The following is a 56,696-nucleotide window of genomic DNA, read 5'->3' on the forward strand; positions in this document are numbered from 1 at the left end:
CCGGCATCCGTTCCATCGCCCAGAGCCGCGTGGTGCCGGTGCGCATCGGTGCCGCGCCCAAGGTGGGCCGCCAGTACCTGGTGAGCAACGGTCAGCTGCAGGACTTCCGCGCTGTGGTGGCCGAGCTGGACTGGGCCCCGGGCAAGCCGGTGGAACTCACCGCCGAAGCCGCCGAAGCCCTGGGCGTCGGCGAGGGCGCCAGCGTGCGCCTGGTGGCGATTTAACCCCGAGTGCCAGCCCTGGGCGGCGTGCCGCCCGACCTGCCGCTCGCAGCACGAAGCTCTAACGGAGTGACTATGATCGTTCGTCCCGTACGCAGCGCCGACCTGCCGGCCCTGATCGACCTGGCGCGCAGCACCGGCGCCGGCCTGACCACGCTGCCCGCCAACGAGGAGCGCCTGACCCACCGTGTGGGCTGGGCCGAGAAGGCATTCCGTGGCGAAGCCGAGCGGGCCGATGCCGACTACCTGTTCGTGCTCGAGGACGACGACGGCAAGGTCGTCGGCATCTCCGCTGTGGCCGGCGCCGTGGGCCTGCGCGAGCCCTGGTACAACTACCGCGTCGGGCTGACCGTCAGCGCCTCCCAGGAGCTGAACATCCACCGGCAGATCCCCACGCTGTTCCTGGCCAACGACCTGACCGGCAACTCCGAGCTGTGCTCGCTGTTCCTGCACGCCGGCTACCGCACCGGCCTCAACGGTCGCCTGCTGTCCAAGGCACGCTTCCTGTTCATCGCCGAGTTCCCCGAGCTGTTCGGCGACAAGGTGATCGCCGAGATGCGCGGCATGTCCGACGAGCACGGCGTCTCGCCGTTCTGGGAGAGCCTGGGCCGGCACTTCTTCAAGATGGAGTTCTCCCGCGCGGACTACCTCACCGGCGTCGGCAACAAGGCCTTCATCGCCGAGCTGATGCCCAAGTTCCCGCTCTACACCTGCTTCCTCTCCGAGGCGGCGCGGGACGTGATCGGGCGCGTGCACACCGACACCGAGCCGGCCCTGGCGATGCTCAAGGGCGAGGGCTTCAGCTTCCAGGGCTACGTCGACATCTTCGACGCCGGCCCGGCCATCGAATGCCAGACCGCGAAGATCCGCGCCGTGCAGGACAGCCAGGCGCTAGTGCTGGCCGTCGGCACCCCTGGCGAGGACGCCACGCCGTACCTGATCCACAACCGCAAGCGCGAGGATTGCCGCGTCACCGCCGCTCCGGCGCGTCTGGCTGCCGGCACCCTGGTGGTGGACGCCGACACCGCCAAGCGCCTGAAACTCTCGGCTGGCGCCTCGGTTCGCGCCGTGCCCCTGTCGGCCAAGGAGTCCGTGAAATGAGCACCCATTACATCGCAGGCGCCTGGCAGGCCGGGCAGGGCGAGGCCTTCGACTCGCTGAACCCGGTCACCCAGGAATCCGTCTGGAGCGGGCAGGGCGCCAGCGCCGAACAGGTCGAAGCCGCCGTGGCTGCCGCCCGTGCGGCCTTCCCGGCCTGGGCCCGCCTGAGCCTGGACGCGCGCATCGCCGTTCTCGAACGCTTCGCCACCACCCTCAAGACCCGGGCCGACGAACTGGCCCGCTGCATCGGCGAGGAGACCGGCAAGCCGCTGTGGGAGTCCGCCACCGAAGTGACCAGCATGGTCAACAAGGTCGCCATCTCCATCCAGAGCTACCGCGAACGCACCGGCGAGAAGAGCGGCCCGCTGGCCGACGCCACCGCCATGCTGCGCCACAAGCCCCACGGCGTGGTCGCCGTGTTCGGCCCCTACAACTTCCCTGGCCACCTGCCCAACGGCCACATCGTGCCCGCGCTGCTGGCCGGCAATGCCGTGGTGTTCAAGCCCAGCGAGCTGACCCCCAAGGTGGCCGAGCTGACGGTCCAGTGCTGGATCGAGGCGGGCCTGCCCGCCGGTGTGCTCAACCTGGTGCAGGGCGGCCGCGAAACCGGCGTCGCCCTGGCCGGCAACCCGGGCATCGACGGCCTGTTCTTCACCGGCTCCAGCCGCACCGGCAACCTGCTGCACCAGCAGTTCGCCGGCCGCCCGGACAAGATCCTGGCGCTGGAGATGGGCGGCAACAACCCGCTGGTGGTGGACGAGGTGGCCGATGTCGATGCCGCCGTCTACACCATCATCCAGTCCGCCTTCATTTCTGCCGGCCAGCGCTGCACCTGCGCCCGCCGCCTGCTGGTGCCGGTCGGCGCCTGGGGCGACGCGCTGCTGGCGCGGCTGGTGGCGGTGGCGGCGAGCATCCAGGTCGGCGCCTTCGACGCCCAGCCGGCGCCCTTCATGGGCTCGGTGATCTCCCTGGAGGCCGCGCGCCACCTGCTCAAGGCCCAGGAGCACCTGATCGCCCAGGGCGCCACGGCGCTGCTGGCCATGTCCCAGCCGCTGGAGACCGCCGCGCTGCTGACCCCCGGCATCCTCGACGTCACTGCCGTGGCCGAGCGTCCGGACGAAGAGTTCTTCGGCCCGCTGCTGCAGGTGATCCGCTACGACGGCTTCGAGGCCGCCATGGCCGAGGCCAACGCTACCCAGTACGGCCTGGCTGCCGGCCTGCTCTCGGACTCCCGCGAGCTGTACCAGCGCTTCTTCGTCGAGAGCCGCGCCGGCATCGTCAACTGGAACAAACAACTGACCGGGGCCGCGAGCAGCGCGCCCTTCGGTGGCGTCGGCGCGTCGGGCAACCATCGCGCCAGCGCCTACTACGCCGCTGACTACTGCGCCTACCCGGTCGCCTCGCTGGAAAGCGAAACCCTCGCCCTGCCTGCAACCCTGACGCCTGGAGTCAGCCTATGAGCGCCCATGAAGTGAACTTCGACGGTCTGGTCGGCCCGACCCACAACTACGGTGGCCTGTCCTATGGCAACGTGGCGTCGCAGAGCAACAGCCAGGCCGTCTCCAGCCCCAAGGAAGCCGCCCTGCAGGGCCTGGCGAAAATGAAGGCGCTGATGGACATGGGCTTCCAGCAGGGCGTGCTCGCCCCGCAGGAGCGCCCCAACGTCGCCGCGCTGCGCAGCCTCGGCTTCGCCGGAACCGACGCCCAGGTGATCGAGAAGGCCGCCCGTGAGGCCATGCCGCTGCTGGCCGCCTGCAGTTCGGCATCCAGCATGTGGACCGCCAACGCCTGCACCGTCAGCCCCGGCGCCGACACTGCCGACGGCCGCGTGCACTTCACCGCTGCCAACCTCAACTGCAAGTTCCACCGCAGCATCGAGCACCCCACCACCAGCCGCGTGCTGGGGGCGATGTTCGCCGACGAGCGCCACTTCGCCCACCACGCCGCGCTGCCGGCGGTGGCGCAGTTCGGTGACGAAGGCGCGGCCAACCACACCCGTTTCTGCAAGGGCTATGGCGAGGCCGGCGTGGAGTTCTTCGTGTTCGGCCGCAGCGCCTTCGACAGCCGCTTCCCGGCGCCCTCGCGCTACCCGGCGCGGCAGACCCTGGAGGCCAGCCAGGCGGTCGCGCGCCTGCACGGGCTGAGCGAGGCCGGTGTGGTCTACGCCCAGCAGAACCCGGCGGTGATCGACCAGGGCGTGTTCCACAACGACGTGATCGCGGTGGGCAATGGCGAGGTGCTGTTCCATCACCAGGACGCCTTCCTGGAGACCGACAAGGTGCTGGCCGAGCTGCACGACAAGCTGGGCCGCGTCGGTGGTCGCTTCCAGGCCGTGTGCGTGCCCCGCGAGGCGGTGACGGTGGAGGACGCGGTGCGTTCCTACCTGTTCAACAGCCAGCTGCTCAGCCGCGCCGACGGCAGCATGCTGCTGGTCGTCCCCGAGGAGTGCCGCAACAACGCGCGGGTGTGGCACTACCTGCAGACCCTGACCGCCGAGGACGGCCCGATCCGCGAGGTGAAGGTCTTCGACCTCAAGCAGAGCATGCAGAACGGCGGTGGCCCGGCGTGCCTGCGCCTGCGCGTGGCCCTGAAGGACAACGAGCTGGCGGCGGTCAACCCGGGCGTCATCCTCACCCCCTCGCTCTACGACACCCTGACCGCCTGGGTGGAGAAGCATTACCGCGATCGCCTGAGCGAAAGCGACCTGGCTGATCCACAATTGCTCACCGAATGCCGCACGGCATTGGATGAACTCACCCAGATCCTTAAACTGGGCGCCGTTTATCCGTTCCAACTGAACTGAGCGGCGTGCGGCCGGCGGTGAGGTGTTCCTCGGAACCCTCCGCCCCGCCCGCCGCTCTCAGCCTTACGATCCTGGAGTTCTACACATGTCCGACGCCCTGCAACTCATCCTCGAAGACACCGACGGCACCCAGCTGGAAACGTCCTGCACCCGTTTTGCCGTGGTCTGGCAGGGCAAGGAGGTCTGGATCCAGACCGCCGGCAACGGCCAACTGCTGATCGGCGTTGACGTGGAGGAGGGCGATACCGAGTACGCCAACCTGCTGCTGCGCCCGCTGGCCACCAACCTGGTGAGCCTGCAGCTGGAGATGGAACCGGCCGACGCCGACGACGAAGACGGCCACGTACACGGGCCGGACTGCAACCACGACCACTGAGGACGCGCGGATGCTGGCCCTTGGCAAGCTGCTTGAACTGACCCTGGCCGGCCGTGAGCCGACCGAGAAGATTCAACTGACCGCCGAGGGCACGCGCCTGCACTGGCTGGCGGAGGGCGCCCTGGAGGTGACCCCGCCCGCCGGCGCCGATGACGGCCTGGACCTGCTGCTCTCCGCCGGCATCCACGGCAACGAGACGGCGCCGATCGAGCTGCTCGACCGGCTGATCCAGGGTGTGGCCCGGGGCGAATTGAAACCCCGCGCGCGCATCCTCTTCCTGCTCGGCAACCCCGAGGCCATGCGCCGGGGCGAGCGCTACGTGGAGCAGGACATCAACCGCCTGTTCAACGGCCGCCACGAGCAGACCAGCGGCACCGAGGCCATGCGCGCCAACGAACTGGAACACTTGGCCGCTGCGTTCTTCGCCCGCGAGGGCCGCACCCGCCTGCACTACGACATGCACACCGCCATCCGCGGTTCGCGCATCGAACAGTTCGCCCTCTATCCCTACCGCGAGGGGCGTGCCCATTGCCCCCGCGAACTGGCGCGCCTGGCCGCTGCCGGGGTCGAGGCCGTGCTGCTGCAGAACAAGACCGGCATCACCTTCAGCTCCTACACCTACGCGCGGCTGGAGGCCGAGGCCTTCACCCTGGAACTCGGCAAGGCGCGGCCGTTCGGGCAGAACGAGGGCGTGAACCTCGACCGCCTGGAGACCCGCCTGCGTCAGTTGATCGAGGGCGCCGAGCCGGAGGCGGACACGCTGGGCGACCTCAAGCTGTTCGCCGTGTCCCGCGAGGTGATCAAGCACAGCGATGCCTTCCGCCTGCACCTGCCCGACGACGTGGAGAACTTCAGCGAGCTGCCCACCGGCTACCTGCTGGCCGAGGACATCGCCGGGACCCGCTGGGTGGTGGAGGAGCAGGGCGCGCGTATCATCTTCCCCAACCCCAAGGTGAAGAACGGCCTGCGCGCCGGCATCCTCATCGTGCCCGCCAACGTCGACTGATCCAGTGGGCCGAGCCCTTGCGGGCTGAGGCCCACTCCGTGGGGCGCCTGGCGCCCCTTGCCCCACCCGCCGCGCTCCTTTAGGGTCACCCCCTTACCCAGCCAAGGAGCCCGAGATGTCCGTCATAGACCTGCGCAGCGACACCGTCACCCAACCCACTCCGGGCATGCGCGAAGCGATGAGCCGCGCCCCGCTGGGTGATGACGTCTATGGCGAAGACCCCACCGTCAACCGCCTGGAAGCCTGGCTGGCCGAGCGCCTGGGGTTCGAGGCAGCGCTGTTCGTCCCCACCGGCACCATGAGCAACCTCCTGGGCCTGATGGCGCACTGCCAACGGGGCGACGAGTACATCGTCGGCCAGCAGGCGCACACCTATAAGTACGAAGGCGGCGGCGCGGCGGTGCTGGGCTCGATCCAGCCACAGCCCATCGAGGGCGAGGCCGACGGCAGCCTGGACCTGGCGAAGGTGGAGGCGGCCATCAAGCAGGACGACTTCCACTTCGCCCGCACCCGCCTGCTGGCGCTGGAGAACACCATGCAGGGCAAGGTCCTGCCCCTGGCGTACCTGGCAGCGGCCCGCGAGCTGACCCGCCGCCGTGGCCTGGCGCTGCACCTGGACGGCGCGCGGCTGTACAACGCCGCCGTGAAGCTGGGAGTGGACGCCGCCGAGATCACCCGTCATTTCGACTCCGTCTCCGTGTGCCTGTCCAAAGGGCTGGGCGCGCCGATCGGGTCGGTGCTGTGCGGCGGGGCCGAGTTCATCCAGCGTGCTCGCCGGCTGCGCAAGATGGTCGGTGGCGGCATGCGCCAGGCAGGCCTGCTGGCCGCCGCCGGGCACTACGCCCTGGAGCACCAGGTGGCGCGCCTGGCCGACGACCACGCCAAGGCCGCACGCCTGGGTGAAGGGCTTGCGGCACTGGGTTTCAGTGTGGAGCCGGTGCAGACCAACATGGTCTATGTCGACATCGGCGAGCGGGCCGCTGCCCTCAAGGCCTTCATGGCCGAGCGCGGCGTGATAGTGAGCGCGGCGGCACGCCTGCGCATGGTCACCCACCTGGATGTCGACGCCGCCGGAATCGAGCGGGTGATCGAGGGTTTTGCCGCGTTTCTGGATCATGCGGGCTGAAATCCCCCCGATAGCCCCTTTCTATCGCACAAGGCACTATCCGCGCGGCAAAGGGCCGATATAATGCGGCCCTTTGCCGGCGATTCTTGACCGCAGATTCCGTGGACGAACCTATGAAAAGCGCAGAAATCCGTGAAGCCTTCCTGAGCTTCTTCGAAGAGAAGGGGCACACCCGCGTCGCCTCCAGCTCCCTGATCCCGGGCAACGACCCGACCCTGCTGTTCACCAACGCGGGCATGAACCAGTTCAAGGACTGCTTCCTGGGCCTGGAAAAGCGCGCCTACACCCGTGCCACCACCAGCCAGAAGTGCGTCCGCGCCGGCGGCAAGCACAACGACCTGGACAACGTCGGCTACACCGCGCGCCACCACACCTTCTTCGAAATGCTGGGCAACTTCAGCTTCGGCGACTACTTCAAGCGCGATGCCATCCACTACGCCTGGGAATTCCTCACCGGCGACAAGTGGCTGAAGCTGCCCAAGGAAAAGCTCTGGGTCACCGTCTACGCCAGCGACGACGAGGCCTACGACATCTGGACCCAGGAAGTCGGCATCCCTGCCGAGCGCATGGTCCGCATCGGTGACAACAAGGGCGCGCCCTATGCGTCCGACAACTTCTGGGCGATGGGCGATACCGGCCCGTGCGGCCCCTGCACCGAGATTTTCTACGACCACGGCCCGGAAATCTGGGGCGGCCCGCCCGGTTCCCCTGAAGAGGACGGTGATCGCTACATCGAGATCTGGAACAACGTCTTCATGCAGTTCAACCGCACCGCCGATGGCGTGATGCACCCGCTGCCGGCACCCAGCGTGGACACCGGCATGGGCCTGGAGCGCATCAGCGCCGTGCTGCAGCACGTGCACTCGAACTACGAGATCGACCTGTTCCAGAGCCTGCTCAAGGCCGCCGCCGAGGCCATCGGCTGCGCCAACGACGACGCCCCGTCCCTGAAGGTCGTGGCCGACCACATCCGCTCCTGCTCCTTCCTGGTGGCGGACGGTGTGCTGCCGTCCAACGAAGGCCGTGGCTACGTGCTGCGCCGCATCATTCGCCGCGCCTGCCGCCACGGCAACAAGCTGGGCGCCAAGGGCACCTTCTTCCACAAGATCGTTGCTGCCCTGGTGGCCGAGATGGGCGAGGCCTTCCCCGAGCTCAAGCAGCAGCAGGCGCACATCGAGCGCGTGCTGAAGACCGAGGAAGAGCAGTTCGCCAAGACCCTGGAGCATGGCCTGAAGATCCTCGAGCAGGACCTCGCGTCCCTGCAGGGCCAGGTCATCCCGGGCGACATCGTCTTCAAGCTCTACGACACCTACGGGTTCCCGGTGGACCTGACCGCCGACATCGCCCGCGAACGCGAACTGACCGTCGACGAGGAAGGCTTCGAGCGCGAGATGGAAGCCCAGCGTGAACGCGCCCGCGCCTCCAGCGCCTTCGGCATGGACTACAACAGCCTGGTCAAGGTCGACGGTGACACCCGCTTCCTCGGCTACGCCGGTACCAGCGGCAGCGGCAAGGTCGTCGCGCTGTTCAAGGCCGGTGCTGCCGTCGACAGCCTCGCCGAAGGCGAGGAGGGCGTGGTGGTGCTGGACCAGACCCCGTTCTACGCCGAGTCCGGTGGCCAGGTGGGCGACTGCGGTTACCTGGAAGGCGCCGGTGTGCGCTTCGACGTCCGTGACACCACCAAGGCCGGCGGTGCCTTCCTGCACCACGGCATCGTGGCCAAGGGCGGTCTCTCGGTCGGCGCCAGCGTCAAGGCCGAGGCCGACTCCACCGTTCGCAGTGCCACGGCGCTGAACCACTCCGCGACCCACCTGCTGCACGCAGCCCTGCGTCGCGTGCTCGGTGAGCACGTGCAGCAGAAAGGCTCCCTGGTGGACAGCCAGCGCCTGCGTTTCGACTTCAGCCACTTCGAGGCCATCAAGCCCGAGCAGCTGAAAGCGCTGGAAGACATCGTCAACACCGAGATTCGTCGCAACACCGCAGTCGAGACCGAAGAGACCGACATCGAGACCGCCAAGGCCAAGGGCGCCATGGCGCTGTTCGGCGAGAAGTACGGCGACCAAGTACGCGTGCTGAGCATGGGCGGTGATTTCTCCGTCGAGCTCTGCGGCGGTACCCACGTCTCCCGCACGGGCGACATCGGCCTGTTCAAGATCACCAGCGAAGGCGGCGTAGCCTCCGGCGTGCGCCGTATCGAGGCAGTCACCGGTGCTGCAGCCCTGGCCTACCTGAACGGTGCCGAGGAGCAGCTGAAGGAAGCGGCCGTGCTGGTCAAGGGCAGCCGTGACAACGTCCTGGACAAGCTCGCAGCCCTGCTGGAGCGCAACCGCCAGCTGGAGAAGGAAGTCGACCAGCTCAAGGCCAAGGCGGCCAGCGCGGCCGGTGACGACCTGGCGGCATCGGCGGTGGAGGTCAAGGGTGTCAAGGTCCTGGCCGCGCGCCTGGACGTGGACGGCGACGCGCTGCTGGCGCTGGTCGACCAGTTGAAGAACAAGCTCGGCCGCGCAGTGATCCTGCTCGGCGGGGCGCTGGAGGGCAAGGTGACACTGGTCGCCGGCGTCACCCAGGACCTGACCGGCCAACTCAAAGCCGGCGATCTGATGAAGCAGGCCGCGGCAGCGGTCGGTGGCAAGGGCGGTGGCCGTCCGGACATGGCGCGTGGCGGTGGTACCGACGCCGCAGCCCTGGACCAGGCCCTGGCACTTGCCGTTCCGTTCGTCGAGCAGGGGCTCTGATGCCGTTGGCGCCCGGTTGCCACACGCACCGGGCGCCCGCCGGAACCCTTCGCCAGGAGCTCCGCGCCACGCCCGGCGGGCCCTTGGCAGTGTCCTGCGTTGATTGTTTAATGGGCGCCCTTCACGGGATTAGGCGGCTTTGAAATGGCTTTGATCGTACAGAAGTTTGGGGGGACCTCGGTCGGCACCATCGAGCGCATCGAGCAGGTGGCCGAGAAGGTCAAGAAATTCCGCGAGCGCGGTGACGACATCGTCGTGGTGGTTTCCGCCATGAGCGGCGAAACCAATCGCCTCATCGATCTGGCAAAGCAGATCAGCGACAACAAGCCGGTTCCGCGTGAGCTGGACGTGATGGTGTCCACCGGCGAGCAGGTGACCATCGCCCTGCTGGCGATGGCGCTGATCAAGCGCGGTGTGCCGGCCGTCTCCTACACCGGCAACCAGGTCCGCATCCTCACCGACAGCGCCCACAACAAGGCGCGCATCCTGCAGATCGACGACCAGAAGATCCGCGCCGACCTCAAGTCCGGTCGCGTCGTGGTGGTGGCCGGTTTCCAGGGCGTGGACGAGCACGGCAACATCACCACCCTCGGTCGTGGTGGTTCTGACACCACCGGCGTGGCCCTGGCGGCTGCCCTGAAGGCGGACGAGTGCCAGATCTACACCGATGTAGATGGCGTCTACACCACCGACCCGCGCGTTGTCCCCCAGGCCCGTCGCCTGGACAAGATCACCTTCGAGGAAATGCTGGAAATGGCCAGCCTCGGTTCGAAGGTGCTGCAGATCCGCTCGGTGGAGTTCGCCGGCAAGTACAACGTTCCGCTGCGCGTGCTGCACAGCTTCCAGGAGGGTCCGGGCACCCTCATTACCCTTGATGAAGAGGAATCCATGGAACAGCCGATCATTTCCGGCATCGCCTTCAACCGCGACGAGGCCAAGCTGACCATCCGTGGCGTGCCGGACATCCCCGGCGTGGCCTTCAAGATCCTCGGCCCGGTGAGTGCGGCCAACATCGAAGTGGACATGATCGTGCAGAACGTCGCGCACGATAACACCACCGATTTCACCTTCACCGTGCACAACAATGACTACCAGAACGCCCTGGCCGTGCTGGAGAAGACCGCTGCCGAGATCGGTGCCCGTGAAGTCGGCGGCAACACCAACATCGCCAAGGTTTCCATCGTCGGTGTCGGCATGCGCTCCCACGCGGGCGTCGCCAGCCGCATGTTCGAAGCCCTGGCCAAGGAAAGCATCAACATCCAGATGATCTCGACTTCCGAGATCAAGGTCTCCGTCGTCATCGAGGAGAAGTACCTCGAACTGGCCGTCCGTGCCCTGCACACCGCCTTCGAACTGGATGCACCCGCTCGACAGAGCGAGTGAGCCTTATAACGAAAGGCGCGGCTCACCCCGCGCCTTTCGTCGTTTTTGGTCTGCGGTGGTGGAACTTTCCTTTTGCCACCGCTGGTCAATACTTGGGTGGACGCCCCTTGAAATTCATGGGGGGCCGACGCCATTTCTTTTTTGCAGACTGTCCCTGAAACACATCCGTGAGGAGAAAGGAATGCTGATTCTGACTCGCCGGGTCGGAGAGACCCTGATGGTCGGTGATGAAGTCACTGTCACCGTATTAGGCGTGAAAGGTAATCAGGTGCGCATTGGCGTCAACGCCCCGAAAGAGGTAGCCGTGCACCGTGAGGAAATCTACCAGCGCATCCAGAAAGAGAAAGACCAGGAACCAAACCACTAATTTTTCTACTTTTTTTCTTTGCAAACGGGGAAAACATGGTTATCATGCGCCCCGTGTTGCGGAGAGGTGGCCGAGTGGCCGAAGGCGCTCCCCTGCTAAGGGAGTACACCTCAAAAGGGTGTCGGGGGTTCGAATCCCCCCTTCTCCGCCATTATTCAGTGTTGTAGAGATGTCAGCGGTTAGTTCGATAAGTTATTGAAAAGTATCGAAAAAATCAGTTGACGGTGGTTTTGAAGTCTCTATAATGCGCGCCCACAACGCACTCGTAGCTCAGCTGGATAGAGTACCCGGCTACGAACCGGGCGGTCAGAGGTTCGAATCCTCTCGAGTGCGCCATTTTCAATCAGCTGATATAGCGTCGGGTGATTGAAGAAACCAGCGGTGATCTGGTCTAAAAACACCACAACGCACTCGTAGCTCAGCTGGATAGAGTACCCGGCTACGAACCGGGCGGTCAGAGGTTCGAATCCTCTCGAGTGCGCCATACAAGAAAGGCCTGCAGAAATGCAGGCCTTTTTCTTTTCCCGCCTTTTTTATTTCTCCGGTAATTCCGTCGCTCTGTACGGGCAAGCGGTCACGGTGTGGCCGTGCCGGTGGCGAGACCGTCGAGGAAGGCCTGGTAGTGGCGTGCCGTCTCGGCGGGGCGCTCGATCATCGGGGCGTGTCCGCAATCCTTCATGATCACCGTACTGGCGTGCAGGATCAGCGGCTTCATGACATCGAGGCTCGATACATCGAGCACGCGGTCCTTGTCGCCCCAGAGCAGCAGGGTAGGGGCCTGGATCTTTGGCAGTTCCGGCTCCAGGGGGATGTAGCGCTGAACCAGTTGCTGAAAGACCGCTTCGTAGTGGACCTGGTTGGCGATGGCCCTGTCGGCCAGGTAGCGCTTGAGCGGGGCTGGCAGGATCGGCGGATCGACGAAGACGAAGTCCATCAGCCTGTCGTAGTCGGAGACGCGGGTGACCACCAGGGGATTGGGGCGGCCCTGTTCCAGCAGGTCGAACAGTTCGCTCTTGTGCGGTGCAGTGACCCCCGCGTTGTCGAAGAGCGCCAGCGAACGCACGCGGTCCGGGTAGCGCGCCGCATACAGCGCCACGATGTGCCCACCCATGGAGTTGCCCACCAGATGGACCTTGCCCACCCCCAGCGCCTGGATGAAGTCCGCCAGCCGCTCGGCCTGGGTACCGACGTCGTAGCTGCCCGTCGGCCGGCTGCTTTCGCCGAAGCCCGGCAGATCGGGTACCACCACGTGGTAGCGGCCGCTGAAATGCCGGGCCATGCGCAGCCAGTTGTCCTTGTCCGCACCGAAGCCGTGGACCATGACGATGGTCTCGCCCAGCTTCGGGCCGCCGTCGTAGTAGGCGAAATCCAGTTCGCCCGCTGTCACCAACTGATTGCTCAGGCCGGCCAGATGGGTTTCCACCAGTCGCGCGCTGGCCATCAACGCAGGCGGATAGAAATAAAGCGTGGCCGCCACTGCTGCCAGCAACGTCACAAGTCCTGCAAGCAGTTTCTTCATCAAGGCTTCCTTATGACAAAAAACGATTTCAAATGGCCTAAGCTAGCACGGCGTTATGGTCGTGCAGTGACACGGCCGGCGTCTTCCCAACCAAGCTCCAGTACTGGGACTCCATGATGTACAGACGTCTCTTCCTCGCTCCGTTGCTGATCGCCAGCCTGCTGGTGCCGACCCTCGCCCTGGCGGCCAAGAAGTGCGAGCGCCTGGTGGCCACGGGAAACCCCGAGTACCCGCCCTACCTGTGGCGCGACCCGCAGAACCCCAAGCTGCTGGTCGGCGCCAATGCTGACCTGCTGCACCGCATCGGCGAAGAGATCGGCGTGAAGATCGACGTCCTCTATACCGGCCCCTGGTCCCGCGCGCAGGACGAAGTGCGCACCGGTCGGGTCGACCTCATCGCCGGGGCCTTCCTCACCCTGCCGCGGCTGGAGACGATGGACTACATCCATCCCGCCTTCCTGGACACGCCCAGCGTGGTCTGGGTCAAGCACGGCCGCGCGTTCCCCTTCCAGGGGCGTGACGACCTCAAGGGACGCACCGGTGGCACCCTGGTGAACAACAGTTTTGGCCAGGACTTCGACCACTTCGCCCGCGACAACCTCACCCTCGAAGAAGTCCCCAGTGTCACCCAGGCCTTCCAGAAGCTGCTGCTGGAGCGCACCGAATTCGTCCTCTACGAGCACTACCCCGGCGTCGCCCTGGCGGAAACCCTCGGCATCACCAATGACCTGGAAGTGCTGGAACCACCTATCGCCAGCGAAGGGCTGTACCTCACGCTCTCTTACAACTCCGCCTGCAACGACCCCTGGCTGCGCGGACAACTGGCGAAAAAGATGACAGAATTGGTCGCCGCAGGGGTGCCGCAGGCCCTGCTGCAACGCAATCTCGAGCGGTGGCGGACCCAGCAGGTACAGCCCGCCACGGCCCCGAAACCGTAGGAAACCCCAGTGATCGAACACCGCATAATGGCCGCCGGCCTGGCACTTCTTGCCCTGTCCGGCTGCGCCAACGATCCCGCCCCCGTCGAGCAGATGCGCCTCTCCGAGCAGGCCGTGGCCCAGGCCCGTGCCATCGGCGCAAGCGCCGACCAGATCCCCGAGATGAAACTGGCTGAAGAGAAGCTGGCCCGCGCCCAGAAGAACATGGGCGAGCAGGACTACAAGCGCGCACGCTTCTTCGCCGAGCAGGCCGAACTGGACGCCCGCCTCGCCGAATCCCTGGTGCTGACCCAGAAGAGCAAGGCCCAGCTCAACGACCTGACCGCTCGCATCAACCGCCTGCGCAAGCAACTGGGGGACCTGGAATGACCCCGCGTATCGCCATGGGCGGCCTCGTCGCCGCGCTCCTGTTGCTCGGCGGCTGCGCCTCCTCGCGCCAGGCCGAGCAGAGCCTGGATGAAGCCCGCAACCGCTTCCAGCAGGTGAAGGAAGACCCCCAGGTACTGGCCAGTGCACCCAAGGACGTGATCCGCGCCGGGGAATCCCTGGCCCGCGCCGAGCGCCTTGCCACCTACTGGGGCAACGACGGCGACGTCGAGCACTACGCCTTCCTCAGCCAGCGCTACAGCCAGATCGCCACCCAGCACAGCGAACTGGCCCGCGACCAGGAGCGCGCCGTGCGTCTGCAGGGCGAACAGGAGCGCCTGCAGCAATCCCTGCGCGAAGCCAAGCTGCTCAGCGCGCAGCAGAAGGGCAACTGGCTCGAGGAGCAGATGGTCGCCCTCGCCGCCACCGAGACCGATCGCGGCCTGGTGATGACCCTGGGCGACGTGCTGTTCGACACCGGCCGCTCCGAGCTGAAGGGCCGGGCCAACCGCACCGTGCTCAAGCTCGTGCAGTTCCTGCAGATCAACCCGCGCCGCACCGTACGCATCGAGGGCTACACCGACAGCAGCGGCACCCGCGAGGAGAACCTCGCCCTGTCCCGTGACCGCGCCCAGGCCGTAGCCGACGTCCTCACCGACCTCGGGGTCGACGCCAAGCGCATCGAGGTGAAGGCCTATGGCGAAGCCTTCCCCATCGCGGAGAACGCCTCCAACAGCGGCCGCGCGCAGAACCGCCGCGTCGAGATCGTCATCTCCGACGAAAAGGGCAACCTCGGCGAAGCCCGCTGATCGCCCCCGCGCCTCCACAGGAACCCCGGCGGCCTCGCGGCCCCGGGGTTTTTTCATGCTCGCTCGCCACGCCTCGCACCCATACAGCTCGGGTTTGCAACGGGGCACTTGTGCGACGAGGCGCAACCACCGGTCACTGTGGCGGTACAGTCCCTGGCAAATTTCACTGTATGGTCCACAATTTTGCGGACTGTACCGGTGCAATCCCGTCTCGCTTCGGTACTGTTACGGTCCAGTGAGACAGGTGCCGCCGCCATGACCAATCTGCTGCTTTACCAACGCATCGCCCAGCAACTGGCCGAAGACATCCGGCGTGGCGTGTACCAGCCCGGCGAACGGGTGCCCTCGGTGCGCAAGCTCAGCGCCCAGCTCAACGTCAGCCACGCTACCGTGCTGCAGGCGTACGCCAACCTGGAAGACCAGGGCCTGATCCGCGCGCGGCCGCAGTCCGGCTTCTACGTCCACCAGACCCCCGCGCTCACCGCCTCGACCCCCGACATCGCCCGGGTCGAACGCCCCGGCCTGGTCACCCGCGCCAGCATCATCAACCAGGTGCTCACCGAATCCCGCCGCGAGGGCGTGTTCCCCCTCGGCGCCGCCGTGCCCCACGTGGACTACCTCCCCGTGCGCGCCCTGCACCAGCAACTGGCCAAGGTCACCCGCTTCCACAGCCCGCGCGCCTTCAGCTACATGTTCAGCCCCGGTTTCGAACCGCTGCGCCGCCAGGTGGCGATCCGCATGCGCGATGCCGGCGTGGTGGTCGACCCGTCCGAAGTGGTCATCACCCACGGCTGCGTCGACGCCATCCAGATGAGCCTGCGGGTGCTGACCCGCCCCGGAGACCTGATCGCCACCGAGTCGCCCACCTACTACGGCCTGCTGCAACTGGCGGACCTGCTCGGGCTCAAGGTCATCGAGATCCCCAGCGACCCCACCACCGGCATCAGCCTCGAAGCCCTGCAACTGGCCGCCAACCAATGGCCCATCAAGGCCCTGGTGCTCACCTCGCGCCTCAGCAACCCGCTAGGCGGCACCGTGCCCGAAGAGCGGCAGAAGCAACTGCTGCGCCTGGCATCGGACTTCGACATCCAGATCGTTGAGGACGACATCTACGGCGAGCTCATGTTCGAGCAAGGCCCCTCCAAATCCCTCAAGGCCAGTGACCGTGACGGCCGGGTGATCTACTGCTCCAGCTTCTCCAAGACCCTCTCGCCCGGCGTGCGGATCGGCTGGATCGTCGCCGGCAAGTACCAGGACGAAATCCAGCGCCTGCAGACCTTCACCACCCACTCCGCCTGCAGCGTCACCCAGATGGGTGTCGCCGCCTACCTGGAGAACGGCGGCTATGACCGGCACCTGCGCTACATCCGACAGGAGTACCGCAAGAACCTCACCGCCTTCCAGCTGGGGGTGCAGCAGTACTTCCCCGACGGCACCCAGATGACCCGGCCCAACGGCGGCTTCATCCTCTGGATCAGCCTGCCGGCCAAGGTCAACACCAAGGACCTGCACGTCCGCGCGCTGCAGCAGGGCATCAGCATCGCCCCGGGGCTGATCTTCAGTAACACCGAGCAGTTCAACCACTGTGTGCGCCTGAACTGCGGCATCCCGTGGAACCGCGAGGCCGAGCGCGCCATCATGACCCTCGGCATGCTCGCCAAGCAGCTCTGCCAGGAAGCTGGCGGCAGCTACTGAGACCAGGCGGAGGAGGGTGGACGCTCATCGGCGTTGACAGCCCTCCACCGTTCCCCGCAGTATCCAGCTCCTCGCAAACTGCAACCTGAGCCCGACCATGCCCGCCCACGCCTTCTCCCGCGCTTTCGTACCGGCCCTGCCGGCGCTTGCGCTTGGCGTCGCCGCGAGCAAGGTCAAGAAACAGCCGCTCATTTGACCGGGGCGCGCTGTCCCGTCAGATGGGCTGACAGGACAGCAGGCGCGAAGGTCGAACCCTCTCTCACTCCCGCATCCCTGTACCCCTCCGACGGCGACGACAGACGGTCAGCCTGAAGGAGTGAAGCAATGCCCGCGTTTTCTGGAATCTGGGTCGCCCTGGTGACCCCCTTCGCCGACGGCGAACTCGACCTGCCCGCCCTGCAACGCCTCGCCCGGCATCTGCTGGATGCCGGAGCAGCGGGCCTGGTCGCCTGCGGCAGTACCGGCGAAGCCGCCGCCCTCAGCCGCGACGAGCGCCTCGCCGTGCTGGATGCCCTGCTCGAGGTCGTGCCCGGCGAACGCCTGGTGATGGGCCTGGCCGGCAACAACCTCAACGACGTTCTGGGCATGCTCGACGCCATCCAGCAGCGTCCCATCGGCGGCGTGCTGGTCCCGGCGCCTTACTACATCCGCCCCTCCCAGGCCGGCCTGCTCAACTGGTTCAGCCGCATCGCCGACGCCTCCCTGCTGCCGGTGATCCTCTACGACATCCCCTACCGCACCGGCGCCACCCTGGCCCTCGACACCCTGCGCCAGCTCGCCCGCCATCCCCGCATCGTCGCCCTCAAGGATTGCGGCGGCGACACCGGCAAGACCCAGGCCCTGATCGCCGACGGGCAACTGGCCGTGCTGGCCGGCGAAGACAACCAGGTGTTCACCACCCTCTGCCTGGGCGGCAGTGGCGCCATCGCCGCCTCCGCCCACCACCACACCGAGCGCTTCGTCGAGATGGCCGCTTGCATGCAGCGGGGCGACCTGGCCCGTGCCCGGGCCCTCGCGCACAGCCTGCAACCCCTGATCGAACTGGCCTTTGCCGAGCCCAACCCCGCACCGGTGAAGAGCCTGCTGGCCCTGCGCGGGCTGATCCGCGATGAGCTGCGCGAGCCCATGCAGCCCAGTTCGCCGGCCCTGGTGGAGCGCCTGCGCAGCCTGCTCGTCTGAGCCGGCTGCCGCCCGCCCGCCGGGCCGGGTGGGGCGGCGCCGGGGTTGCGATATATACTTCGCGCCTCTGAACCGAGGAGAGCCTTGTGGCCATCGATTTTCACTGGATTCGCGACGACGCCGAACTGGCCTCCCACTGCGAACGCTGGCGCCGACTGAGTTTCGTCGCGCTGGACACCGAGTTCATGCGTGTCGACACCTTCTACCCCAAGGCCGGCCTGGTCCAGGTCGGCGACGGCGAGACGGCCTGGCTCATCGACCCCCTGCTGATCCAGGACTGGCGCCCCTTCGCCGCCCTGCTCGAAGACCCTGCCGTCACCAAGGTGCTGCATGCCTGCGGCGAAGACCTCGAAGTCTTCTTGCGCCTCACCGGCAGCCTGCCGCAGCCGCTGCTCGACACCCAGCTCGCCGCCGGCTACCTCGGCATCGGCTACTCCATGGGCTACTCGCGCCTGGTGAACGCCGTGCTCGGCATCGACCTGCCCAAGGAAGAGACCCGCTCCGACTGGCTGCAGCGCCCGCTCACCGAGATGCAGGAGCGCTACGCCGCCGAGGACGCCGTGCACCTGGCCGAGATCTACCGCATCCTCGACCAGCGTCTCGACGCCACCAAGCGCGCCTGGATCCTCGAAGACGGCGCCGAACTGGTGGCCAACCTGCGCCGCGAGACCGACCCCCAGACGCTGTACCGCGAGTCCAAGCTCGGTTGGAAGCTGTCCCGCCAGCAACTGGCCGTGCTCCGCGCCCTCTACGCCTGGCGCGAGGCCGAGGCCCGGCGCCGCGACCAGCCGCGCAACCGCATCATCCGCGAGCACGCCCTGTGGCCCATGGCGCGTTTCCAGCCGGACAACCTGGTCGCCCTGTCGCGCATCGAAGACATGCACCCGCGCACCGTCCGCCAGGACGGCAACACCCTGCTCAAGCTGATCCGCGAAGCGGCCGAACTGCCGCCCGCCGAATGGCCCGAGGCACTGCCCGAGCCGCTGCCCGCCGAGGTCAACGGCCTGCTCAAGAAGCTGCGCGCCGTCGGCCAGGCCCAGGCCGAGCGCCTGGGCATCGCCCCCGAGCTGATGCTGCGCAAGAAACACCTCGAAGCCCTCATCAAGAGCGGCTTCCCCAACGGCCCCTACCTGCTGCCCGCAGGTCTGCGTGGCTGGCGCCGTGAACTGATGGGCCAGGCCCTGCTGGACGTCCTGGCCGGAGAGACCGCCTGATGAAACGCATCTGCTCGATCTACAAGAGCCCCCGCAAGAACGAGATGTACCTCTACGTCGACAAGGCCGAAGCCCTCAGCCGCGTGCCCGAAGGCCTGCTGGCCGCCTTCGGCGCACCCCGGCACACCTTCGACCTGGTCCTCAGCCCCGAGCGCCAGCTGGCCCGCGAGGACATCCACAAGGTGCTGGAGAACATCGAGAAGCAGGGCTACCACCTGCAGATGCCGCCGGGTGAAGAGGAGTACATCGAGCACCTGCCCGAAGAACTCCTGCGCATGAACGACCCGGTCTGATGCGCGTTCTCCTCGCCGACCCCAACCATGCCCGCCACGCCGAACTGCTGAGCGAGCTCGCCCCCGAGCTGGAGCTGCTGGCTGCAGATTCGCCTGACGAACTGGCCCGCCTGGCCGCCGACTGCCCGGTGTGGCTAGGCAGCCCGGATCGTCTCGCCGAGCTGCTGCGCCGGGGGCTTCGGCCCGAATGGGCGCAGTCCACCTGGGCCGGCATCACCCCGCTGCTGGCCGAAGGCCTGCCGCGCCAGTACCGGCTCACCCGTGCCGTCGGCATCTTCGGCCAGGTGATGGCCGAGTACGTGCTGACCTACCTGCTGGCCCATGAGCGCGCGCTGCTGGCGCGCCTGGCGAGCCAGGTGGAAGGGCGCTGGGATGGTCGGCTGCCCCGCAGCCTGGCCGGGCGGCGCGTGCTGGTGGTGGGCGCCGGGGACATCGGCAGCAGCGTCGGGCGCTTTCTCGCCCCCTTCGGTGTCGAGCTGCGCGGCATCGCCCGCCAGCCGCGTCCGCTGGAGCCCTTTGCCGAGGTCGCCGGCCTCGAGGCCCTGCCCGAACAGGTCGGCTGGGCCGACTGCGTGGTCAACCTGCTGCCGGACACCCCCGCCACCCAGGACCTCTACGACCGCGCGCTGTTCCAGCGCATGCAGCCCACGGCGCTCTTCATCAATGCCGGGCGTGGCGTTGCGGTGGTGGACCACGACCTGGTCGCAGCCCTCGAAGCCAACGAACTGGCCGGCGCCGTCATCGACGTCTGCCGCCAGGAACCGCTGCCGGCCGAGCACCCCTTCTGGCGCGCCCCGCGCCTGCTGCTCACCGGCCACAGCTCCGCCCCCACCTTGGCCGAGCCGCTGGTCAGGCTGTTCGCCGACAACCTCACCCGCTTCCAGCAAGGCCAACCGCTCCGCGGCGAAGTGGACTTCCAGCGCGGCTACTGACCCCAAGCGTGGGGGGAATCCACCGGAACGTAGAATGGGCTGAGCTGTGCGAAGCCCATCATCGCCGGGCGATCCGGATTCGATGCGGTTCGCACAGCTCACCGCATCCTACGGGGGCCCTTGCCATGGCTCGTGTAGGGTGGGTCGCGCTTCATCGACCCACGCGGAGGGGGAGGCCATCAATCCCATGGCTGGCTCCGTTCCCGGGCTGAAGCCCGGGCTACGTCAGGCAGGTGTGTCGGGCGGATTACGCTTCATCGATCCACCGCCGGGGCGGCGCTGCTGGGAGATAGTGCGAACGATTTTCCTTACACCGCGCTACCGGTCGCTCCCGTGGCGGCGGTGCTTGGCCGGCACCGTCGGCGCGACTAGACTACCGCGCCCCTTCACCCAGTCAGATCGCCATGGCCGCCAAAGTCGAACCCTTCTGGAAGCGCAAGACCCTCGCTCAACTCGATCAGGAAGAGTGGGAGTCCCTGTGTGACGGCTGCGGCCTGTGCTGCCTGCAGAAGCTCGAGGACGAAGACGACGGCGCGGTGTACTACACCCGCATCGCCTGCAAGCTGCTCGACCTCAAGACCTGCCGCTGCACCAACTACCCCAATCGCCGCGACTTCGTGCCCGACTGCATCCAGCTCACCCCGGCCCAGGCCGACGAGTTCCGCTGGCTGCCGCCCACCTGCGGCTACCGCCTGGTGGCCGAGGGCAAGGACCTGCCGCCCTGGCACCCGCTGGTCTGCGGCGACCCCGAGGCGGTGCACAACGCCGGCATCTCCCAGTCCGGGCGTATGGTCAGCGAGACCAAGGTGGCCGAGGACGACTGGGAGGACTACATGATCTTCCGCGCCGGCTAGCGCACCCCAAGGGATCGAATCGCCGTTCGCCGCGTCATAGGGAAATCGCCACGAGGAAGCCCGCCATGTCCCACCGCGCCACCCTGCTGCTGTCCGCCACTGCCCTGCTGTTCAGTGCCCCGCTGCTGGCGGCCAAGCGCACCGACATCGACTACAAGGTTCGCTTCCTGCCCGACAGCGACCAGGCCGAAGTCCAGCTGGTTGTGGAGGAGGGCGAGAAGGTCCGCCGCCTCAGCTTCGACCTGGGCGACAAGGGCTACTACAGCGACTTCAAGGCCGACGGCCAGTGGCAGCAGGAGGGCGCCGGCCGGGGCACCTGGCAACCCGCACCAGGCAAGGCCACCCTCAGCTACCGCGTGCGCATCACCCACGACCGCGGCGACGGCACCTTCGATGCGCGGATGACCCCCGACTGGGCCCTGCTGCGCGGCGACGACCTGGTGCCCCCAGCCCGGGCCGACGTGGTGGAAGGCACCGACCTGGCCGCGCGCATCCAGTTCGAACTGCCCAAGGGCTGGACCTCCGTGGAAACCGGCTGGACCCGCGTCGGCAAGAACCGCTTCCGCGTCGACAACGCCGAGCGCGTGTTCGACCGCCCCACCGGCTGGATCATCGCCGGCAAGCTCGGCAGCCGCCGCACCGAACTGGGCAACACCGACGTCACCATCAGCGCCCCGGTGGGCGAGGGCATGCGGCGGATGGACATCCTCACCCTGCTGACCTTCGTCTGGCCCCACGCCCAGGCGGTGTTCCCCCGCGACCCCGGCAAGCTGCTGATCGTCGGTGCCGGCGATCCCATGTGGCGTGGCGGGCTGTCAGGCCCCAACTCCTTCTTCATGCATGCCGACCGCCCGCTGGTCAGCGAGAACGGCACCAGCTCCCTGGTGCACGAACTGGTGCACGTGTTCACCCGCATCCAGGACACCGAGCGCAGCGACTGGATCAGCGAAGGCATCGCCGAGTACTACGCCATCGAACTGATGCGCCGCGCCGGCGGGCTCAGCGAGGACCGCTACCACAAGGTGCGCGCCAACCTGAAGCACTGGAGCCGCAAGATCACCAACCTGCGCGGCGAGCATTGCACCGGGCCGACCACCGCCCGCGCCGTGCTGCTGCTGCAGGACCTGGACGAAGAGATCCGCAAGAGCAGCAAGGGCGCTCACTCCCTCGATGACGTGGTGCGCGGGCTGATGCGCCTGGACAAGGTCGCCACGGCGGACTTCGTCGGCATCGCCGAGAACGTCCTCGGCGGCCCCTCCAAGACCCTCGACACGCCGCTGCTGGACGACAAGGCCGCCGCCCAGTAGCCCTTCAGCGCATCAGTGCGGGTACAGCGGCGGCAGCGCGCTGGCCGTGGCCTGCTGCTGCACCTGGCGCGCCGGCAGCGCGCGGATCGCTTTCCACAGGTCCTCGCCCTGCCAGTGCTGGCCGCTCTCGCTGTAGAGCGCGCCGTTCAGACCGTCCATCGCATCCGACAGCGGCACGAAGCGCGCCGCCATCTCCGCCAGGGTTTCCGGCTGCTGGCGTGCCCAGGCATCCAGCGCCTGGCGGGTCGCCTGCGGGTCGTTGGCCTGGCAGGCGCGCTTGAGGTCGTCCAGCAGCGTGCGCGGGCTCGGCCCGGTCTGCACCGTCGGCAGGATCGCCGGCTGACGGCGGGCATGCCACCACAGGCCGAAGCCCAGCAGGGTGGTCAGCGCCAGGATCAGCGTCGCCAGCTGCCAGGGCCACAGCGGCGCACCGGCCGGGGTCGGCTGGTCGGCACCGGGTGTTTCCACCGGGGCCTCGGGCTCCATCGCCGGGTTCACCGCCACCTCCAGGGTGCGGGCCGGCAGGCGGCTGTGCTCCAGGCGGTCGTCCCGGGTGTTCCACCACACCACGTCCACCGCCGGCAGCTCGATGCGCCCGGCCGCCGTGGGCACCAGCGCCTCGCGTTCCTCGCGGCTGCCGGTCACCCCGCGTTCGCCCACCTCGTTGGCCAGCTGGGGCTGGTCCGGGTAGCGGCGCAGGTCATTGGCGCTGGTGGCCGGCAGCGCCGGAATCTGCGCGCTGGAGAGTCCTTCGGTCTTCACCATCAGGCTGCGGGTCAGGGAATCGCCGACCCGCGCCTTGTCGGGCTCCGGGCTCCAGGCCTCCACCAGGGTCAGGTTCCGCGCCGGCAGCCACGGCGCATCGGCCGGGTAGTCCGCCGGGCGCGGCTTCACCGCCAGGGGGATCTGCGGCGAGCTGACCCGCGTCAGGCGGCCCGGGCGCGGCCCGAAGGGCTGGTAGGCGTCCTGGCTGCTGCGTTCGGCCAGGGTCGCGCTGAACACCTGGGAGGGGATCATCAGCTGGCCGCTCTTCTGCGGGAAGATCGCGTAGCGCAGCTCGATCACCCCGTGGCGCACACCGTTGATCTCCTTCTCGTAGGTGCGCGGCTCACCCAGCTGCTCGATGCGCGCATCGGCCATCTGCAGCGGCGTCAGGCTGCTGTCGTCGTACAGCGAGACCGAGTGGTAGATGCGCAGGGTGAGGATCGCCTGGGCCTGCACGTAGACGCTTTCCTGGTCCAGGCTGGCGTCGATGAACACCGGCGCCAGCTTGCCGGAGTCCGCGTTGGGGTCGTTCTTCTGGATGTGCAGCGGGATCGGCTGGGTCTCGGCCTCGCCCAGCTTCAGCGGCGGGATGACCACATAGCCGGTCTGCTTCGGCTGCAGGGTGACGATCCAGCGGGTGGCGCGGTTGCTCTGGCCGTTGAGGGTGCTCAGGCGGTTGATCTGGCGGGTGCCGAGCACATCGAACAGCGACTCCAGCCGCGACAGGTCCGGCTTGCCGAACAGCGTCGGGTCGGAGGACTCCAGCACCAGCTCCACCGTCTCGCCTTCGCTGAGGCGGGTGCGGTCGACGCTGGCGGTGAAGCCGGCGGCGTGGGCGAGGCTGGCCAGCAGGAGGAGGATCAGGGCGCAGGTCAGGCGCTTCATTCTTGGTTTTCCTGGCGGCGTTGCTGTTCGTACCAGAACTTGCGGCGCAGCAGTTCGGCGGGGTCGTCGGGAATCTGTCGCAGCCACTGCTCCAGGGACTGGCGGCGTTCGTCGCCCAGGGGCTCGTGCTCGCTGTCCAGCGCTTGTGGCTCGCCGTCCGGTTCGGCGGGCTGGGCGTTGGCTGCCTGCTGGTCCTGGCCGCCGGCGCCCTGGCCGTTCTTCTGTTCGGCCTCCGCGGCCTGCGAATCCTGGCCGGTTTCGGGCTTGGTGTCCTGCTCCGCCGGCTGGGGCGTGCCCTTGGGTGCGTCCTGGGCAGCGTCGTCCTGGCCGGCCTGTTGCTGCTGTGGCTGCGAGGTGGGCTGGGGCTGCTCGGCCTGGGCCTGGCGCTGCTTCAGCAGCTCCTCCACCAGGGCCTTGTTCTTCAGCGCCGGCTGCAGGTCGGGCTGGCGCTCCAGGGCCGAATCGTAGGCATCCAGCGCGGCTTCCAGTTGCTCGGCCTTGGCCAGGGCGTTGCCCCGGTTGTAGTGATCGGCGGCGCTGTCGCCGGCGGCGAAGCGCTCCGCCGCCTCGCCGTACTGGCCGGCCTGGTAGAGGGCATAGCCCTGCCAGGCACGGTCCTGGAAGCGCTGCGCGGCCTCTGCCGGCTGTTGCGCTTCCAGCAGGCGCTGGCCCTGCTGGTCGGCCCGCAGCCAAAGGTCGTCCAGCTCGAAGGCCAGGGCCGGGCGGGGCAGCACGAAGAACAGCGGCAGGCAGAAGATCCAGCCCCGGCGGCCGGCGCAGGCGGCGATCAGCAGCAGCGGCAGCAGCAGCCAGTGGCCCTGGTCGGCCCAGGCCTCCAGGCGGGTGGTCTCGCCGCTGTCGCGCAGGGTGGTGGCGCCGCCGAGCAGGCCGAGGTTGCGCAGGTCGCGCTCGTCCACCCGGGCCGTGGCGTACTTGCCGCCCAGGTCGCTGGCGAAGCGCTTGAGCCCCGGTGCGTCCAGGCGCGGCAGGAGGATGGCGCCCTGGGCGTCCTTGAGGAAGCCGCCGTTGTCTTGGGCGATGGGCGCGCCCTGGGCGGTGCCGATGCCGAGGATCGACAAGCGGCCGCTGCGCGAGCCGAGGGCCTTGCGGATGCCGTTGCGCTCGGCCTCGCTGAGGCCATTGGTGATCAGCAGCAACCGGCCCTGGCCGCGCGCGCCCTGTTCCAGCAGCGCCAGGGCCTTCTGCACCGCCAGGTCGGCGCGCTGGCCGGGCTCGGGCATGATCGCCGGCTTGAGGGCGTCCAGCAGGTTGCCGGCGGTCATCAGGTCGTCCGACAGCGGCACCAGGCTGTGGGCGCTGCCGGCGTAGACGACGATGGCCGTCTGCGCGTCGCGGCGGGCGTCCAGCAGGTCGCGCAGCTTGCGCTTGGCGTGTTCCAGGCGGCTGGGCGGCACGTCGCCGGCGAGCATCGAGGGGGTCAGTTCGAGAATCACCACCAGCGGGTCGGCGCGCTTCTGGGTGCTTTGCTCCACCCGCTGCCAGCTGGGGCCGAGCAGCGCTAGCAGGCCCAGCAACCAGGCCAGGCCGAGGGCGATCCACGGCAGCCGGCTGCCGCGCTGGCGCCCGCCACCCAGCAGCCAGGGCTGGAAATGCAGCGGCAGCAACTGCTGCCAACGGCCGGTGCGGCGTTCGCGGTGCAGCAGTTGCCAGAGCAGCCACAGCAGCAGGGGCAGCAGTAGCAGCCACAGCGGGCGCGACCAGTGGGGCCAGAGTTCGCTCATGAACGCCTCCAGCGGCTGCGGGCCCAGGCCAGCCCCTGCTGGGGCAGGTCGGGCCAGAGTTCACGGGCGATCAGTACCAGGCTCAGCAGCAACGCCAGCCCCAGCGGCCAGCAGTACAGCGCCAGGGCCGGGCGTGCCTGGCTGGGCAGCTGGCTCACTGGTTCGAGGGTGTCCAGTGCCAGCTCGATCTCGGTCAGCTCCTGGCTGGAGCGGGCGCGGAAGTACTGGCCGCCGGTCTGCTCGGCGATCTGCCGCAGGGTCGGCTCGTCCAGGTCCAATGCCGGGTTGAGGCCGAACAGGCCGAGCATGCCGCCCTGCTCGGGGTCGGCGCCGATGCCGATGGTGTAGATCTTCACGCCTTCCTCGGCGGCCAGGCGCGCGGCGGTCAAGGGCTCGATCTGGCCGCCGGTGTTGGCGCCGTCGGTCACCAGCACCAGCACGCGGCTGTTGGCCGGGCGCTGGCGCAGGCGCTTCACCGCCAGGCCGATGGCGTCGCCGATGGCGGTGTTCTTGCCGGCGATGCCGATCAGCGCCTCGTCCAGCCACACGTGCACGGTCTGCCGGTCGAAGGTCAGCGGTGCCTGCAGGTAGGCCTGGCTGCCGAAGAGGATCAGGCCGATGCGGTCGCCCACCCGGCCGTCGATGAACTCGCCCATCAGGTGCTGCACCAGCGCCAGGCGGCTGACCGGCTTACCGTCCAGCTGCATGTCGGCGTAGTCCATGGAGCCGGACACATCCACCGCCACCAGCAGGTCGCGGCCGCTGGCCGGTAGCGGCTGCGGCTCGCCCACCCACTCGGGGCGTGCGGCGGCGCACAGCAGTAGCAGCCAGAGCAGGGCGAAGGGCGCCTGCTGGCGCCAGGCCGGCAGGTTGGCCCGGGCGCGGCGCCCGGCCAGGGTTTCCAGTTCGCCGAGGAAGCTCACCTTCAGCGCCGCCTCGCCGCTGTCGGCCGGCGGCAGCAGCACCCGCAGCAGCCAGGGCAGCGGCGCCAGCAGGAAGATCCAGGGCCAGGCCAGTTCAAACATGCTTGCGAATCCAGGTTTCGACGGCCTGGTGCAGGCCGGCGATGGCCTTGTCGTCGAGTTTGCACTGCGGGCGGTAGGCGCCCTCCACCAGCACCATCCAGCGGGTCAGGCCGGCGGCGGGGCAGCGGTTGTCCAGGTAGGCCAGCCAGGCGCGGCCGTTCAGGGTCAGCACCTGGGCATCGGGGTAGCGCTGCCGGCACAGGCGCTTGAGCAGCGCATTGAGCTGCTGCAGCCAGGGGCCGGCATGGGCGCCGTCGTAGGGCTTGGCCAGTTGTGCCAACTCCTGCAGCGCGGCCTCGCGCATCGGGTCCAGGGGCTGGGCCTGCTCGGCCTCATGGCGCTGCCGCGACAGCCGCCGGGCCAGGCGCCAGGCGCCCCAGGCCAGCAGCGGCAGCAGCACGGCGAGCAGCCACCAGCCCGGCGCCGGGGGCCAGAACGGCACGGGCGGCGGGGCGATCAGGGGTTCGAGCTGGTCCAACGGGTTCATCGCCGCGCCCCGCGCTGCAGGTGGTCGCGCAACTGGTCGACCATCTCTTCCTGGGTGGACAGCGGCAGCAGCAGCACCCCCAGGCGCAGGGCCAGGCGTTGCCAGCGGGCGCGGCGGGCCTCGCCCTGTTCGCGGTAGGCCTGGCGCAGCTCGGGGTTGTGGGTGTCCAGCTCCAGCTGGGCGCCCAGCTCGCTGAAGCGCAGCAGGCCGGCAGCCGGCAGCGCGTGGTCGAGGGGGTCGGACAGCGGCAGCAGGATCAGGTCGGTGTGCCGGGCCAGCAGCGCCAGTTGCTGCTCGGCGGTGTCCGAGAGGGTGCGCTCGTCACACAGAATCACCACCAGGCTGCCGGGGCGCAGCACCTCGCGGGCGCGGCGCAGGGCAAGGCTGAAGCCTTCGCGGGGCGTCGCCTGCGGGGTGACCAGGCCTTGGTTGGCGCGCACCAGGCGGTTGAGCAGTTGCAGCAGGCTCTGCTTGCTGCGGCGGGGCTTGATCTCGTGGTGCTCGGCGTCGCTGAAGACCAGCCCGCCGATGCGGTCGTTGTGGCCCAGGGCGGCCCAGCCGATGAGGCTGGCGGCGTGGGCGGCGAGCACCGACTTGAACATCCGCCCGGAGCCGAAGAACAGCCGCTGGCTCTGCTCGACGACGATGAACACCGGGCGCTCGCGCTCCTCGTGGAACAGCTTGGTGTGGGGCTCCTGGGTGCGTGCGGTGACGCGCCAGTCGATGGTGCGCACGTCGTCGCCCGGCTGGTACACGCGCACCTGGTCGAAGTCGACCCCGCGCCCGCGCAGCTTGGAGTGGTGCAGGCCGATCAGCGGGCTGCGCCGTGAGGGCGTGGAGAACAGCTGCACCTCGCGCACGCGGTGGCGGATCTCGATCAGCTCGGCGAGGCTGACCTGCACGCCGGGGACGGCTGCCGGGCTGGTCATGGCGTCAGGCGACGGCGACCACGTCGAGGATGCGTTGCAGCACGCGGTCCTGGTCGATCCCCGCGGCCTCGGCCTCGAAGGTGAGGATCAGGCGATGGCGCAGCGCATCGAAGAGCACCGCCTGGATGTCCTCGGGGCTGACGAAGTCGCGCCCGGCCATCCACGCATGGGCACGCGCGCACCGGTCCAGGGCGATGGAGCCGCGCGGGCTGGAACCGTAGGCCAGCCACTCGGCCAGCTCGGCGTCGAACTTGGCCGGGGTGCGCGTGGCCATCACCAACTGCACCAGGTACTCCTCCACGGCGTCGGCCATGTACAGGCCGAGGATTTCCTTGCGCGCGGCGAAGATCGCCTGCTGGCTGACCTGGTGTTCGGGTCGGGTCTCGCCGTTGAGGGCGACGCCACGGGCCTGCTGGAGGATCTTGCGTTCCACCGAGGCCTCGGGGAAGCCGATCTTCACGTGCATGAGGAAGCGGTCGAGCTGGGCCTCGGGCAGCGGGTAGGTGCCTTCCTGCTCGATGGGGTTCTGGGTCGCCATCACCAGGAACAGCGGCGGCAGGTCGTAGGTGGAACGGCCGATGGACACCTGGCGCTCGGCCATGGCCTCCAGCAGCGCGGATTGCACCTTGGCCGGCGCGCGGTTGATCTCGTCGGCCAGCACCAGGTTGTGGAAGATCGGTCCCTGCTGGAACACGAAGCTGCCGGTCTCCGGGCGGTAGATCTCGGTGCCGGTGATGTCGGCGGGCAGCAGGTCGGGGGTGAACTGGATGCGGTGGAACTCGGCCTCCACGCCTTCGGCGAGGTCCTTGATGGCCTTGGTCTTGGCCAGGCCCGGTGCGCCTTCCACCAGCAGGTGGCCGTCGGCGAGCAGCGCGATCAGCAGCCGGTCGATGAGTTTTTCCTGACCGAGAATCTGGGTGGAAAGGTACTGTCGCAGGGCGACCAGTGCGTCGCGGTGTTCCATCGTCGGGCTCGCTCGGGGTGGACGGGGGCAGCCTGGGCCCTCGGAGAAGGCGGGGTACTTTAATCCAAGCAGAGGTCGGCGGCCTAGGCGAGTACGCGAGCGCGCGTCGAAATCGTGACGGGCCGAGCGCTGTGCGCCCGGCCCGTTAGGGCTCAGGCGATCAGTTCGACCTGGCCGCTGGCCAGCCGGTAGACGCCGCCCACCACCTTCAGGCGGCCTTCGGCGACGGCGTCGCGCAGCAGGGTGGAGCGCTCGGTGAGCTGCTTGAGGTTGTCCCGCACGTTCTGCGCGATGGCGTTGTCCAGGGCATTGCCCTCGTGCTTGAGCACCGCCTTCGCCGACGGCGCGATGGCCGCCGCCAGGGCCTGGATGTGGCCGGGGTAGCGGGCACCGTCGCGGGCCACCTTGAGGCCGGCTTCCACGGCGCCGCAGCCTTCGTGGCCCAGCACCATCGGCAGCGGGATGCCGAGCACGGCCACGCCGTATTCCAGGCTGGCCAGGCCGTCTTCATTGACGATGTTGCCGGCCACGCGCACGGCGAAGAGGTCGCCCCGCGCGGTGTCGAAGGCGTACTCCGGGGCGATGCGCGAATCGGCGCAGCTCAGCACCGCCGCGTAGGGGTTCTGGGCCGACACCAGCGCCTCGCGCTCGGTGAGGAAGTCGTGGCGGCGGGTCAGGCCTTCCACGTAGCGCTGGTTGCCCTGCATCAGGCGGTCCAGCGCTGCGTCGGGTGCCAGGCGGTTCTGCGGCTTGGGCGGCGGTGCAGCCGGGTCGGCGGCCAGGGCCGTCTGGCTCAGCAGGGGCACGGCGGCGACGGCCGCGGCGGTCATGCCGGCCAGGCGCAGGAAGCGCCGGCGCTCGGGGCGATCAGGGGTGTGGGGTTCGTGGCAGGTGCACATGGCAGGTGCTCCGGTGGGAAAGGGGAGTGGCGAGTCTAGGGGGCACACCGGTCCTGTCGCTGTGGGCGCGCTGTAGGCGCTGCCGAAGCGCTCGTGTCGTCCTCCTTCCGTGAACCCTGTCGGCTTGCTGAAGGCGGCTGTCCGAGATTGACCGAATATGTCGCAGGACTAAAAGCGTCGCACCGGGTGCCGCCCTTAATCTGTCCGCGAGGATGACTGCCCGGTCCCAAGCGGTTCCGGCCCGTCACACTGCCTGAATCTCCTCCTGATCCATCACCGCGCGAATAAGCGTTCTACGCTTAACCCCCAACAACAGAGCCAAGCGGAGCACAACCATGGCGTTCTTCACCGCGGCCAGCAAAGCCGACTTCCAGCATCAACTGCAGGTGGCACTGGCGCAGCACGTCAGCGAGCAGGTCTTGCCACAAGTAACCCTGTTCGCCGATCAGTTCTTCGGCATCATCGCCCTCGACGAACTCACCCAGCGGCGCCTGTCCGACCTGGTGGGCTGCACCCTGTCGTCGTGGCGCCTGCTGGAACGCTTCGATCCCGCCAAGCCCCAGGTCCGCGCGTTCAACCCGGATTACGAGAAGCACGGCTGGCAGTCCACCCACACCGCTGTCGAAGTGCTGCACCCGGACATCCCCTTCCTGGTGGACTCGGTGCGCATGGAGCTGAACCGCCGCGGCTACAACATCCACACCCTGCAGAACAGCGTGCTCAGCGTGCGCCGCGACAAGAAGGGCGCGCTGCAGGAAGTGCTGCCCAAGGGCACCCAGGGCAAGGACGTGCAGCAGGAATCGCTGATGTTCCTGGAGATCGACCGGGTTGCCGCCCCCGCCGCCCTCAAGGCGCTGGAGAAGGCCCTGGAAGACGTGCTGGGCGAGGTGCGCGTCGCCGTCGCCGACTTCAAGCCCATGACCGCCAAGGCCCGCGAACTGCTGGCCTGGCTGGACAAGGCCAAGCTGAAGGTGGACCCGGCCGAGCTTGCCGAGGTGAAGGTCTTCATGAACTGGCTGGTGGACAACAACTTCACCTTCCTCGGCTACGAGGAGTTCACCGTGGTGGACGAGGGCGAGGCCGGCGGCCACCTGGTCTATGACGAGCAGTCCCTGCTGGGCGTCTCGCGCCTGCGCCGCGCCGGCCTGAGCAAGGCCGACCTGCACGTCGAGCGGGAAGCCGTCGACTACCTGCGCGGCCCGGTGCTGCTGTCCTTCGCCAAGGCCGCCGAGCCGAGCCGCGTGCACCGCCCCGCCTACCCGGACTTCGTCTCCATCCGCGAGCTGGACGCCAAGGGCCGGGTGGTCAAGGAATGCCGCTTCATGGGCCTGTACACCTCCGCCGTGTACGCCGACAGCGTCACCCGCATCCCCTACATCCGTGGCAAGGTCGCCGAGATCCAGCGTCGCTCCGGCTTCGACCCCCGCGCCCACCTGGGCAAGGAGCTGGGCCAGGTGCTGGAAGTGCTGCCCCGCGACGACCTGTTCCAGACCCCGGTGGACGACCTGTTCGCCACCGCCATGGCCATCGTGCAGATGCAGGAGCGCAACAAGATCCGCCTGTTCCTGCGCCGCGACCCCTACGGCCGCTTCGCCTACGCCCTGGCCTACGTCCCGCGTGACGTCTACTCCACCGAGACCCGGGTGAAGATCCAGCAGATCCTCATGGAGCGCCTGCAGGCGACCGACTGCGAGTTCTGGACCTTCTTCTCCGAATCCGTGCTGGCCCGCGTGCAGTTCATCCTGCGCCTGGACCCGAAGAACAAGGCCGTGGTCGACCCCGTGCGCCTGGAGAAGGAGGTCATCCAGGCCTGCCGTTCCTGGAAGGACGACTACGCCAGCCTGATCAACGAAACCTTCGGCGAGGCCAAGGGCACCCGTGTGCTGGCCGACTTCCCGAAAGGCTTCCCCGCCGGCTACCGCGAGCGCTTCGCCGCGCACTCGGCGGTGGTCGACATGCAGCACCTGTACAGCCTGTCCGAGCAGCGCCAGCTGGTGATGAGCTTCTACCAGCCGCTGACCCAGGGCGAGCAGCTGCTGCACTGCAAGCTCTACCACGCTGACACGCCGCTGCCGCTGTCCGACGTGCTGCCGATCCTGGAGAACCTCGGCCTGCGCGTGCTGGGCGAGTTCCCCTACCGCCTGACCCGCCAGGACGGCCGTGAATTCTGGATCCACGACTTCGCCTTCACCGCCGCTGCCGGTGTCGAGGTGGACATCCAGGAACTCAACGACACCCTGCAGGACGCCTTCGTCCACATCGTCGGCGGCGACGCCGAGAACGACGCCTTCAACCGCCTGGTGCTGACCGCCTCCATGCCCTGGCGCGACGTGGCCCTGCTGCGTGCCTACGCCCGCTACCTGAAGCAGATCCGCCTGGGCTTCGATCTGTCCTACATCGCCAGCACCCTGCTCAACCACACCAACATCGCCAAGGAACTGGTGCGGCTGTTCAAGACCCGCTTCTACCTGGCCCGCAAGCTCTCCGCCGACGACCTGGAAGACAAGCAGCAGAAGCTCGAACAGGCCATCCTCGGCGAGCTGGACAACGTCGCCGTGCTCAACGAGGACCGCATCCTGCGGCGCTACCTCGACCTGATCAAGGCGACCCTGCGCACCAACTTCTACCAGCCCGACGCCAACGGCCAGAACAAGGGCTACTTCAGCTTCAAGCTGAGCCCGCGGCTGATCCCCGACATCCCGCGTCCGGTGCCCAAGTTCGAGATCTTCGTCTACTGCCCGCGCGTGGAAGGCGTGCACCTGCGCTTCGGCGACGTCGCCCGGGGCGGCCTGCGCTGGTCCGACCGCGAGGAAGACTTCCGCACCGAAGTGCTGGGCCTGGTCAAGGCGCAGCAGGTGAAGAACGCCGTCATCGTGCCCATGGGCGCCAAGGGCGGCTTCATCCCCCGGCGCCTGCCGGTGGGCGGCAGCCGTGACGACATCCAGGCCGAGGCCATCGCCTGCTACCGCATCTTCATCAGCGGCCTGCTGGACATCACCGACAACCTCAAGGACGGCCAGGTGGTACCGCCGGCCAACGTGGTGCGCCACGACGCCGACGACCCCTACCTGGTGGTGGCGGCCGACAAGGGCACCGCGACCTTCTCCGACATCGCCAACGGCATCGCCCAGGAATACGGCTTCTGGCTGGGCGACGCCTTCGCCTCCGGCGGCTCCGCCGGTTACGACCACAAGGGCATGGGCATCACCGCCAAGGGCGGCTGGGTCTCGGTGCAGCGGCACTTCCGCGAGCACGGCATCGACGTGCAGAAGGACAACTTCACCGTCATCGGCATCGGCGACATGGCCGGCGACGTGTTCGGCAACGGCCTGCTGCTGTCGGACAAGCTGCAGCTGGTGGCCGCCTTCAACCACATGCACATCTTCATCGACCCGAACCCGGACGCCGCCAGCAGCTTCGTCGAGCGCAAGCGCATGTTCGACCTGCCGCGTTCCTCCTGGGCCGACTACGACACCAAGCTGATCTCCGAAGGCGGCGGCATCTTCCTGCGCAGCGCCAAGAGCATCGCCATCAGCCCGCAGATGAAGGCGCGCTTCGACATCCAGGCCGACAAGCTGACCCCCACCGAGCTGCTCAACGCCCTGCTCAAAGCCCCGGTGGACCTGATCTGGAACGGCGGCATCGGCACCTACGTGAAGTCCAGCAAGGAAAGCCACGCCGACGTCGGCGACAAGGCCAACGACGCCCTGCGCGTGGACGGTCGCGAACTGCGTGCCAAGGTGGTGGGCGAGGGTGGCAACCTCGGCATGACCCAGCTCGGCCGTGTGGAATTCGGCCTCAACGGCGGCGCCAGCAACACCGACTTCATCGACAACGCCGGTGGCGTGGACTGCTCCGACCACGAGGTGAACATCAAGATCCTGCTGGGCGAGATCGTCGGCGCCGGCGACATGACCGGCAAGCAGCGCAACACCCTGCTGGCGAAGATGACCGACGCCGTCTCCAACCTGGTGCTCGGCAACAACTACAAGCAGACCCAGGCCCTGTCCCTGGCCCAGCGCCGCGCCCGCGAGCGCATCGGCGAATACAAGCGCCTGATCGCCGCCCTGGAGGCCGCCGGCAAGCTGGACCGTGCCCTGGAGTTCCTGCCCAGCGACGAGGAACTCAACGAGCGCCTCGCCAACGGCCAGGGGCTGACCCGTCCCGAGCTGTCGGTGCTGATCTCCTACAGCAAGATCGACCTCAAGGAATCGCTGCTCAAATCCCTGGTGCCGGACGACGACTACCTCGCCCGCGAGATGGAGACCGCCTTCCCGCCGCTGCTGGCCGAGAAGTACGGCGAGGCCATGCGCCGCCACCGCCTGAAGCGCGAGATCATCAGCACCCAGATCGCCAACGACCTGGTCAACCACATGGGCATCACCTTCGTGCAGCGCCTGAAGGAGTCCACCGGCATGAGCGCCGCCAACGTCGCCGGTGCCTACGTGGTGGTGCGCGACGTGTTCCGCCTGGCGCACTGGTGGAAGCAGATCGAGGCGCTGGACTACAAGGTGCCCGCCGAGCTGCAGCTGACCCTGATGGATGAGCTGATGCGCCTCGGCCGCCGCGCCACCCGCTGGTTCCTGCGCAGCCGCCGCGAAGACCAGAACGCCGCCCGTGACGTCGGCCACTTCGGCCCCCGCGTCGCCGAACTGGCCGGCCGCCTGGACGAACTGCTGGAAGGCCCGGCCCGCGAGCAGTGGCTGGCCCGCTACCAGGCCTATGTCGAAGCCGGCGCACCGGAGGAACTGGCCCGCGTCGTTGCCGGCACCAGCCACCTGTACACGCTGCTGCCGATCATCGAAGCCGCCGACGTCACCGGCAAGGACGCCGCCGAAGTGGCCGCCGCCTACTTCTCCATCGGCGGCGCGCTGGACCTGTCCTGGTACCTGCAGCAGATCACCGGCCTGCCGGTGGAGAACAACTGGCAGGCGCTGGCCCGCGAAGCCTTCCGCGACGACCTCGACGGTCAGCAGCGGGCGATCACCATCTCCGTGCTGCAGATGGCCGATGCCCCGGCGGACATGGACGAGCGCGTCGCCCTCTGGCTGGAACAGCACCGTCCGCTGGTGGAGCGCTGGAAGGTGATGCTCACCGAACTGCGCGCCGCCACCGGCACGGACTACGCCATGTACGCCGTGGCCAACCGCGAGCTGATGGACCTGGCCCTGAGCGGCCAGCACGGGGTGAACATCCCCTGATGCTCGGCCCGACCTGAGTTGTTGTGCTCTCAGCCCCGCCTGTGTGCGGGGCTTTTTTTCGCCTGTTCCCCATGGCTATCGAGAGCTGCAGCCACTCGCTGATCCGTGAGGCCCGGCGCCCTGCTGTCAGGGGAGATAGGGAAGAGGGGAGCCAATCCGATGGGCACTACGAAGCGGTGCCGGGCTCAGAAGGTACGGCGTCACCTGCCTCGATCCGCCCCTCGAATACCGTTACCTCCCGCACCCCATCCCCTTCCCGTATCAGGAAGATCGCCTCCAGTCCCCGCGCCTGCGCCAGCTTCGGCCCGTGCTCGGGGCCGCGGACCATCAGCGCGGTGGCCCAGGCATCGGCCAGCATGCAACTGGCCGCGATCACGCTGACCGAGGCCAGCGGATTGCGCAGGGGCGCCGCCGTGGCCGGGTCGAAGGTGTGGGCGAGGCGCTCGCCGTCCTGCTCGACCCAGTGGCGGTAGTCACCGGAGGTGGCGATGGCCGCGTCCTGCAATTCCACCACCCCGCGCACCTCGCGGCGGCCGTGCAGCGGTTGCTCCAGGGCCACGGCCCAGGGCTGCCCGTCGGGCTTGCGGCCACGGGCGCGCATCTCGCCGTCGATGCCCACCAGATAGGCCGTGATGCCGAAGCCGTCCAGGGTCTCCGCCAGGCGATCGACCCCATGGCCCTTGGCGATGCCGTTGAGGTCCAGCGCCAGCGGGTGATGTTTGCGCAGCCGGCTGCCGGTGCGGTCCAGCTCCAGGGCGCCGCGCCGGTGCGGGTGCGCGGGGGCGCCCGCCGTGCCGGGCGGGCCGAACCCCCAGGCCTGGACGGGTGCACCGAGGCTGATGTCGAAGGCCCCGGCGGAGAGCAGGCCGACGTTGAGGCCGGCGTCCACCACCCGCAGCAGCGCCGGGGACAGCGGCAGCCAGGTGTCCAGCGGGGCAGCGTTGAGCCGGCTCAGTTCGGAGTCGGGCCGCCACAGCGACATCTGCTGCTCCACGCGCTCCACCGCCTCGGCCAGGGCCTGGCGGATGGGCTCCAGGTCGCGTCCCGGCTCGGTGTAGAACAGCGCGGTGAAGCGGCTGCCCATGGTCGGCCCGCTGAGGGTCGCGCGCACCCGGGGTGGGGTATCAGTAGACGTCTTCACGGTAGCGCCCCTGTGCCTTGAGGTGGTTCACGTCCAGGCCCAGCGGGGCCAGCACGCGGTCCAGCGCGTGCATCACGCCCTGGGCCATGTCGCGGCCGCCGCACACCAGTACCTGGGCACCCTGGGCCAGCAGTTGGCGCAGCACCGGTGCGTCGCCCAGCAGGCGGTCCTGCACGTGCTGGCGCTCGGCATGCTGGGAGAAGGCCGCGCACAGCCGGGTCAGGCGCTGGTCGGCCAGGTAGCTGCGCAGTTCGTCCTCATAGAGGAAGTCCGACGCCGGGTGGCGACCGCCCCAGTACAGGTGCATCGGGTGCTGCTCGCGGTTGTTGCGGATGAAGCCGGTGAGCGGGCCGATGCCGGTGCCGGCACCGATGAGGATCACCGGGTGGCGCCCGCTGGCGGGACGGAACTGCGGGTTCGGCTGGATGAAGGCCTGCACCTGCCCGCCGATGGGCAGCCTGTGCAGCAGGCTGGAGCACAGCCCGCCTTCGTGCCGGCGCACGCAGATCTCCAGCACGCCGTCTTCGGCGCCACTGGCCAGGGAGTAGAAGCGCGGCATCGCGCTGCCGGGCGGGACGATGCCCACCAGGTCGCCGGCCTCGAAGGCGGGCAGGGCGGCGCTGCCGGAAGGCGCGCGGAAGCGCAGCACCTGGGTGGGCGCGTTCACCTGTTCGCCGTAGACCCGGCGTTCCATCAGTTCCAGCGGTTGGCTGGCGGGGGCGCTGGGCTGGTGCTCCAGCTGCAGCGGGTGCCCCAGGGCCTCGCCCAGGGCCATGCCCCAGCGGTGGAAGGCCTGCGGCGACTGGCGGTCGATGCGCTCCAGCGGCAGCAGCGGCCGGGCGCCTTGGGCCAGCAGCGCGGCGTCCACCGCCTCGGCGTAGGCGCAGAAGCGCGGGAACTGGCGGTCACCGAAGCCCAGCACGGCCACCGGCAGGTCGGCCTGCAACCCGTCACGGGCCAGGCGTTCGAGAAAGCGCGAGGCGGATGCCGGCGCCGCGCCGTCGCCGTGGGTGGCGGTCAGCACCAGCAGCTGGCGGGCCAGGGGGTAGTGGGGCGCGAGGTCGTTCATCGGCGCGCAGTGGACGCGGTGCCCGGCGCTCGCCAGGGCCTCGGCCAGGGTGCGGGCGAAGCCCCAGGTGCTGTGGTGCTCGCTGCCCACCAGCACCACGCAGTCGGCGTCTTCGGCCGTGTGGTTATCGTCCAGCCGCACCCGGTCGCTGCGCCGGCGCCACCACATCTGCACGCCGCTCAGGGTCATCAGCGGTACGCCCAGGGCGGCCAGGCCGAGGACGGCGGCCAGCCAGCCGAGCCCTTCGCCGGTGTGCAGGCGCCAGGCCCATTCATAAGCCTGGTGGGCCGTGTTGTAGGGCTGGAAGCCGAGCCACTGGCCGCTGGCCGGGTCGACGTAGCCTTCGCCGTCGCGGGTGCTCAGGCCGTAGGGTTCGCCGGGGTTGTCGGGGCTGGGGAAGGTCAGCTCGCGCAGCTGCGCCAGGGGCAGCGTCTGCAGGGCGCCGAGCTCGGCCACCGGAGCGGGACGGGCATCGGCCTGCAGCTCGGGGTAGGGCGGCTCCGCCCCGCTGCCGTCGTCCACCAGGCCGAAGGTGCCCGCCGCCAGGTACAGCCCGGTGCAGGCGGTGAGCAGCAGCACCGGCATGGAGGCGCGCGCCACCTGCAGGTGCCAGCGCTGCATCAGGCTGCCCTTGAGCGGGGCGAACAGGCGTCGCCAGCCGCCCATGCGCCGGGCCAGCAGCCAGGCCCCGGAGAGGCTCAGCACCAGCATGGCCAGGGCGCCCAGGGCGGCGCCGGCGTGGCCGGGCGTACCCAGCAGCAGGGCCCGGTGCAGTTCACGCACCCAGCGCCAGAAGGGCGACGGGGCGTAGGCACCGAGGCTGGCGCCGGTCTGCGGGTCGACCCGTTCGGCCAGGGCCTGCCCGTCGCGGCGGTAATGCACCACCAGCGTGCCGGAGGGCAGCTGGCGCAGCTGTTCGACGTCGGGGAAGCGCTCGCTCACCTGGCCGGCCAGCTGGGCGACGCTCACAGGGGCCTCGGCGCGGGGCACGCTGGCCTGGTCCAGCACCGGGGACAGGGCCAGCAGGGCGCCGCTGAGGGCCATCAGCATCACCAGCAGGGCGGCGAACAGGCCGGGCAGGGCGTGGGTCTTGCGCAGCATGGGGGTGCCCTCCGGTCAGAGGTCGTAGCGCAGGGATTGCACGTAGCCGTTGCCGCTCACCGGCTTTCCGGCGCCGTCGCGGGTCAGCGGCACCACCACGTCGGCGCGCACGTCACGGTGGTCTTCCACGGCGCTGTCGATGCGGATCTGGTAGCCGGCGTCGATCAGGTTGTCCGCCACCTCGGCGCTGATTTTGAGGGTGCCGCCGCTGCCGACGCTGGCGCCGGTCAGCCCGTCGAACTCGCTGGCCTTGAGCCCGCTGCCGCGGGCCCAGTCGGTGAGGTGGCTGTAGTACTTGGCCTTCTTCCCGGCAACCCAGAGGGTCTGCTGGTACTGGCCCTGGGCATTGGTGAGGTAGACCGCGAGGTAGGCGTCGTTACCGCTGTAGTCGGTGAGGTCGGCCTGCAGGGTGACTTCGCGGGCCTGGGCGATGCCCGAGACCAGCAGGGCGCTGGCGAGGCCGGAGGTGGTGAGGAGTCTGTTCATGGCAAGGGTCCGGGTGGCGGGAGATGGACGCAGCCTGAACCCCTTGTCTGAAACCTGGCTTAAGCGGCCTGAAAAAAGTGTGAAAGGCCGTGCACGCCCCGGATGGGGCGCGCCTCAGAGGAACTCGGCGCGAATGCGGTCGAGGTCCAGCGGGTCGATGTCGCCGTCGGGTCCGAAGCGCAGGTCGGCCTCGGCGGGGTCGTCCACCTCGCTGCCACGGGCCTCGACGTGCAGCTCGAACAGGGTGTGGAGGTCCGGCGTGGCCAGGTCGCTCATGGCCCGGAGCATCAGGGCGATGCCGCTGAGGTTGTTGGCCACGTTGTTCCAGCGCGGGTAGCTACCCAGGCCGATGTCGGTCCAGATCACCTGCCGTGCCTCCAGGTCGAGGATGAAGGGCAGGCAGGTCTGCTGGTCGCTGGCCAGGTCCAGGCGGTCTTCCACGGTGCGGGCCTCGAAGGGCTCGCCGGAGTTCACCTGGTCACGGGCCATCCAGCCGGCGAAGCACTCCGGCAGGTCGCAATAGGGCTGCCGGGTGTAGCTGTTGATGCAGGTGACCACGAAGCGGATGCCGCGTGTGCGCAGCAGCTCCAGGTCCAGGTCGATGAATTCCGCTGCGCCTTTCGGGGCGTCGACGATGTCGCCGCTGTGGTGCCCGCCGTAGTGACGCAGGTTGTAAAAGGACACCACGTCGCGGTAGCCGAAGCCGCCGTCGAAGAAGGCTGCCGAGAGGTCGATGTCGGTGCGCTCGCGGCCGTTGGTCCACCAGAGGAACAGGCGGATGAAGCGGGTGTCCGGCAGCGGCAGGCGGCTGCCGCGCACCAGGGTACGCAGTGCCTTGGCGGCCGAGCGCTGGGCCAGCGGCACCTTCAGGTCCGCCAGCGCCGGATCCAGGTAGCAGCGGCCCAGCGGAGGGCGTGTGGCGAAGCGCGCCACCAGGGCCGCGCGCAGGTGCGCGATGACCTGGGTGCGCAGCGTGCCCGGCAGCGCCGGGCGTTGCTCCGGCGTGCACCAGGCGCGGGCGGCGTCGCCCTTGGGGAAGAAGGTGCGCAGCGCGGCCTGGCCGCGGTGCTGGAAATGCGCCAGGGCCTGCAGCAGCACAGCGGTGGACACCTGCTCGGCCACGCGGGCGAAGGTGGCGAGGACGTCCTCGGGTTGGTCGCCGCTGCGCAGCAGGTGGTCCAGCCGACGGGCCAGCTCACCGGGGCGTGTGCGCAGCAGGCGGGTGGCGTCGGCGCTGTGGCCCGCCGCCAGGGCCTGTTCGACGCGGCTGTTGAACCCTTCGAAGGGGCGGTCTTCACGCAGCACCTGGAAGGCGTCCCAGGCCTGAGGGAAGCGCTCGCGCCACTGGCCGGGGTGCAGGGCTTCGCCCAGGCGCTTCCAGCGTTCCTTCCAGCGCAGCATGTCTTCCACCGGCGCCGGGCAGGCTTCCAGCAGCCCCAGCAGCAGGCGCCGCTCGCGCCGTGCAAGGCCCTTGAAGCGGCAGGCCTGGGCCAGGGAGGCATCGCCCTCGCACAGGCACACGGCCAGGCGCAGCACATCGGTGGCGGTGCGCAGCTGGGCCTGGGCAAAGGCCTCGGCGCCATCGAACGGCCCATGGCGCAGCAGCAGTGCGGCGATCAGCGCGAGGTTTTCCTTGAACGGGATGCTTGCCGGCAGCAGCCGCATCACCCCCTCGCCATAGGCGCTGACGAAGGTGCGCAGGTCGTCCCGGTCCTCCACCGACAGCGAGCTGCTGGAGGCGGCCAGGCGGGTGAAGATCGCCTCGCGCTCGGCCACGCTGCCCAGGCGGATCAGCCGGGGCGCGCGGCCGTGCAGCAACGGCACGGGCGCGTCCGGCGTGGCCGGGTGTTCGCGAAGCAGGGTCAGGTAGTGCTGCACCGCGCGCTGGTACAGCGCGTACTCGGGCACCTGGCGCACGCTGCGGGGGAACTCGGGGAACAGGGGCCGGTACTGCCGGTGGGCACCGGTGAGCGCGGCCAGGGTGGTGCGCAGTTCCACCAGCACCTCGGCCAGTTGCGCCGTGGACTGGGTGGCCAGCCGCTCCACCAGGGGCTCGTCGAGCACGAAACCGAGGTTCTCCACCTCCTGCTGCACCATCACCACGTCCCTCGGGCTGGCACCGCCGGCCCCGGGCTCCAGTACGAAACGACGGCTGCGCCGCAGGAAGAGTCCGTTCACATCAGCTCCTGGAAATGAAAAGCCCACCAGGCGGTGGGCGGTGTGGAAAGCGGGCACCCTAGTTTCAGAGGTAGAAGGAAGGACGCCCATAGCCACGGCGCGATGATAGTGCGGTCCTGGCCGGCAGGAAAACCGTCGAAGTTGCGAAGCTTCGACGCCTTCGCATTTCCAGGGGCGGCGCTCTGGTGGCGCTGCCCGCGCCGCGCCATCATTGCGCGTTTTTTCGCAGGCCCTCAGGAGGGGTGACGGGATGGAGCAGGGCATGGCGTGGGAGGCGGCTTCGGGCGCCTGGTTGCACCTCGGGCAGGACGAGGCGCCGCCGCGCTGCGTGGCCTTCTGTGGCGAGGTCCCGGCGCTGTGGCTGGTGCTGCTGGGCGGTGCCCGCGAGGTGCCGGCCGTCACCCCGGCCACGGCGGGCTACCAGGTGCCGGCCATCGGCCTGCGGGTATCGCTGGAACAGGCCCTGGCCAACTGGCAGCGGTTGGGCGGGTGGCTGCGGGCGCACCCGCAGTTCTACCGCGTGCCCGCCCTGGGCCTGTGCCTGGCGGCGGTGGAGGCGTGGTTGCGGACGGCAGCCGAGGACCAGGGTACGGCCTGGCTGCAGGGTGACCTGGATGCCGTTTCCGGGCCGTTCGACCGCAACGCTCCCTCGTGCAGCGGCTTCTGGCGCTGGAATGCCGATGACCGGCTCCAGGCCCTGGCCGATGGCTTGGCGGACCTGCACCGCCTCACCGGCGTGATGGATTTCGAGGAACTGGGCGAGTGGCACCGTGGGTTCGGCTTCGGCACCCTGCGCCACCCCTGGTTCGAGGCCCTGGGGCAACTGGATGGGTTCGCCGCGTTGGAGCACCCCTTCCCGGCGCTGCCGCCCTGTGAGCCGGTGGAACATGATCCCTGGTGGGAGCACAGCTACCGGGCCCACGCCCAGGACGATCGCTGGGGCCTGGTCAACCAGGCGGACGGCACCTGGCACGAGGCCCCGCGCTGGGACGCCATCCTGCCGGACAGCCACAGCTTCATCCGCGTCTGGGTACGCCAGGGCGCGCTGTGGGGTGTGCTGCAGATCGAACCGGCGGTGGAGCTGCTGCTGGCCCCGCAATTCGACGCGGTGGTGGACAGCGCCTGTGACGACCACATGGTGGCCAGCCAGGGCGGCCTGCTGGGGCTGATGCACATTCCCAGCGGCCAGTGGCGGCTGCCGCCGCGCTTCCACGAGCTGCGCCGGGAGACCGACGAGCTGCTGCGGGCCCGGGAGGGTGCGCACTACGGCTTCCTCGACCTCGACGGTCAGTGGCGGGTGCCGCCCCGCTACCAGGACACACGGCCCTTCGGTGGCACGCTCGCCTTCGACGCCCCGGGCCTGGCCTGGGTGATGGCGGAGGGCCGCTGGGGCCTGCTGGACGAGCAGGGCCAGGAGCGCCTGGCCTGCCGCTACGACCAGGTGGAGTGGCGGCAGGAGCATGACCATCGCGGCTGGCGCGTAGGGCGGGACGGCCGCCAGGGCTGGGTCGGCATCGACGGCCGCGAGGCGGTGCCCTGCGAATGGGACGAGGTGGACTGCTACGAGCCCTACCGGCACCCCCTGCAGGCCGAGGGCATCTACCGGGTGACCCGCAACGGCCTGCACGGCCTGCTGCCGGCGCTGGGCGACTGGCACGTGGCCCCGCGCTACACGGAGATCGAACCGCTGGGGCTCGGCCAGGGGGCCGCGCCGTTGCCGGCCGACCCCTGGCGCAATGCGCCGGAGCCGGACGGCAGCCTGGCGGTGTGGATCGCCGAGGGCAGTGGCGAGCCCGGCGCGCCGGGGCTGCTGATCCGTGTGCGCGATCAGCAGGGGTGCGCGGTGATCGACGAACGCGAACGGCAGTGGGTGCCGCCGTCGCCGGGGCTGGTGGAAACCCTGGGCAACGGCAACCAGCGCTGGCTGAAGCGAACCGATGAGCAGGACCGCCAGCAGCTTTGGAGCCTGGCCCGTGGCGAGCCCGCGCTGCCCGGCTGGCACGCCGGGGTCGAGGTGCTGGAGCTGCCGGACCAGCCGCTGCTGCTGACCTTCGAACGCCTCGACGGCCCCGAGGGTTTCAGCCTGGGCCTGCGCCTGTGGCGGGAAACGGGCGAACCTGCGCTGGAGGGCTGCTTCAGCGCCCTGGCGGGCCAATCGTTCTGGCTGCCACGGCTGGACGAGGACACCCGCGAACAACTGCTCGAGGCCTGGAGCCGTGGGCAGGACGTACCGGCCGAGGCCTGGGAGGCGGGGCAGGCACAGCCCTGTTTCGTCCGCCCCGGCCAGCCCCGGCAGAGTGCCCAGGCGGCCTGGCAGGCGCGCTACCAGGCCGGCGACCTGCAGGCCGCGTTGGCCCTGTCGCGCCTGGCCGCTTCCCCCACGGAGGCCTACGCCTGGGCCCGCCGGGCTTGTGCACTGGACGGCGGCACGGGCACGCCGAGCGCGGGCGCCTGGTTGCAACTGACGCGCCTGGCGCTGCAAGGCGCGGGCGGTGATGACGCCCTGCCGGCGGCCCGTGACTGGGTGGCCCGGGTGCGGGCGTCGGAGCCTGAGCTGGACGAAGGCTTCGAGGCCTCGGCCCTGGAGGCACGCCTGTGGCTGGACCCGGCTGCAGGCCCGGTGGATGGCGCGCGGGCCCTGGCGGCGGCCGATTACCTGGTTGCGGTGACCGGCACGACCCAGGCGCTGCACCACGAGGGGCGCTACCTGCTGGGGCGCTGCCACCGTGAGGGGCAGGGCACAGCGGTGGACCTGGACGCCGCCCGCGAGCACTGGCGCATCGCGGCCGCCGACGGCCATGGCGCCGCTACCCGGGCGTTGGTGGAGCTGCTGGCCGAGCAGGCCTCGGCCGAGGACGACCAAGCCGCCGCCGAGCGCCTGTGGCTGGAGGCCCGGCAGCACGCCTGGAACTACCTGGAGCACCCCGGCGACGCCGGTGACGCGGCGGTGATCACCGCCTTGCACGGGGTCTGTGGCGAGCTGGAACTGCTCAGCGAGCCCCTCGATTGGGCGGCCGCCGAATACCACCTGTTGCAGGCCGCCGAGGCGGGCCATCTGCCTGCCATGGGCTTGCTGGCAGTGGAGGTCTATCGCCGACGCGGGAGCCCGCTGCGGGACGGTCGCCAGGCCCGTGCCTGGGCGCTGCGCCATGCCGAGGCCAGTGGCGCGCTGCCGGCGGAAGCGCCGGCCGCCTGGCGCTGGCTGCTGGGCTGGCTCCTCTGGCTGCGGGGGTGAGGCATGGGCCGCCCGGGAGGGCGGCCCGTGGGCCTCAGTAGGTGATGCACACCGACTTCAGCTCGGTGAAGCCTTCGATGGCGGCGCGGCCGAACTCGCGGCCGATGCCGGAGTGCTTGTAGCCGCCGAAGGGCAGGTTGGGGTCCACCGGGACGTGGTTGTTGACCCAGACGGTGCCGGCCTCGATGCGCGGAATGAGGTCCATCACCCGGCCCAGGTCGTTGCTCCAGATGCTCGCGGCCAGGCCGTAGGGGCTGTCGTTGACCATCTCCACGGCCTGGTCCAGGTCGGTCCAGGGCAGCACCGACAGCACCGGGCCGAAGATTTCCTCACGGGCTGGGGTCATGGACTGGCTGACGTTGGCCAGCACGGTGGGCTCGACGAAGAAGCCCGGCAGGTCCGGCTGGCCGCCGCCGATGCAGACCCGCGCGCCCTGTTCCCGGGCCTGGCCCAGGTGATGCAGGACGTGCTGCTGGTGGCGGCGCGAGACCAGTGCGTTGATCTGCGCCTCCGGGTCCAGACCGGGGCCGACCTTCATGCCGGCGACGCCGGCACAGAGCGCCTCGACGAAGGCGTCGTAGCGGCTGGCATGCACGTACAGGCGCGAGGCCGCCGCACACACCTGCCCCTGGTTGAGCAGGCCGCCGCCGATGGCGCCGGCCACGGCCTGGTCGATGTCGGCATCGGGCAGCACCAGCATGGGGTTCTTGCCGCCCAGTTCGAGGGTGAAGCGGGTCAGGTTGTCCAGCGCCGCGTGGCCGACCTTGCGGCCGACGGCGGTGGAGCCGGTGAAGGACACCTTGTTCACCAGCGGGTGGGCCACCAGGGCGGCACCGGCGTCGGCCCCGCCCACCAGCACGTTGAACACCCCGGCCGGCACCCCGGCCTGGAGCGCCAGTTCGGCCAGGCGCAGGGCGGTCAGCGGGGTCTCGTCCGCCGGCTTGATGACGATGGTGCAGCCGCAGGCCAGCGCCGGCACCACCTTCCACAGGGCGATCATCATCGGGAAGTTCCACGGCACGATGCCGGCCACCACCCCGGCCGGCTCGCGGCGGGTGTAGGCGTTGAAGCGCGCACCGGCGGGCACGGGGATGGACACGTCGAGGGTCTGGCCTTCGATCTTGGTGGCCCAGCCGGCCATGTAGCGCATGTAGTTCACCGAGGCGCCCACTTCCACCGCGCGGGCCAGGTGGATGGATTTGCCCTGGTTGAGGGTTTCCAGCTGGGCCAGTTCCTCGCCGTGGGCCTCCACCAGGTCGGCGAAGCGCAGCAGCACCCGCTCGCGCTCGGCCGGGGCCAGGCGGCTCCAGATACCGGAGCGGAAGGCAGTGCGGGCGGACTGCACGGCGGCATCCACCTGGTCCAGGTCGGCCTGGACGGTCTGTGCCAGCACCTCGCCGCTGGCGGGGTTGTGGATCGGCCGCAGGGTGCCCTGGGCGGGTTGCTGCTGGGCGCCGTCGATGAACGAGGCGTGGTGGCGGGCGACGAAGGCGTCGACGGCGGGCAGGGTGGGAATCAGTGCGTGGCTCACGGGCGGCTCCGGGTTCGAGGCAGTTCAGGGAAGGCCCGGAAAGGGCGTTCCCCAGCTTACGAACCCCGCTGTGGCCCGGCTTGACTCTGCCTGCCAGGCGCACATGACCCTGCGTGCAGGGGCGGCGCCCCGTCACCCAGCGGCAACGGTGTTGGCACGCAGGGTCAAGCCAGCCTGCGGCGGCTGGGCGATAGTGGGCCTGCCGCTCGTGGGCGGCAGGCTTTACTTCATCAGCGCTCCGTTTTTCAGTTTTTGTGCCGCCGTGTTGGTCACCGGCGGCTTTTTTTCGCCTGCGGGTTTGTAGGCACGGTGATGCGGTTCGCCGAGCTCACCGCATCCTACGGGGCGCTCTGCATCGCCTTCTTGAAGCGCCGTCAGGCGCCGCGTAGGTTGGTGGGCCGGACTGATAACCCCAAGGATGATGACCATGGCTCTCGTGCGTGTTGCCCGTTCCGATGATTTGCCGGCCGCGAGTGCGGTGTGCCTGGCGGCGTTCCGTGGCCGGGTGGCGCCGACCCTGGGGGCGGAAGGGGTGGCCACTTTCGAGGCGCTGGCGCAGCCCGAGGCGTTCGCGGCGCGGCAGGCCGGGGGCAACCGGTTGTGGGTGGCCGAGCACGCGGGGCGGGTGGTCGGGGTGGTGGAGCTGCGTGAGCAGCGGCACCTGTCGATGCTGTTCGTCGACCCGGGCTGCCAGGGGCAGGGCATCGGCCGGGCGCTGGTGCAGGCCGTGGTGCCGGCGGTGCTGGCCGAGGGGCTGACGGTGAATGCCTCGCTGACCTCGGTGGAGGCTTACCGGCGCTTCGGTTTCACCTGCACGGGCGAGGTGTTCGAGCAGCGTGGCCTGGTGTGCCAGCCGATGGTGCTGGCGCTGGAAGATCGCGCGCCCTGAACGCAGAAAGCCCGGCAGGGCCGGGCTTTCTCGGGGATCAGTTCATGCCGATCCAGTTGGGCAGGACCAGGGAGATCCAGGGGACGTAGGTCACCAGCACGAGGAAGCCGAGCAGGATCAGCAGCCACGGCATGGCGGCGCGGATGGTCTGGGTCAGCGGCATGCCGGTCACCGCGGAGGTGACGAACAGGTTGAGCCCCACTGGTGGCGTCACCAGGCCGATCTCCAGGTTCACCACCATGATGATGCCGAGGTGGATCGGGTCGATGCCCAGCTTCATGGCGATGGGGAACAGGATGGGCGCGAGGATCAGGATGATCGCCGACGGCTCCATGAACGCCCCGGCGATCAGCAGCACGATGTTCACCACCAGCAGGAAGGTCACCGGCGTCAGGCCGGCATCCAGCACCCAGGCAGTGATCTGCTGCGGCAGCTGCTCGGTGGTCAGCACGTGGGCGAAGAGCATGGCGTTGGCGATGATGAACATCAGCATGATCGACAGCTTGCCCGACTCCAGCAGCACCTTCGGCACTTCGCGGAAGGTCATGTCCTTGTAGACGAACAGCGCGATGAACGCCGAGTACACCGCTGCCACGGCGGCCGCCTCGGTGGGGGTGAACATGCCCGAGTAGATGCCGCCGAGGATGATCACCATCAGCAGCAGGCCCCAGATGGCACGGCGGGCGGCGGTCAGCCATTCGCGGAAGGTGGCGCGGGGCAGGGCGGGGAGGTTCTTCTTCACCGCGACGATGTAGATGGCGATCATCAGCACCACGCCGAGCATGATGCCGGGCACGACGCCGGCCATGAACAGCTTGCCCACCGAGGTCTCGGTGGCGGCGGCGTAGACCACCATGACGATCGACGGCGGGATGAGGATGCCCAGGGTGCCGGCGTTGCAGACGATGCCAGCGCCGAACGACTGCGGGTAGCCCGAGCGCACCATGCCGGCGATGGCGATGGAGCCCACGGCGGCGACGGTGGCGGGGCTGGAGCCGGAGAGCGCGGCGAACAGCATGCAGGCCATGACGGCGGCGATGGCCAGGCCGCCACGGATGTGGCCGACGCAGGCGTTGGCGAAATCGATCAGCCGGCGTGCGACACCGCCGGTGGTCATGAAGGCGCCGGCCAGCAGGAAGAACGGGATCGCCAGCAGGGTGTAGTGCTCGGAGGTCTCGAACAGCTTGATGGCCAGCGAGCGCACCGAATCCGGGCTGAACAGCATGATGGTCACGGAGCCGGCCAGGCCCAGGGACACGCCGATGGGCACGCCCATGAACATGAGCAGGAACAGCAGGAAGAACAGGAACAGGACGGTCATTTCGAGTCTTCCTTGTGCGGGCTGTCGTCGTGCTCGGAGAGCTTGACCGCTTCGGCGGCTTCATCCGCGAGGCCGAGGCCGGTCTGGCGGCCCTGCAGGATGCGCACGAGGACTTCGGCAAAGCGGATGAACACCAGGGCGAAGCCCAGGGGCAGGATCAGGCCGATGTGCCATTGCTGGATGCCGTAGTGGCCCAGGTCTTCGGCGCCGATGCCGGCGGTGAACAGGGTCTGCACCCACTCGAAGCTGGCGGTGCCCATCAGCCCGGCATAGGCCAGGCAGCACAGGCAGGCGAGGATGCCGATGATGCGCTGGGCCGGACGGGGGAACAGCTTGACCACGGCGTCCACGCCGATGTGGCCGGCGGTGCGCACGCCGTAGGCGAGGCCGAAGAAGATCAGCCAGGCGAACAGGGCCTTGGTCAGCGAGTTGCTCCAGGTCATGGCCTGGGCCATGGCGAGGATGGAGTCGCCGATGCCGAACAGGGTTTCACTGGCCGACTCCCAACGGTCCGCCAGGTTGTAGAAGAGGGTGTAGAGGTTGTTGAGGATGACGTAGACGAAGGTCACCAGCGTCATGGCCGCCAGGAGGAAGGCGATGAAGGCCTCCTCGAAGTGGTCCCAGACGCGTCGGAGGGCGTTCATGGAGATTCTCCCGATGGCAGGAAGGACGACGGATGCGGGGCCTTGCGGCCCGCACCCGTGGTGGTCTTACGGGGCCTGGTTGGCGGCCTCGGCGGCCTTGATCAGGTCGGGGCCGATCTCGGCTTCGAACTTCTTCCACACCGGCTTCATGGCTTCGCGCCATTCGTTGCGCTGCTCGGGGGTGAGTTCGATGATCTCGCTGGTCTTGGCGTCGATGATGCGCTGCTTGTCGCCCTGGTTGAGGGCTTCGGCCTGCTTGTTCACCTCTTCGGTGACTTCGACGGTGATCTTCTCCAGCTCGCTGCGGACATCAGCCGGCAGGCCGTTCCAGAACTGGGTGTTGGTGATCAGCATGTAGTCCAGCACGCCGTGGTTGGACTCGGTGATGTACTTCTGCACCTCGTGCATCTTCTGCGAGTAGATGTTCGACCAGGGGTTCTCGGCACCATTCACCACGCCCGTCTGCAGGCCCTGGTAGACCTCGGCGAAGCTCATCTTGCGCGGGTTGGCGCGCACGGCCTTGAACTGCTCTTCCAGCACGGCGGAGGCCTGCACGCGGAACTTCAGGCCGCGGGCGTCCTTGGGCTCGCGCAGTGGCTTGTTGGCCGAGAGCTGCTTCATGCCGTTGTGCCAGTAGCCCAGGCCGGTGATGTTCTTGCTCTCCATGGACTTGAGCAGCTTCTGCCCTTCGGGGCTGTGCTGGAAGCGGTCAACGGCCTGGATGTCGTTGAACAGGAAGGGCAGGTCGAACAGCTGCACCTGCTTGGTGTACTGCTCGAACTTGGCCAGGGACGGGGCGATCATCTGCACGTCGCCCAGCAGCAGCGCTTCCATTTCCTTGCCGTCGCCGAACAGCGACGAGTTGGGGTAGACCTCGACCTTCACCTTGCCGGCCAGACGCTCTTCCGCGAGCTTCTTGAACAGCAGCGCGCCCTGGCCCTTGGGCGTGTGCTCGGCGACGACGTGGGAGAACTTGATGACGATGGGGTCAGCCGCATGGGCCAGACCGGCGGCGCCCAGTGCGAGTGCACAGGCGAGGGCTTTCAGAGCAGGTTTGAACATGGGATGCATCCTCTTGTTGTTCTGGGTTGGAACGGTCGTTCCATCATTCCTTTGGAGACAACAAGAGAGTCTAGGCGCCATCCCCGGGGTTGGAGGTGGTGCAAAGGGCGCGGCTTGACTGTCGTTCTTGTTGGCTCGCGGCCTCAGGTGGAGCAAGGGATGTGCCAGGGGGTGGCGGGACGGGAAGGCGCGGGGACGCTGGGCTGTACGTCAGGGGTGGAGTGTGTTGTGGCGGAAACCCGCCAGATTTGTTCATTTGCGTGGCGGATTTCCGCCATGTAGAGGCGCGGAGCGGCTGGCCGCTCCGCGCTGCTTTCAGAACATCACGGCCAGGGTCAGTTGGCTGTAGACGTTGGTGCCGTTGCCGCCGACCTGGTTGCCGCCGCTGGTTTCGTCACGGTCGGGGCGGTAGAGGCCGACCAGGGGGCTGATCAGCAGGTGGTCGTTGACCGCCCACTCCAGGTACAGGTCCAGCTCGCGGCCGTCGAGGTTGAGCTGCTCGTGGCGGTCCAGGGTGTTGAAGTCGAAGTACAGGACGCCGAGGGTGAGGTTCTCCAGGGGCTTGGCCTTCAGGCCGACATGGTGGATGCCGGTGTTGCGATTGAACGGGCCGGCGTAGTTGGAGGCCACTTCGCCCTGGAACCAGGTGCCGTAGCCGCTGGAGAAGCCGTTGAACATCGAGTCCCAGTCCTGGGAATAGCGGCTGTAGCGGTAGGTGAGCTTGGGTGCCCAGGCGACGTCGGCGAAGGTGTAGCCGGCCTCGGTGTACCAGGCGGTTTCGCGGCCGGCGTCCTTGTCCTGCCAGGCGTATTCGAAGCCGAAGCTGGCGTTCTCGATGCCAGCATCGCCTTCGCCGCGCAGGCTGTAGATGTCCATGCCTTCGCGCTGCTTCTGGAAGTCGCTGGCCCACTGGTCGGTGACGTCGAGGCCGTGGATCCAGGTCAGCCCCAGGGTGCCGGCCTTGCCGGTGTAGTCGAGGGTGCCGGCGGCCAGCTCGGTCTCGGCCTGGGCGCGGTTGTCGGACTTCAGCCAGAGCACGCTGCCGTGCAGGCCGTCCTGGCCGCCCAGGCGCAGCACGGCGGTGCGGTCGAAGGCATGGCGGGCGGCGATGTAGTAGGCGCCGCCGCGGTCGAGGGCGCCGTCGGCCGGGCCCTGGCCGAGGTTGGGGCCGTCGTCGTTGATCAGGAAGCCGGTGCCCAGCTTGACCACCTGGCGGCCGAAGGAGACATCGATGCCGTCCTCGCCCAGCACCGGCACCAGGTCGGCGGAGCGCCAGCCCAGGTTGGCGTCTTCGATCTTGGTGGTGCGCTCGCGGCCGAGGGTGTTGCCCGCCGGGTCGCCGTCGCCCCAGGTGGCCGAGCTGACCCAGTTGAGGGCGCCGTAGAGGGTGCCGTTGCCGGCCAGGCCCTGGGTGCCGCTGACGCCGTACTTGATGAAGCCCTCGCGCCAGGTGGAGCCGCCGGAGGTGCCGTCGTAGTTCTTGCGGTTGTTCATCATGCCGTAGACGGCCAGCAGGTCGGCGTTCAGGTGGGTGTCCTCATCGGCGTAGAACTCGTAGGCGCGCGCGCCCTGGCTGGCGGCGAGCAGGGCCGCGCCCAGGGCGATGGCCTGTGCCAGCCTGTGCAGTCGGATCGGGTGCCCCATGGTGTGTCTCCCTTGCGTGGTGTTGTGCGTCCGGGGCGTCGGCCCCGTGGTGGGTTGGCATGCCGTGGCGCGGGGCGACGGCGGGGGCATTTGTGCGCCGATGGGGCTGGGCCGTCTTGTCCGTCCCTGCCAGGCGCTTGACCGCGCCGGACGTGGCCTGGCGGATGTCAGCCAGCTACAAGAGGGGCGGCAGGCAGGGGCAAGACGCTGGCGCGGGGCGGGGGCAAAGTGACCCGGACCCTGCACCGTTGCGCCGGTTTTGCGCAGCCCGGTGGGGGCGACAGACGGGCCTGGCGATGCGCCGAATGGCTGATAGGGGAACGGGGGTTGCCTTCATGCTCTGGCCAGGCCGGTGTCACGACAAATCAGAACAACAGACTCCGAGGTTCACCCACCATGTCGCTCAATGAACAGCTCAGCGTGCACCTGAGCCGAGGCTCGGTCGGCTTCCCGACGGCCCTGGCCAGTACCATCGGCCTGATCATGGCCAGCCCGGTCATCCTCACCGCCACCATGGGCTTCGGCATCGGCGGCAGCGCCTTCGCCATCGCCATGCTGATCGCCCTGGTGATGATGCTGGCGCAGTCCACCACCTTCGCCGAAGCCGCGTCGATGATCCCCACCACCGGCTCGGTGTACGACTACATCTCCTGCGGCATGGGGCGCTTCTTCGCCATCACCGGCACCATCGCGGCCTACCTGATCGTCCACGTGTTCGCCGGCACCGCCGAAACCATCCTCTCCGGGGTGATGGCGCTGGTGAACTTCGAGCACCTCAACACCCTGGCCGAGTCGGCGGGCGGTTCCTGGCTTTTGGGCGTGGGCTTCGTGGTGGTGTTCGGCATCCTCAATGCCTTCGGCGTCAGCGTGTTCGGCAAGGCCGAGGTGATCCTCACCTTCGGCATGTGGACCACGCTGATGGTGTTCGGCGTGCTCGGGGTGCTGGCCGCGCCGGCGGTCGAGCTGGACGGCTGGTTCGGCGCCTCCCTGGTGGGCACCGATGTGGTCACCGTGCTGTCCCTGGTGGGCATGGCGATGTTCATGTTCGTCGGCTGCGAGTTCGTCACCCCGCTGGCGCCGGACCTGCGCAACTCCGCCCGCACCATGCCCCGTGCCATGGCCCTGGGCCTGTGTGGCGTGGCCTCGTGCATGTTCATCTACGGGGCGGCGATGAAGCGCCAGGTGGAGAACGTGCTGCTGGACGAGGCCACCGGGGTGCACCTGCTGGATACGCCGATGGCCATCCCGCAGTTTGCCCAGCAGGTGATGGGCGACATCGGGCCGATCTGGCTGGGCATCGGCTTCCTCTTCGCCGGGGCGGCCACCATCAACACCCTGATGGCCGGCGTGCCGCGCATCCTCTATGGCATGGCGGTGGATGGCGCGCTGCCGAAGGTCTTCGCCTACCTGCACCCGCGCTTCAAGACCCCGGTGCTGTGCATTGCCGTGGCGATGCTGATTCCCTGCGCCCACGCGGCCTACCTGGGTGGCAACGCCGACAACATCGTGCCGCTGATCCTCGCGGCGGTCTGTGCCTGGGGCACGGCCTACCTGCTGGTGACGATCTCGGTGGTGCTGCTGCGCCTGCGTCGGCCGGACCTGCCGCGTGCCTACCGCTCGCCGTTCTTCCCGCTGCCGCAGATCGTCTCCAGCGTCGGCATCCTCATCGGCCTGTGGTTCATCGCCCCGCCAGGCATGAGCCGCAGCGACGTCTACGTGCCCTTTGCCGTGATGCTCAGCCTGACCGCCGCCTACGCGCTGTTCTGGACCCTGGTGGTGCAGCGGGTGAACCCGTTCCGCCCGGTGCCGGTGGAGGAGATCCTGGCGAAGGAGTTCAGCCACGAGCCGGGCATTCACCCTGCGGAGTTCCCGGGCCATGTTGCAAAGGCTGTCTGACCGGCTGGGCTGGAACCGCGCACCCTCGGGCTACCGCCCGGGGGTGACCCTGGCCCACCTGCGGCGTGACCTGGCCGGGCTGGACTGTGAGCCGCTGGGCCCCGGCCTGGCGCGCTTCGTGACGGCGGACGGGGTGCCGTTCGAGGCCCGCGAACGCACCCAGTCCGAGCTGTTGATGCACTTGGTGCTGGTGGAGTTCTCCCTCTACGTGCCGTCCCGCGAGGAGGGCCCCGCGCGGTTGGCGCTGCGCCACACCGGCCTGGTACGTCGCGAGGGGCTGGCCATCCGCCGCATGGCGGGCCAGGGCGAGACGCTGGAGGCGCTGGTGCACGCGCTGGAAAACGACCCGGCGCTGAAGGCGGCGCTGATGCCGCTGGACTTCAAGCGCCTGGAGCTGGAACGCACGGGCAGCACCTGGCAGGTGCGCCTGGAGCACATGGGGGCCAGCGAGGTGGTCAACCGCATGCCGGCCTTCCGTCGCTACATCCGCCTCGATGGGCCGCAGCGGGCCCTGCTGCTGGATGCGTTGCAGGAACTGGCGCGGCTGCTGGCGCAGCATTGAGGGCCGACTCAGTCCTCCGGTGTGGAGGCCTTCTTCTTCATGCCCGGGATCAACACCAGCTGGCGCAGGTCCGCCACCTTCAGGTCGATGCTCTTGCCGCTGGGGGACAGCGCCAGCTCGCCCATGGCGAATACGCGGAAGTAGTCCACCTCCTCCCGCAGCAGGCTGTCGAGGTAACCCCGGAAGCGGTAGGCATCCATCTGCTCCTTGGCGATGTAGAGGAACACCGGCTTGTTGTCGATGCGGTCGTAGAACTTCAGCTTGAAGCCGCTGCCGTAGCGGTCCACCAGCAAGGCACCGCCCTGCAGCACGCGGTTGGCATTGCCCAGCCGGGCGTAGCGGATGGCCTTGAAGTAAGCGGCGAGGGGCATCTCGCCTTCACCCACCACCCGCAGGCGCATGGCCTTGAAGTCCTCGTCGGACAGCTCCAGCCGTGCCTGCCGGTAGCACTCCACCAGGCGCTCCAGGCTGCTGGTGCGCTGGTTGGCGGAGGTGCGCTGGCGGGGCGTGCCGGCGCCTTCCTGCGGCTTGGCAGGGGCGGGGTTCGGTGCGGGTTTGGTGGCTGTAGCAGGCTCCTGGCCGGCCGCGGGGCGCTCGGCCAGGGGCTCGAACACGTCGATGTAGTCGTGCAGCTTGCGCCGCGCCTGGCGCAGCCGGGCCTCGGCTTCGCTCTCGCCGGGCAGGCGGCCTTCGGCGTCCTCCTCCTCGGTGCGCATCCACTCGCAGTCGGGGGCATGGGGCGAGTGGGGGTTCTCGCGGAAGTGGGCGGCCTTGTAGGTCTCGTTCGGCTGCTTGTCGTAGTTGGCCGCCGTCACCTTGGCGCCCAGTGCGCGGCAGGCGGGGTTGGAGCAGAGGAAGTCGAAGCGGCTGCGTGGCTCCGGCAGGGAGAAGTACGCCCGCCGGGCTTCGGCGATGGACAGCACTTCGTCCAGCTGGACGCAGTAGGCGCGGGTGATGGGGGCTTTGCTGGGCATCCGAGCGGTTCCCTGGCTGGAGGCAAGAACGGCGATTATGCCGGCCCCGGCGGTGGCGGCAAACGGTCGGCTGGAGTGGGCGCCGGGTGGGTGCTAGGGTCGTGGCGTTCGTGCATTCAACAAGGAGTGAGTCATGGCATCGCACAAGCTCAAGGGTGGAAGGCCCGTCGGCAGCGCCCGCTCGAAGGGCCGGGGAGGGCAGGCCGTACCCGGCAACCGCCAGGGCCGTGCCCCGCGCAAGACCCGCTCGGGGGTGCCGGCACTGTTGATCGCCGGCGGGATCGTGCTGCTGGTGATCGGCCTCGCGGTACTGACCCGCTGAGGCGGTTGGCGTGATCCAGAAGAGCCCCGGCCATCGCGCCGGGGCTTTTGCATTCAGAGGTCGAGCAGTGACGGCGCGATACCGAGCGCCTTGGCGATTTTCTCCCGGGTGGCCTTGCGCGGCCTGCTGGCTTGCTCCTGCTGCGCGTAGGCCGGTTGGCTGATCCCGATCCGGGCGGCCACTTCTGCCTGGGACAGACCCAGGTGACGGCGCCAGGCAGCAATCGGCGTCAGCCCGTCCTTCACCATGTGGCCCACCACCTCGTTGGGCACCCGGTCGGCTTGCGGGTGGCTGGCGATGTACTGGGCGTAGGGAATGACGACGAAGGCTGGCTTGCCCTCGGCGTCGTTGATGATCTGCACATCAGTAGGTGTGTTCATCGCGCTTCTTGACCTCTTCGATACTCACGATCTGGATGCCGCCGTCCCAGTCGAACAACACCCGGTAGTGGCCGACGCGCAGCCTGTAACCGTACGCGTGATGGACGAGTGCCTTGACGTTTTGCACGTCCGGCATGAAAGCCAGTGCCTGGACCGCGTCATAGAGACGCCGCTGGTCGTTGGGGGGGATCTTGCGGAGTTGCTTGACGGCCTTCCGTGTCCACTGGATCTCATTCATCCCGACGCCACTCAATATATAAGCAATATAAGTAACGTAACAGGTGTTTTTGTCAGGCGAGCCGAAGGCGTTGTAGGGGCGTTCCGGCTCTCCATGGCGCGTCTTCCCAACGGCAGGTGCCGTTCACGCTCCCCCGGCTGGTAGCCCCCTGAACGGGCCAACATCGACTGGCACCAAACCTGCACAGGACGTGGCGTTGAGCCGCTGTTGCGCCTTCATCGATAACATGTTAACTATTCGCCGACAACAACAAGACAGCCACCCCAATGGAGGTGCCTATGAACGCCGCTCTCGCTGCCCAAGACGGTCTGGATGGCTGGAAAGCCGCGCTGCAAGCCATCTGCGGGAAGTTCGAAACCCAGATCGCCTTCAACCGCTCGCTGTTCATCGGCGACATCTCGCTGCGTGATCATTCCGGCCTCACGATGGCGCACCTGCGCACCAATGCCGGGCTCATTGCCCGCTCGTCGAACAAGGCCGACCACGACAACGACCAGCACTGCTTCCTGGTGAGCCAGCGCAGCGGGCATTCGCAGATCAGCCAGGACGGTGTGGCCATCCACCTTGCCCCCGGCGAGATGCTGCTGATGGATTCGGTCGGCTCCTGCGAGATCACCCCCTTCGGCCTGATCGAGCATTGCTCGCTGTCCCTTCCGCGCCGCGAGGTGGAGCAGGTGGTGAAGCAGCGCACCTTCGGCAAGATCCCCTCCGGCTGTTCCAGCGGGAAGATGTTGCACCTGCTGATGGACCAGCTCTGCCGCGAGGGCGAGGGGCCGGGCGAGGCGGGTGAGCGCGAGGCCATGCAGAGTGCCTTCATCTCGCTGCTGGCACCGGCCATGGCCCAGTCCGACGAGGAGCTGCCGAGCAGCGAGCCCCTGCACGGCGCCAGCCTGCGCAGCCAT

The 56,696-nt window shown here is 68.7% G+C and carries 48 protein-coding genes and 3 tRNA genes (2 of these 51 running past the window's edge); 30 read left to right on the forward strand and 21 right to left on the reverse strand.

The features are described 5' to 3' along the window. From aruF to BM198_RS11900, 13 genes are all read left to right on the forward strand, one after another. Positions 1-224, forward strand: partial view of an arginine/ornithine succinyltransferase subunit alpha gene (gene aruF, locus BM198_RS11840; RefSeq protein WP_044412298.1) — the 3' end only. Its footprint begins 793 nt before the window's first position; 224 of the gene's 1,017 nt are visible here — the last part of the coding sequence; its start codon lies beyond the left edge, outside the window; it ends in the stop codon at positions 222-224. Between the two features lie 72 nt (positions 225-296). Then, the gene (gene astA / locus BM198_RS11845) at positions 297-1,322 is read left to right on the forward strand and encodes an arginine N-succinyltransferase (protein WP_044412295.1); all 1,026 of its coding nucleotides are present in this window, start codon (positions 297-299) and stop codon (positions 1,320-1,322) included. Continuing rightward, positions 1,319-2,782, forward strand: coding sequence for a succinylglutamate-semialdehyde dehydrogenase (gene astD / locus BM198_RS11850; RefSeq protein WP_074970145.1), 1,464 nt, complete (start codon positions 1,319-1,321; stop codon positions 2,780-2,782). Before astA ends, astD begins: the two co-directional genes overlap by 4 nt. Beyond that, positions 2,779-4,125, forward strand: a complete 1,347-nt coding sequence (astB, locus tag BM198_RS11855) for an N-succinylarginine dihydrolase (RefSeq protein ID WP_074970147.1) — start codon at positions 2,779-2,781, stop codon at positions 4,123-4,125. The genes astD and astB overlap by 4 nt, the downstream gene beginning before the upstream one ends. Before the next feature lie 85 nt (positions 4,126-4,210). Next, on the forward strand, positions 4,211-4,501 hold the full coding sequence (locus BM198_RS11860; protein WP_044412286.1) for a hypothetical protein: 291 nt from the start codon (positions 4,211-4,213) through the stop codon (positions 4,499-4,501). A 10-nt stretch (positions 4,502-4,511) separates the two neighbouring features. After that, positions 4,512-5,507: a succinylglutamate desuccinylase gene (astE, locus tag BM198_RS11865; RefSeq protein WP_074970149.1), complete on the forward strand. Its 996-nt coding sequence runs from the start codon at positions 4,512-4,514 to the stop codon at positions 5,505-5,507. Between the two features lie 115 nt (positions 5,508-5,622). Next, positions 5,623-6,633, forward strand: a complete 1,011-nt coding sequence (ltaE, locus tag BM198_RS11870; RefSeq protein ID WP_074970151.1) for a low-specificity L-threonine aldolase — start codon at positions 5,623-5,625, stop codon at positions 6,631-6,633. A 113-nt stretch (positions 6,634-6,746) separates the two neighbouring features. After that, positions 6,747-9,368 (forward strand): alanine--tRNA ligase, encoded by a 2,622-nt coding sequence (gene alaS, locus BM198_RS11875; protein ID WP_074970153.1) that lies wholly within the window; start codon positions 6,747-6,749, stop codon positions 9,366-9,368. Positions 9,369-9,512: 144 nt separating this feature from the next. Next, entirely contained in the window at positions 9,513-10,751 is a 1,239-nt protein-coding gene (locus BM198_RS11880; RefSeq protein WP_044412275.1) for an aspartate kinase, read from the forward strand. A 181-nt stretch (positions 10,752-10,932) separates the two neighbouring features. Continuing rightward, a complete protein-coding gene (gene csrA, locus BM198_RS11885; protein WP_007159101.1) occupies positions 10,933-11,118 on the forward strand; it encodes a carbon storage regulator CsrA in 186 nt (61 codons plus the stop codon). A 60-nt stretch (positions 11,119-11,178) separates the two neighbouring features. Then, a tRNA-Ser gene (locus BM198_RS11890) sits at positions 11,179-11,269 on the forward strand. Between the two features lie 108 nt (positions 11,270-11,377). Continuing rightward, positions 11,378-11,454: transfer RNA gene (locus tag BM198_RS11895), tRNA-Arg, on the forward strand. A gap of 71 nt (positions 11,455-11,525) precedes the next feature. Continuing rightward, a tRNA-Arg gene (locus BM198_RS11900) sits at positions 11,526-11,602 on the forward strand. Positions 11,603-11,692: 90 nt separating this feature from the next. On the opposite strand, the gene BM198_RS11905 is transcribed toward BM198_RS11900, so the two are convergent. Next, on the reverse strand, positions 11,693-12,637 hold the full coding sequence (locus BM198_RS11905; RefSeq protein WP_074970155.1) for an alpha/beta fold hydrolase: 945 nt from the start codon (positions 12,635-12,637) through the stop codon (positions 11,693-11,695). A 116-nt stretch (positions 12,638-12,753) separates the two neighbouring features. Here BM198_RS11905 and BM198_RS11910 point away from each other — a divergent pair, with 116 nt between their 5' ends. From BM198_RS11910 to BM198_RS11955, 10 genes are all read left to right on the forward strand, one after another. Next, positions 12,754-13,575: a substrate-binding periplasmic protein gene (locus BM198_RS11910; RefSeq protein ID WP_074970157.1), complete on the forward strand. Its 822-nt coding sequence runs from the start codon at positions 12,754-12,756 to the stop codon at positions 13,573-13,575. Between the two features lie 27 nt (positions 13,576-13,602). Continuing rightward, positions 13,603-13,944 (forward strand): DUF4398 domain-containing protein, encoded by a 342-nt coding sequence (locus tag BM198_RS11915; protein ID WP_074970159.1) that lies wholly within the window; start codon positions 13,603-13,605, stop codon positions 13,942-13,944. After that, complete coding sequence (locus BM198_RS11920; protein ID WP_074970161.1) at positions 13,941-14,750, forward strand: OmpA family protein; 810 nt, start codon at positions 13,941-13,943, stop codon at positions 14,748-14,750. Before BM198_RS11915 ends, BM198_RS11920 begins: the two co-directional genes overlap by 4 nt. Positions 14,751-15,005: 255 nt before the next feature. Beyond that, positions 15,006-16,445 carry an aminotransferase-like domain-containing protein gene (locus tag BM198_RS11925; RefSeq protein WP_044412266.1) on the forward strand — a complete coding sequence of 480 codons (1,440 nt, stop codon included), beginning with the start codon at positions 15,006-15,008 and terminating at the stop codon, positions 16,443-16,445. Positions 16,446-16,769: 324 nt separating this feature from the next. Beyond that, a complete protein-coding gene (gene dapA / locus BM198_RS11930) occupies positions 16,770-17,624 on the forward strand; it encodes a 4-hydroxy-tetrahydrodipicolinate synthase (RefSeq protein ID WP_074970163.1) in 855 nt (284 codons plus the stop codon). 86 nt (positions 17,625-17,710) lie between these two features. Then, positions 17,711-18,838, forward strand: a complete 1,128-nt coding sequence (rnd, locus tag BM198_RS11935) for a ribonuclease D (RefSeq protein ID WP_074970165.1) — start codon at positions 17,711-17,713, stop codon at positions 18,836-18,838. After that, a complete protein-coding gene (locus tag BM198_RS11940; protein WP_044412257.1) occupies positions 18,838-19,131 on the forward strand; it encodes a YcgL domain-containing protein in 294 nt (97 codons plus the stop codon). Before rnd ends, BM198_RS11940 begins: the two co-directional genes overlap by 1 nt. Then, positions 19,131-20,063 carry a D-2-hydroxyacid dehydrogenase gene (locus BM198_RS11945; RefSeq protein ID WP_074970167.1) on the forward strand — a complete coding sequence of 311 codons (933 nt, stop codon included), beginning with the start codon at positions 19,131-19,133 and terminating at the stop codon, positions 20,061-20,063. The genes BM198_RS11940 and BM198_RS11945 overlap by 1 nt, the downstream gene beginning before the upstream one ends. A 404-nt stretch (positions 20,064-20,467) precedes the next feature. After that, entirely contained in the window at positions 20,468-20,917 is a 450-nt protein-coding gene (locus BM198_RS11950) for a YcgN family cysteine cluster protein (RefSeq protein ID WP_074970169.1), read from the forward strand. Between the two features lie 65 nt (positions 20,918-20,982). Next, positions 20,983-22,224: a M61 metallopeptidase family protein gene (locus tag BM198_RS11955; RefSeq protein ID WP_074970171.1), complete on the forward strand. Its 1,242-nt coding sequence runs from the start codon at positions 20,983-20,985 to the stop codon at positions 22,222-22,224. A 12-nt stretch (positions 22,225-22,236) separates the two neighbouring features. Here the strand turns inward: BM198_RS11955 and BM198_RS11960 are convergent, their stop codons facing one another. The 7 genes from BM198_RS11960 to BM198_RS11990 all read right to left on the reverse strand — a co-directional run bounded on the left by BM198_RS11960 (position 22,237) and on the right by BM198_RS11990 (position 29,920). Further along, a complete protein-coding gene (locus BM198_RS11960; RefSeq protein WP_074970173.1) occupies positions 22,237-23,874 on the reverse strand; it encodes a BatD family protein in 1,638 nt (545 codons plus the stop codon). Beyond that, positions 23,871-25,616, reverse strand: coding sequence for a VWA domain-containing protein (locus tag BM198_RS11965; RefSeq protein WP_074970175.1), 1,746 nt, complete (start codon positions 25,614-25,616; stop codon positions 23,871-23,873). The genes BM198_RS11960 and BM198_RS11965 overlap by 4 nt, the downstream gene beginning before the upstream one ends. After that, positions 25,613-26,641, reverse strand: coding sequence for a vWA domain-containing protein (locus BM198_RS11970; RefSeq protein ID WP_074970177.1), 1,029 nt, complete (start codon positions 26,639-26,641; stop codon positions 25,613-25,615). The genes BM198_RS11965 and BM198_RS11970 overlap by 4 nt, the downstream gene beginning before the upstream one ends. Beyond that, the gene (locus BM198_RS11975) at positions 26,634-27,128 is read right to left on the reverse strand and encodes a DUF4381 domain-containing protein (protein ID WP_074970179.1); all 495 of its coding nucleotides are present in this window, start codon (positions 27,126-27,128) and stop codon (positions 26,634-26,636) included. The genes BM198_RS11970 and BM198_RS11975 overlap by 8 nt, the downstream gene beginning before the upstream one ends. Then, on the reverse strand, positions 27,125-28,057 hold the full coding sequence (locus BM198_RS11980) for a DUF58 domain-containing protein (protein WP_044412235.1): 933 nt from the start codon (positions 28,055-28,057) through the stop codon (positions 27,125-27,127). Before BM198_RS11980 ends, BM198_RS11975 begins: the two co-directional genes overlap by 4 nt. Before the next feature lie 4 nt (positions 28,058-28,061). Continuing rightward, a complete protein-coding gene (locus tag BM198_RS11985) occupies positions 28,062-29,021 on the reverse strand; it encodes an AAA family ATPase (protein WP_044412232.1) in 960 nt (319 codons plus the stop codon). Positions 29,022-29,173: 152 nt separating this feature from the next. After that, positions 29,174-29,920, reverse strand: coding sequence for a carbonic anhydrase (locus BM198_RS11990; RefSeq protein ID WP_074970181.1), 747 nt, complete (start codon positions 29,918-29,920; stop codon positions 29,174-29,176). A gap of 335 nt (positions 29,921-30,255) precedes the next feature. On the opposite strand from BM198_RS11990, the gene BM198_RS11995 reads away from it, so the two are divergent. Then, entirely contained in the window at positions 30,256-35,121 is a 4,866-nt protein-coding gene (locus BM198_RS11995; protein ID WP_074970183.1) for an NAD-glutamate dehydrogenase, read from the forward strand. A 166-nt stretch (positions 35,122-35,287) separates the two neighbouring features. On the opposite strand, the gene BM198_RS12000 is transcribed toward BM198_RS11995, so the two are convergent. The 4 genes from BM198_RS12000 to BM198_RS12015 form a co-directional block, all read right to left on the reverse strand. Continuing rightward, positions 35,288-36,262, reverse strand: coding sequence for an FAD:protein FMN transferase (locus BM198_RS12000; RefSeq protein ID WP_074970185.1), 975 nt, complete (start codon positions 36,260-36,262; stop codon positions 35,288-35,290). Next, positions 36,246-38,432, reverse strand: a complete 2,187-nt coding sequence (locus tag BM198_RS12005; protein ID WP_074970187.1) for a PepSY domain-containing protein — start codon at positions 38,430-38,432, stop codon at positions 36,246-36,248. Before BM198_RS12005 ends, BM198_RS12000 begins: the two co-directional genes overlap by 17 nt. Positions 38,433-38,447: 15 nt before the next feature. Then, positions 38,448-38,918, reverse strand: a complete 471-nt coding sequence (locus tag BM198_RS12010; protein WP_074970189.1) for a DUF2271 domain-containing protein — start codon at positions 38,916-38,918, stop codon at positions 38,448-38,450. 114 nt (positions 38,919-39,032) lie between these two features. Then, on the reverse strand, positions 39,033-41,096 hold the full coding sequence (locus BM198_RS12015; protein ID WP_074970191.1) for a TerD family protein: 2,064 nt from the start codon (positions 41,094-41,096) through the stop codon (positions 39,033-39,035). Between the two features lie 262 nt (positions 41,097-41,358). Here BM198_RS12015 and BM198_RS30145 point away from each other — a divergent pair, with 262 nt between their 5' ends. Then, a complete protein-coding gene (locus BM198_RS30145; protein WP_167368463.1) occupies positions 41,359-44,331 on the forward strand; it encodes a WG repeat-containing protein in 2,973 nt (990 codons plus the stop codon). A gap of 34 nt (positions 44,332-44,365) precedes the next feature. Here BM198_RS30145 and BM198_RS12030 read toward each other — a convergent pair whose 3' ends face one another. After that, positions 44,366-45,862 (reverse strand): aldehyde dehydrogenase family protein, encoded by a 1,497-nt coding sequence (locus tag BM198_RS12030; protein WP_074970197.1) that lies wholly within the window; start codon positions 45,860-45,862, stop codon positions 44,366-44,368. Positions 45,863-46,084: 222 nt separating this feature from the next. Then, positions 46,085-46,291 carry a hypothetical protein gene (locus tag BM198_RS29600; protein WP_139233612.1) on the reverse strand — a complete coding sequence of 69 codons (207 nt, stop codon included), beginning with the start codon at positions 46,289-46,291 and terminating at the stop codon, positions 46,085-46,087. Here BM198_RS29600 and BM198_RS12035 point away from each other — a divergent pair. Beyond that, positions 46,290-46,751, forward strand: coding sequence for a GNAT family N-acetyltransferase (locus BM198_RS12035; protein WP_044412206.1), 462 nt, complete (start codon positions 46,290-46,292; stop codon positions 46,749-46,751). The genes BM198_RS29600 and BM198_RS12035 overlap by 2 nt on opposite strands. Positions 46,752-46,788: 37 nt before the next feature. Here BM198_RS12035 and dctM read toward each other — a convergent pair whose 3' ends face one another. The 4 genes from dctM to BM198_RS12055 form a co-directional block, all read right to left on the reverse strand. Further along, on the reverse strand, positions 46,789-48,072 hold the full coding sequence (gene dctM / locus BM198_RS12040; protein WP_044412203.1) for a C4-dicarboxylate TRAP transporter large permease protein DctM: 1,284 nt from the start codon (positions 48,070-48,072) through the stop codon (positions 46,789-46,791). Next, positions 48,069-48,716, reverse strand: coding sequence for a TRAP transporter small permease (locus BM198_RS12045; protein WP_044412200.1), 648 nt, complete (start codon positions 48,714-48,716; stop codon positions 48,069-48,071). The genes dctM and BM198_RS12045 overlap by 4 nt, the downstream gene beginning before the upstream one ends. Positions 48,717-48,782: 66 nt before the next feature. Further along, positions 48,783-49,778, reverse strand: coding sequence for a C4-dicarboxylate TRAP substrate-binding protein DctP (gene dctP, locus BM198_RS12050; protein ID WP_074970199.1), 996 nt, complete (start codon positions 49,776-49,778; stop codon positions 48,783-48,785). Between the two features lie 315 nt (positions 49,779-50,093). Continuing rightward, positions 50,094-51,422 carry an alginate export family protein gene (locus BM198_RS12055; RefSeq protein ID WP_074970201.1) on the reverse strand — a complete coding sequence of 443 codons (1,329 nt, stop codon included), beginning with the start codon at positions 51,420-51,422 and terminating at the stop codon, positions 50,094-50,096. Positions 51,423-51,818: 396 nt separating this feature from the next. Between BM198_RS12055 and BM198_RS12060 the strand changes: the two genes are divergently transcribed. Both BM198_RS12060 and BM198_RS12065 read left to right on the forward strand, forming a co-directional pair. Continuing rightward, positions 51,819-53,318, forward strand: a complete 1,500-nt coding sequence (locus BM198_RS12060) for an APC family permease (RefSeq protein ID WP_044412191.1) — start codon at positions 51,819-51,821, stop codon at positions 53,316-53,318. After that, complete coding sequence (locus tag BM198_RS12065) at positions 53,299-53,880, forward strand: DUF3156 family protein (RefSeq protein ID WP_074970203.1); 582 nt, start codon at positions 53,299-53,301, stop codon at positions 53,878-53,880. Before BM198_RS12060 ends, BM198_RS12065 begins: the two co-directional genes overlap by 20 nt. Positions 53,881-53,888: 8 nt before the next feature. Here BM198_RS12065 and BM198_RS12070 read toward each other — a convergent pair whose 3' ends face one another. Further along, entirely contained in the window at positions 53,889-54,854 is a 966-nt protein-coding gene (locus BM198_RS12070) for a hypothetical protein (RefSeq protein WP_074970205.1), read from the reverse strand. A gap of 133 nt (positions 54,855-54,987) precedes the next feature. Here BM198_RS12070 and BM198_RS12075 point away from each other — a divergent pair, with 133 nt between their 5' ends. Continuing rightward, positions 54,988-55,176 carry a hypothetical protein gene (locus tag BM198_RS12075; protein ID WP_069564123.1) on the forward strand — a complete coding sequence of 63 codons (189 nt, stop codon included), beginning with the start codon at positions 54,988-54,990 and terminating at the stop codon, positions 55,174-55,176. A gap of 53 nt (positions 55,177-55,229) precedes the next feature. Here the strand turns inward: BM198_RS12075 and BM198_RS12080 are convergent, their stop codons facing one another. Together BM198_RS12080 and BM198_RS12085 are read right to left on the reverse strand one after the other, a co-directional pair. Next, positions 55,230-55,556 carry a helix-turn-helix domain-containing protein gene (locus BM198_RS12080; protein WP_074970207.1) on the reverse strand — a complete coding sequence of 109 codons (327 nt, stop codon included), beginning with the start codon at positions 55,554-55,556 and terminating at the stop codon, positions 55,230-55,232. Next, entirely contained in the window at positions 55,540-55,794 is a 255-nt protein-coding gene (locus BM198_RS12085; protein ID WP_074970209.1) for a type II toxin-antitoxin system RelE family toxin, read from the reverse strand. Before BM198_RS12085 ends, BM198_RS12080 begins: the two co-directional genes overlap by 17 nt. Positions 55,795-56,072: 278 nt before the next feature. On the opposite strand from BM198_RS12085, the gene feaR reads away from it, so the two are divergent. Beyond that, positions 56,073-56,696, forward strand: the 5' portion of a protein-coding gene (gene feaR, locus BM198_RS12090; RefSeq protein WP_044412177.1) for a transcriptional regulator FeaR. It continues 327 nt past the right edge of the window; the window shows 624 of its 951 coding nt (coding positions 1-624); its start codon is at positions 56,073-56,075; its stop codon lies beyond the right edge, outside the window.

This window comes from Metapseudomonas otitidis (assembly GCF_900111835.1).
Taxonomy (GTDB): domain Bacteria; phylum Pseudomonadota; class Gammaproteobacteria; order Pseudomonadales; family Pseudomonadaceae; genus Metapseudomonas; species Metapseudomonas otitidis.

Coding starts and splice junctions, on each gene's coding strand:
- BM198_RS12075 (WP_069564123.1), top strand. CDS start 54,988: ATGGCATCGCACAAGCTCAAGGGTGGAAGGCCCGTCGGCAGCGCCCGC.
- BM198_RS11950 (WP_074970169.1), top strand. CDS start 20,468: ATGGCCGCCAAAGTCGAACCCTTCTGGAAGCGCAAGACCCTCGCTCAA.
- BM198_RS11945 (WP_074970167.1), top strand. CDS start 19,131: ATGCGCGTTCTCCTCGCCGACCCCAACCATGCCCGCCACGCCGAACTG.
- BM198_RS12060 (WP_044412191.1), top strand. CDS start 51,819: ATGTCGCTCAATGAACAGCTCAGCGTGCACCTGAGCCGAGGCTCGGTC.
- dctM (WP_044412203.1), bottom strand. CDS start 48,072: ATGACCGTCCTGTTCCTGTTCTTCCTGCTGTTCCTGCTCATGTTCATG.
- BM198_RS11955 (WP_074970171.1), top strand. CDS start 20,983: ATGTCCCACCGCGCCACCCTGCTGCTGTCCGCCACTGCCCTGCTGTTC.
- astE (WP_074970149.1), top strand. CDS start 4,512: ATGCTGGCCCTTGGCAAGCTGCTTGAACTGACCCTGGCCGGCCGTGAG.
- astB (WP_074970147.1), top strand. CDS start 2,779: ATGAGCGCCCATGAAGTGAACTTCGACGGTCTGGTCGGCCCGACCCAC.
- BM198_RS11970 (WP_074970177.1), bottom strand. CDS start 26,641: ATGTTTGAACTGGCCTGGCCCTGGATCTTCCTGCTGGCGCCGCTGCCC.
- BM198_RS12055 (WP_074970201.1), bottom strand. CDS start 51,422: ATGGGGCACCCGATCCGACTGCACAGGCTGGCACAGGCCATCGCCCTG.
- ltaE (WP_074970151.1), top strand. CDS start 5,623: ATGTCCGTCATAGACCTGCGCAGCGACACCGTCACCCAACCCACTCCG.
- BM198_RS30145 (WP_167368463.1), top strand. CDS start 41,359: ATGGCGTGGGAGGCGGCTTCGGGCGCCTGGTTGCACCTCGGGCAGGAC.
- BM198_RS29600 (WP_139233612.1), bottom strand. CDS start 46,291: ATGGTCATCATCCTTGGGGTTATCAGTCCGGCCCACCAACCTACGCGG.
- BM198_RS11940 (WP_044412257.1), top strand. CDS start 18,838: ATGAAACGCATCTGCTCGATCTACAAGAGCCCCCGCAAGAACGAGATG.
- BM198_RS12065 (WP_074970203.1), top strand. CDS start 53,299: ATGTTGCAAAGGCTGTCTGACCGGCTGGGCTGGAACCGCGCACCCTCG.
- BM198_RS11925 (WP_044412266.1), top strand. CDS start 15,006: ATGACCAATCTGCTGCTTTACCAACGCATCGCCCAGCAACTGGCCGAA.
- BM198_RS12010 (WP_074970189.1), bottom strand. CDS start 38,918: ATGAACAGACTCCTCACCACCTCCGGCCTCGCCAGCGCCCTGCTGGTC.
- csrA (WP_007159101.1), top strand. CDS start 10,933: ATGCTGATTCTGACTCGCCGGGTCGGAGAGACCCTGATGGTCGGTGAT.
- BM198_RS11995 (WP_074970183.1), top strand. CDS start 30,256: ATGGCGTTCTTCACCGCGGCCAGCAAAGCCGACTTCCAGCATCAACTG.
- dctP (WP_074970199.1), bottom strand. CDS start 49,778: ATGTTCAAACCTGCTCTGAAAGCCCTCGCCTGTGCACTCGCACTGGGC.
- alaS (WP_074970153.1), top strand. CDS start 6,747: ATGAAAAGCGCAGAAATCCGTGAAGCCTTCCTGAGCTTCTTCGAAGAG.
- BM198_RS11975 (WP_074970179.1), bottom strand. CDS start 27,128: ATGAACCCGTTGGACCAGCTCGAACCCCTGATCGCCCCGCCGCCCGTG.
- dapA (WP_074970163.1), top strand. CDS start 16,770: ATGCCCGCGTTTTCTGGAATCTGGGTCGCCCTGGTGACCCCCTTCGCC.
- astD (WP_074970145.1), top strand. CDS start 1,319: ATGAGCACCCATTACATCGCAGGCGCCTGGCAGGCCGGGCAGGGCGAG.
- BM198_RS11860 (WP_044412286.1), top strand. CDS start 4,211: ATGTCCGACGCCCTGCAACTCATCCTCGAAGACACCGACGGCACCCAG.
- BM198_RS12005 (WP_074970187.1), bottom strand. CDS start 38,432: ATGCTGCGCAAGACCCACGCCCTGCCCGGCCTGTTCGCCGCCCTGCTG.
- BM198_RS12035 (WP_044412206.1), top strand. CDS start 46,290: ATGGCTCTCGTGCGTGTTGCCCGTTCCGATGATTTGCCGGCCGCGAGT.
- BM198_RS11880 (WP_044412275.1), top strand. CDS start 9,513: ATGGCTTTGATCGTACAGAAGTTTGGGGGGACCTCGGTCGGCACCATC.
- BM198_RS12085 (WP_074970209.1), bottom strand. CDS start 55,794: ATGAATGAGATCCAGTGGACACGGAAGGCCGTCAAGCAACTCCGCAAG.
- BM198_RS11965 (WP_074970175.1), bottom strand. CDS start 25,616: ATGAGCGAACTCTGGCCCCACTGGTCGCGCCCGCTGTGGCTGCTACTG.
- BM198_RS11990 (WP_074970181.1), bottom strand. CDS start 29,920: ATGTGCACCTGCCACGAACCCCACACCCCTGATCGCCCCGAGCGCCGG.
- BM198_RS11960 (WP_074970173.1), bottom strand. CDS start 23,874: ATGAAGCGCCTGACCTGCGCCCTGATCCTCCTCCTGCTGGCCAGCCTC.
- BM198_RS11920 (WP_074970161.1), top strand. CDS start 13,941: ATGACCCCGCGTATCGCCATGGGCGGCCTCGTCGCCGCGCTCCTGTTG.
- BM198_RS11915 (WP_074970159.1), top strand. CDS start 13,603: ATGGCCGCCGGCCTGGCACTTCTTGCCCTGTCCGGCTGCGCCAACGAT.
- BM198_RS11980 (WP_044412235.1), bottom strand. CDS start 28,057: ATGACCAGCCCGGCAGCCGTCCCCGGCGTGCAGGTCAGCCTCGCCGAG.
- BM198_RS11910 (WP_074970157.1), top strand. CDS start 12,754: ATGTACAGACGTCTCTTCCTCGCTCCGTTGCTGATCGCCAGCCTGCTG.
- BM198_RS12080 (WP_074970207.1), bottom strand. CDS start 55,556: ATGAACACACCTACTGATGTGCAGATCATCAACGACGCCGAGGGCAAG.
- BM198_RS11905 (WP_074970155.1), bottom strand. CDS start 12,637: ATGAAGAAACTGCTTGCAGGACTTGTGACGTTGCTGGCAGCAGTGGCG.
- BM198_RS12045 (WP_044412200.1), bottom strand. CDS start 48,716: ATGAACGCCCTCCGACGCGTCTGGGACCACTTCGAGGAGGCCTTCATC.
- BM198_RS11985 (WP_044412232.1), bottom strand. CDS start 29,021: ATGGAACACCGCGACGCACTGGTCGCCCTGCGACAGTACCTTTCCACC.
- astA (WP_044412295.1), top strand. CDS start 297: ATGATCGTTCGTCCCGTACGCAGCGCCGACCTGCCGGCCCTGATCGAC.
- BM198_RS12070 (WP_074970205.1), bottom strand. CDS start 54,854: ATGCCCAGCAAAGCCCCCATCACCCGCGCCTACTGCGTCCAGCTGGAC.